The following is a 44,119-nucleotide window of genomic DNA, read 5'->3' on the forward strand; positions in this document are numbered from 1 at the left end:
ACCGTGATAATCTCCGACATGACCGCTCCCCTTTGTGGATCGTTGCAGACCCACCTTGGCACATCAGATGCCGTCGGGGGGCGGTCACATCATCAGAGCCATGTGCCCCCGGGCACATTAAGAATACGCATAATTCGTTTTATGTTAAGGCAATCTCCAGATCCCTTCGTCCTGAACCACCCGGGATTCTGAAAGAAGCTTCTCCAGATGCGCCGCGGCATTTCGTTCGGCGGCCATTGCAATATGCGGGTCAGATTTTTTGTAAACAGAAGTGGCGATATTCTGGAGCGAGTCGGAGGTACTTGAGAGGTGCGCGAGAATCTCCGACTCACGACGCATCCGGTTGGCGAGCAACCGTTTGACGTACGGTCCCGGGTCCCGGAGTACAGGTCCGTGACCCGGCAGGCTGACCTTATCGTTGCGATCGATTAGCCGCTGAAGCTGGGTGCAGTAATCGCGCATGTTGCCGTCAGGGGGGCTGACTATAGAACTGTTCCAACTCATCACGTGATCGCCTGTGAAAAGTACTCCATCCGGCCTCGCGAAGCAGAGGTGATCGCTCGCATGACCAGGTGTGTGCAGGACAGTAAGACCAGCGATCACCTGCCCGTCTTTCAAAAAGCCGTCAGGTTGAAACGCATCGTCAGGAAATGCGCGCGAAACATAAACCGGCAAACCTGTACGTTCGCGCAATGCCGGCACGGCCCCGAAATGATCGGAATGGTGATGTGTCAGGAGAATTCCGGCAGGGTTGGCTCCCAAATTCTCGACGATTGCTTCGAAATGTGCACTGTCTTCTGCTGGACCGGGGTCGATAATGAACCGACCGTCAGGAGTATCAATGATATAGCTATTCGTCCCGTGATAGGTCATCTTCCCGGGATTGTTGGCAACGATCCTTAGGATTCCCTCGGCCACCTCTACGCCCCGCGCACGAGGAGGGTCAGGCTCACCGTAAAACATGTTGTTTCTTGTCATTCTTTACGACCATGTGTTGATTGCGAACAATCCGTATCATGCAGCGCCGCCTCTTGCTCTTGCACAGTTTCGGAATCCTCAAGCTGGTTTTCAGCGCCGGTCGAACCCGGCACTGGAACAAAGCAACGAAGCCCAGCGTTCAAACACGGCCCCGATTTTGGAACCCTGTATACAGCACCACAGCAATTGCCGCCTTGGCCAGATCTCCAAGCAGGAACGGGTAAAGCCCGGCGTTCATCAATTTTTCTCCATAGCCGATAAAGCCGCCCAGCCAGAAGAGCCCTGCGCAGTACATAAGCATGGAACCGAAAAGTACAGCGACAGTTGCTCTGAATGCAGGCTGAAACCCTCTCAACTTTTGAACCATCCATCCAGCGGCAGCCGCTGCGAGTGCGAACCCAATCAAGTATCCGCCTGTGGGGCCGGCAATATAGACCAATCCGGCCGGCGCGGGAGGCGTGCCAGCGAAAACCGGAAGGCCAAGCGCGCCTTCCAGAAGGTAGATTACTACAACAAGTCCACCGCGAACTGGACCCAGAAAAAGTCCAAGGCCCAGGACTGCTAGGGATTGGGTCGACATCGGAACCGGGTAGAAAGGAACCACGATTTTCGCGGAGAGTGTCAGAAGAATGGTGCCGATGAGTATAGTTGCGAACTCTCGGGACAGACTTGCGAGTGGTTGGCGTTGAGTAGATTCCAAATTCATTTTGTTAGTCCTTGTGTCAGTTGGTCGTTGATATGGTTTTTGTAATGGTGAGTTCACATCCGCTTGGCGACCTCTTCGAGCATGACCTCGGTGGCACCGCCGCCGATGGCCTGGACACGGGCATCGCGCGACATGCGTTCCACGGGTGTTCCCCGCATATAGCCCATACCGCCATGGAACTGGACACAGTCGTAAAGCACGCTGTTTACCAGCTCGCCACAATAGGCCTTGACCATCGATACTTCTTTGACGCAATCGCCGCCCGCGGCATCTAGTGACGCAGCGTGAAAGGTAAGCTGACGTCCCGCTTCAATCCGGGTCTGGCAATCGGCCAATCGCTGGCGCACTGCCTGCTTGTCCCACAGCACACCACCGAAAGCCTTGCGCTGCTTGACGTAATCCACAGTCATTTCAAGTGCGGATTGCGCCTCGGCGCAGGCCATTGCACCCAGCACGATCCGTTCGTTCTGGAAGTTCTTCATCACCGAGTAGAAGCCCCGGTTCACCTCCCCCAGCACGTTCTCTGCCGGGATGCGCACATCCTCGAAGATCAGTTCGGCGGTGTCCGAGCACAGCCAGCCGGTCTTGTTCAGCGCCCGGCCGACAGAGAACCCCGGCGTGCCCTTTTCGACCGTGAACATGGTGATCCCGCGCGAGCCCTTGGCGTCCGGGTCGGTCTTGGCGCCGACGAAATAGATGTCGCCATGCACGCCGTTGGTGATGAACATCTTGGTGCCGTTGATCACCCAGTCCGATCCGTCCTGCACCGCGCGCGTGCGCATCCCCGCCACGTCAGACCCGGCGCCCGGTTCGGTCACGGCCACTGCGGCAATCTTTTCGCCCGAGGTGATCGAGGGCATCCAGCGCGCCTTTTGTTCGGGCGTACCGGCGTTTTCAAGATGCGGCGAGGCCATGTCGGTATGGACCAGAACCGTGGCCGAAAACCCGCCGAAGGTGGAGCGACCCGCTTCCTCGGCCAGCATGACGCTGGACATCACATTTAGCCCTGCGCCGCCATATTGCTCGTCATAGCGCATGCCCAGCACGCCCAGATCGCCCATCCGGCGCAGCACGTCACGCGGCACCATGCCATCCTTTTCCCAAGCGTCGGCCTTGGCCGTCACTTCGGTTTCGATGAAGCGGCGCAGCTGCGCGCGGATCATGTTCAGGTCCTCGCTGAACGGGCTTGTGGCCGCATCAATCATGTCATGCTTGGTCATTGGATTTCCTCTGGATCGAGTTTTACAAGGGGCGCTTGCCCGGCGACGGTGTCGCCGGCGGCGCAGTAGATTTCGGCTACGATGCCCGCAAACGGGGCGACCAGGCTTTGCAGCAGTTTCATCGCCTCAAGCACCACCAGTGTATCGCCCGCCGCGACCCGATCGCCGGGCGCGACCCGCAGTTCGACCACTGCACCGGGCATCGGCGCGACAAGCAAGTCTTCCCCGCCGACCTTTCCCGAAGCGCGTTGCAGGTGTCTGTCCTCCAGCGTTTCAATGGCAAACCCGGCCATACCATCCGGCGTTGACAGAAACACCTGCCAGTGTTTTTTCGTGCGGCGCAGGTGCGCGGCGCGGGTAAAGGGCACGCCGCCAACGCGCCCTGTCAGGCGGTCGGCGGTCAGGCCGGGCGCTTCGACGGTAACAGGGGTGTCGTCCGGCAATCTGATCGTCAGATGCCTTTTATCGCCCGCCGCGCTGGTCGGGTCTTCGTCGCCCAAGGCCCAATAGAAGGCAGCGCCGGGCCGGCCTGCGGGCGCGGTCAGACGCCACGCACCTAGACCTTGCCAAGGGGTGTTCCCGGCCGTCGGGACCAGATGCAAATGCAGGGCCAGTGTGGCCAGCGCGCGGCTTTGCGCATCGGGTGCGGGGGGTGCCCACCCGTTCACAAACATCTCGCCAAGCCCGGCGGTGTGATGCCGGATCGCGGCAAAGTCGGGATGAATTAACAAGGCGCGCTGAAACGCCAGGTTCAGCCCCAGCCCGCCCACGGCAAAGCCGTCGATTGCGGCCACGCTCTTGCGGATGGCCTGCGCCCGGTCCGGCGCATGGATGATCAGCTTGGCCAACATGGAATCGTAGTGATGGCCGACAGTTGAACCTTCCCCGACGCCCGTATCCAGCCGCACGCCCGAAGGCGGCACCCACAGCGTGATCCTGCCGGTTTCGGGGCGGTAATTCTCGGCCGGGTTTTCGGCGGCAACGCGCACTTCGATGGCGTGGCCTTCGAAGTGTACGTCGGGTTGCTGGAAAGTCAGCCGCTCGCCCCGCGCGATGCGCAACTGCCATTCGACCAAGTCGATTCCGGTGATCGCCTCGGTGACGGGATGTTCGACCTGAAGGCGGGTATTCATCTCAAGGAAGTAATAGGCGCGGCGCTCGGGGTCATATAGGTATTCAACCGTTCCGGCAGAGCGGTATCCGATCGCCTGTGCAAGGCGCACGGCGGCAGCGCGCATATGCTCGCGCAGATCGTCTGGCAGATTCGGCGCGGGGGCCTCTTCGATAAGCTTCTGGTGATTGCGTTGCAGCGAACAGTCCCGGTCGCCGAGATGCACCAGGTTGCCATGCGTGTCGCCCAGCACCTGCACCTCGACATGGCGGGAGCGGAGCGCATAGCGTTCCAAAAATACCGTCGGATCGCCGAACGCACCCTGCGCCTCTGCCCGGGCAGAGGCGATGGCCTTGGGCGCGTCGGCCATGTCGGTGACGAGACGCATCCCGCGTCCGCCACCGCCGGCGCTGGCCTTGACCAGGAATGGCACCCCAAGCGCGCCCGCCTCTTGCAGCAGGCGTGAATCCGATTGATCGGCACCGCTGTACCCGGGCAGCACCGGCACCCCTGCGGCCTCGGCCGCAGCCTTCGCCGCGATCTTGGACCCCATTTGAGCGATGGCATCGGGTTCCGGTCCGATAAAGACTAGACCTGCGGCCTCGACCGCTGCCGCGAAATCCGCGTTCTCGGACAGAAAGCCATAACCGGGATGCACCGCACCCGCGCCCGTGGCGCGCGCAGCCCCCAGGATGGCCGGGACGTTCAGGTAGCTTTCAGACGCAGCCGCCGGGCCGATACAGACAGCGTGATCCGCCTCGGCTACGAAGGGCGCGTCGCGGTCGGCCTCGGAAAAGACCGCAACCGTTTCCAGCCCCAGCTTGCGGCACCCGCGCTGGATGCGCCGGGCGATCTCGCCCCGGTTGGTAATCAGGACGCGGGTGAAACTCATTTCACTCTCCACGAAGGCACGCTCTTGTTGAGAAAGCTGTTGATGCCTTCAATGCCTTCCCCGGTTTCCCAGGCGTCGGCCAGACGGTCGGCGGTGTAGATCATGTTGGTTTCCAGATCGTGACTGGCGACATAAGCGATCAGTGCCTTGGTATCCGCCACCGCGCCGGGCGCTGCCTGAAGGTGATCGTGCACCACCCGTTCAACGGCGGCATCCAACGCGTCGGCGGCGACGACCTCGGTGAGTAGCCCGATCCTTTCGGCGCGCGCGCTGTCGAAGAGCGCGCCCGACAGCATGGTTTCACGCGCGTGCACCTTGCCGATGCGGGCCACCACGTAGGGCGAGATATTGGCGGGCAGCAGACCCAGTTTCACTTCGGTCAAGCCATAGCGTGCGCCTTCTGCGCCGATGGTATAGTCGCAGACCGAAATCATGCCCACGCCACCGCCATATGCCGGGCCGTTGATCCGCCCGATCAGGGGCTTTTGTAGCGTGTCCAGTCGGCGCAACAGATGCGCGAGCGTGGCGCTTTGTTCGACCCGCTCGGCGCGGGATTTTTCGACGTTGGAGGCGAACCAATTGAAATCCCCTCCAGCGCAAAAGCTAGTGCCGGCACCGGTCAGAACCACGATACGGACGCTTTTATCGGATACCAGTCGCCCGGCCGCGTCGCAAAGTTCGGTGATCAGCGTGCCGTTCAGGGCATTGTGCTTGTCCGGCCGGTTCAAGGTCAGGGTGGCGACGCCACGCGCATCGGTCTCAAGCCGGATGGTTTCATAAGTTGTCGTCATTTCACCGACCTCACATTCTGAATACGGGCGTGTGGCGCTCGACCTTGGGGACAGAAGAAACGACGGCCAGGCACAGGCCTAGAATGTCACGGGTTTGCCCGGGCTCGATCAACCCGTCATCCCATAGACGCGAAGTGGCGTAATACGGATCGGACTGTTCGCCATATTGGGCACGTACCTGCGTCTCGATCTCAGCAAGATCGGTCTCTATCTTTTCAGGTTCGCCGGCTTTCTGGCGGCGCAGCTCCTGCATCACGTTGGTCGCGATGTCCGCGGACATGGTGGCCAACTCCGCCATCGGCCAGGCAAAGAGGAAATTCGGTGCAAATCCGCGTCCGCACATGCCGTAATTACCCGCTCCATAGGATCCGCCAAGCAGGACTGACAATCGCGGCACCTTGGCAACCGACATGGCATAGACCAGCTTGGCGCTGTTCTTGGCGATGCCGCCGCGCTCCGCCTCGGTCCCGACCATGAAACCCGCGATGTTGTGCAAGAACAGTAGCGGGATATTGCGCTGGTCGCACATCGAGACGAACTGCGCCCCCTTCAGCGAACTGTCCGACATGAGCGCGCCGTTGTTGGCCAGGATACCGACCCGATAGCCGTGGATCCGCCCGGTGCCGCAAACCAGCGTCTCACCCCAGCCGGGCTTGAATTCGCGGAACTCGCCCGCGTCGATCATGCGCAGCAGAACCTCGCGCATGTCGTAGGGCTGCTTGCGGTCGGCGCTGATGATGCCGAGCAATTCTGACGGATCATGCGCGGGCGGCGCGGGGGCTGCGTCGGGCGGCATCGGGCGCGATGGACCAAGTTCTGCTACGATGTCGCGCATCAGCGCCAGCGCATGGTATTCGTCTTCTGCCAGATGGTCGGACACGCCCGAGACGCGGCTATGCATCTCGGCACCGCCCAGCGTTTCGCCATCGACCTCTTCGTTGATCGCCACCTTGACGATCGAGGGCCCGCCCAGATGGATGCGCGCGTTGCCGCGCACCATGATGACCTCGTCCGACAGCGCGGGAATATAGGCCCCGCCTGCCGTGCAGCCGCCGAACACGGCCGAGATCTGCGGCAAGCCGCTGGCCGACATGTTGGTCTGGCGATAGAAGGAATTGCCGAAATGGCGGGCGTCGGGAAAGACCCGGTCCTGCTCGGGCAGATAGGCCCCGCCGCAATCCACCAGATAAAGGCAGGGCAACCGGTTTTCCGCCGCGATTTCCTGGGCGCGGATGTGCTTTTGCACCGTCTCGTGGTAAAATGATCCGCCCTTCACCGTCGCGTCATTGGCGATCACCATGCAGGGCAGCCCATGAACGATGCCGATGCCTGTCACGATTCCCGCACCTGGCACCTCGCCGCCGTATTGCCCGTAGGCCGCGAGCGACGACAGTTCCAGAAACGCCGTGCCCGGATCCACCAGCAAGTCGATCCTCTCGCGTACCAGCAGCTTGCCGCGCTTGCGGTGGCGCTCGACCATGTCGAGGCGCCCGCCCGAGGTGGCCACGGCCATCCGCGCGCGCAAGGTCTCGACCCGCGCGCTTTGCGCCTGGTGATTCCGCGCATAGATCTCTGATGCGGTCAGCACTGCTGTTTCAAGGCGCGCCATGGCTCAGGTCTCCTGTCTTTCAAGTATTCCGTTGAGGAACACATCGGCATAGGTGCGTGACAGCGCCTCTGCGCTGCCGCGGTGCGGATCGAACCATTCAAGCGTGGCGTTCAGCGCACCGATCAACATCAGGCGCAGGCGGCGGATGTCCACTTCGCGTTTCAGCGCACCGTCTGCCTGAATCCGGGACAACAGGTTGTCCCATTCGGCCTCATAGGCCCGGCGCGTGTGCAGATTGGCATCGCGGACGGATTGCGGCACCTGCCCGAAAATGCGCACATTGGCCGAGGAATAATCGCTGACGTCCAGAAGCGCGCGCAGATGCGCCCTGATCGCTGCCCGCAGGATCGCCTCGGCGCCGGCGCCCTCGGGCAAGGCGGAAACGGCTTGGCGCATGCTCTCATGAACGACCTGAATACCTGCATCCAGAACGGCCGCGACGATCTCATCCTTGGAGCCGAAATGGTAATATATGCTGCCCGCCTTGATCCCTGCGGCTGCGGCGATTTTTCTGAGTGACACCGACCCATAGCCCTGCTCGCGAAACAGCCGCGCCGCAACATCCAGGACGCCACCACGCCCGACCGCCCCCCGGGGGATCTCGTTGAGCTTACTCGCTGTGGTATTCGCCATGGGGTCTCTTTACAGTATATTGCCTAACTAACAGCTGTTAGGCAATTGGTGCCAATGAGTCAATCGCCCCGAACGTGTTGGATTGGAACTTGTGGCAAATCCCGTTCGGGTAATCGTCATACGGCCGCCCGGAAATGTCAGTCGCCCGCCAAGGCCCGAAAACGTGGCTTGGCGGGCTTGGGTCAGATCGTGAAACCGCCGCCGCAAATGATATGCTGACCCGAAATGAAGTTCGATTCGGGCGTGCAGAACAAATAGACCGCACTGGCGGCCTCTTCCGGAGTGCCGACCCGGCCCAGCGGGATCATGCGCTCCATCTGGGACAAGAGATCGGGGTTCACACCAACCTTGATCTCTTTGTCTTCCACCTTGATCGTGCTGTCGCCTTTGGCGCTGCCCTCGGTCAGCCGCGTGCGGATCGGGCCAAAGGCCACCGCGTTGACATTGACCTTGTAGCGGCCCCATTCCTTGGCCATCGTCCGGGTGACACCCAGAATACCGGCCTTGGCGGCGGCGTAGTTGATCTGGCCGGCATTACCGCCGGTCCCCGCGATGGATGAGATATTCACCACCTTGCGGAACACTTCCTGCCCTGCAGCAGCCTCTTCTTTGGCCTTGGCGCTGATCACCGGCTGGGCGGCGCGCAGAATCCTGAAGGGCGCGGTCAGGTGAACGTCGATGATCGCCTGCCACTGTTCATCGGTCATCTTCTGAACGACGCTGTCCCAAGTGTAGCCGGCATTGTTCACGATGATGTCCAGTCCGCCAAAGCTGTCCACGCCCGTTTTGATGAAACGTTCGGCAAAACCGTCTTCAGTCACGCTGCCGGCGCAAACCATTGCTTCGCCGCCAGCCGCACGAATCGCCTCGGCGGTGTCATTGGCCGGGTCGGCATCCAGATCGTTGACCACCACGCGCGCCCCTTCCGAGGCCAGCTTGAGCGCGATCTCGCGACCGATACCTCGGCCCGAACCGGAGACCAGCGCAACGCGCCCGTCAAGATTTCCAGTCATGTTTTCTCCTCCCGATTGGTGCTGTCACGCTTTTTCATAAAGCGTGGTCACACAAGCTCCGCCGAGACCCAGATTATGCTGGAGCGCCAGCCGCGCACCATCGACCTGCCGGGCGTCGGCCTGCCCGCGCAGCTGCTGGACTAGCTCGGTGCATTGGGCAAGGCCGGTCGCCCCGAGCGGATGCCCCTTGGACAACAGCCCGCCCGACGGATTAGTCACGTATTTGCCGCCATATGTGTTGTCGCCATCGTCGACGAATTTCGCCGCATCACCGCGACGGCAAAGCCCAAGCGCCTCATAGGTGATCAGCTCGTTATGGGCGAAACAGTCATGCAGTTCTACCACGTCCACATCCTGAGGCCCGATGCCCGCCGCCTCATAGACCTTATCCGCGGCACGTTTTGCCATCGAATAGCCGACGACCTCACGCATGTCATGCGCGCCGAAAGTTTCCGGGCCGTCCGTCGTCATGGCCTGAGCGGCAATGCGGACCGAGCTGTCCAGACCGTGCTTGTCGGCGAAGGCCTTGGAGCACACGATTGCCGCAGCCGCGCCACAGGTCGGCGGGCACGCCATCAGCTTGGTCATGACGTCGGGCCAGACGATCTGCGCCGCCATCACTTCTTCTGGCGTCACTTCCTGCCGGAACAGCGCCACCGGGTTCTTGGCCGCATGCCGACTGGCCTTGGCGCGGATTTTCGCGAAGGTTTCCAGCGTAGTGCCGAACTCTTCCATATGCGCTTTGCCCGCGCCGCCGAAATAGCGCAGCGCCAGCGGAATATCGGGATTGCTGATCAGAGCGTCGGTTTCTTCGTCGAACGCCGCAAACGGGCTGACCCGATCGTGGAACATCGCGCCGATTGCGCCGGGCTGCATCTGCTCGAACCCTAGTGCCAGAGCACATTCCACTGCGCCGCTTTCAACGGCCTGGCGGGCCAGGAACAGGGCAGACGAACCGGTCGAGCAGTTGTTGTTCACATTCAGAACCGGGATGCCGGTCATGCCGACTTGATACAAGGCCCGCTGGCCACAGGTGCTGTCGCCGTAGACATAGCCAACATAGGCCTGCTGAACCTTGTCATAATCCAGACCCGCATCGGCCAGGGCAGAACGGGTGGCTGCGGTCGCCATCACATCATAGCTATCAGATTTTCCCGGCTTCTGAAATGGGACCATCCCGACGCCGACGACATAGGCTTTGTCTTTCATTTCTCTCTCTCCCATGCTTGGTCTGGCTGTTGTGAACGGGAAGCCATCTCAATTTCTAACATATGTTTGATTTTAGCGCTTAGCCTAGATAACTGTCAACATAGCTAAACCGTGATTTAGGGCGCTTGCGTCATTTGCTAACACATGACTGATTTTCGTGATCGCGCGTTCCGGAAGCCAGCACCTTTCAGGCTTTCGGGTCCCGACTGGACGGTCGATGAGCGTTTGACGTCTGGTTCCGGTAACCAGTGGATCCCAACCCACAAAAAGGAGAGATAATGGCGTATTGTTATGAATTCAAAGGGTTCGTTCCCGTTGTGCCCGAGGATACATATGTCCATCCTCAGGCGGTTCTGATCGGAAATGTCATCCTGGGTCATGGGTGCTATATCGGACCCGGAGCAAGCCTGCGGGGCGATTTCGGCAGGATCGTGATCGGGGATGGCGCCAATGTGCAGGACAACTGCATCATCCATTCGTTTCCCGGCCGCGAGGCAATGGTGGGCACCGACGGTCATATCGGCCACGGCGCGATCCTGCACGGTTGCAAAGTGGGACGGAACGCCTTGGTCGGGATGAATGCCGTCATCATGGATGGAGTAGAGCTTGGTGCGGAATCAATCGTCGGCGCGCAGGCGTTCGTGCGGGGCGAAACGATAATTCCACCGCGCTCGATGGTGGTCGGATCGCCGGCAAGGGTGATCCGCGACGTCACCGAGAAGGAAGTCGCTTGGAAAACACGCGGAACTGCCGAGTATCAGCAACTCGCGCGCGACTGTCTGGCCGGATTGAAGCCCGTCGAGCCGCTGAAGGCGGTAGAGACCGACAGGCCGCATATGGTCGCCTCCGACGTCGTATCCATTCAGGAGGCGCGGCAGAAGCCATCCTGACATATCCGGCAAACCGGACAGGTCAGGCTTCCCGCGAGCCTCAAAAGCCCCCGTTGGCATCGCCTTGACGCGGGACGGCAACTCCGTAATCCAGTGTGCCGCCCTGCCCTTCAAGCCGTCACAGCCGGAATATCCCATAATGCGGATCGTCGATCGGCGCGTTCAGCGCAGCAGAGATCGACATACCGAGCGCGTTGCGCGTGTCCGCCGGGTCGAGAATGCCGTCATCCCACAATTCCGAGGTCGAGGTATAGGCCTCGACATCGCGCCGGAACTTCTCCAGCACCGGGTCGCGGATCGCGGCGATTTCCACTTCGGTCAGTTGCTTGCCTTCGCGTTCAAGCTGCCGGATCTTGACGTCGGCCATGGTGTTGGCGGCCTGATCCGCCCCCATCACGCCGATTTCCGCCTGCGGCCACATGAACAGCGTGCGCGCATCCCAGGCCCGCCCGCACATGCCGTAATTGCCGGCCCCGTAGGACGCATTGGCAATCACGGTGAACTTGGGCACGACCGAGCCGCCCTGCGCCATCAGCATCTTGGCGCCGTCCTTGGCGATGCCGCGTTCCTCGTATTCGCGGCCGACCATGTAGCCGGTGATGTTCTGGAAGAACACCAGCGGCGTACGGTTCTGGTTGCATAGCTGCATGAAATGCGCGGCCTTCAGCGAGCTGTCGTTGAACAGCACCCCGTTATTGGCGAGGATCCCCACCTTGAAACCCCAGATATGGGCAAAACCGCAAATCATCGTGGTTCCGTAATCCGGCTGGTATTCGTGAAACCGCGAACCGTCCACGATTCGGGCAAGAACCTCGCGCATGTCGAACTGGGTCTTCCGGTCCTTGGGGATGATCCCGTAAAGTTCCTTGGGATCGTAATAGGGCTCCTCATGCGCCGCCGTTTCGATGATGGTTTTTGGCATACGCTTCCACTGACTGACAATCTCGCGCGCCAGTGCAAAGGCGTGCTGTTCTGTGGCGGCGCGATAATCTCCCGTCCCCGAGACAGAGGTGTGCATCACCGCGCCGCCAAGCTCCTGCACGCTGACCTCTTCGCCGGTGGCCGCCTTGACCAGTGGCGGACCGCCCAGAAAGATCGCCCCGGTGCCCTCGATGATGATGTTGTAATCGCTCAGCGTCGGCACATAGGCGCCGCCCGCGGTGCAATGCCCGCCAACGATGGCAATCTGCGGGATATTGGCCTGGCTCAGCTTGACCTGGTTGCGAAACACCCGGCCGCCCAGATAGCGGTCGGGAAACACGCCGTGTTGCAGCGGCAGGAAGCCCCCGGCGCTATCGCAGATATGGACGACCGGCAAACGGTTTTCCAATGCGACATCCAGAAGCCGCACGATCTTTTTAACGGTATGCGGATACCACGCCCCGCCCTTGACGCTCGCATCGTTGGCGTGGATGGCCACCTCGCGGCCCTGCACGATGCCGATGCCGGTCACCACGGCGGCACCGGGCACGGCGCCATCATATTCGCGGCAGGCGGCCAGCGTCGAGAATTCAAGGAACGGCGTGCCCGGATCGAGCAGCAGCTTCAACCGCTCGCGCACGCCCAGTTTGTTCTGGCGTGCCAAGCGGTCGATGTCCCGTTGGGGCCGCTCGAAACGCGCCGCATGCTGGCGGGCGTGAAACTCCTTCAGCCGTTCGGACATGGCGGCGAAATTGGCCTTGTAGTCGGCGGCATTGGTGTCGATATGGCTTTCGATCCGGCGCATTGTCAGTCCTCCTGCGGGGTCAGTTGGGCAAGGACGGCCTTCAGGCCGAAACTGTCACCCGCGGTAAAAGGCATTTCGGCAACCACACCGTCGCGCGGCGCGGTCAGGGTGGTTTCAAGCTTCATGCTTTCGATGACCAGAAGCGGCTGGCCTTCTGTAACGGTGTCTCCGGGCTTAACCGCCACCGAAACGACGACCCCCGGCATCGGCGCCAACAGTCGATCACCCCCTGCAGCGCCCTCCCTGCCGGCAAGCCGGTCGTCGGGATCGACCCTCCCAACCTCGAAGGTGCGCCCGTTCAAATGTATGAAGGTAGATTCCGACCCGACCGCCAGCCGCAACTCATGCGCCCGCCCCCCGGTCCGCAGCACATGTGCGCCCGGCGCCCCGGTCGGGTCCAGTTGGCAGGGAACTGCGCCATCTGGCATGTTCAGGACAAAGCGGCTGCCATCATGGGTTAGCCAGCATTCGGCCTCATGGCCGGCGATCATGAATATTCTGCGCATCAGTTTCTCCACCCGCCCATCTTGCGGTGCATTTCGGGTATCTGCATCACGTCGGTCACCAGACGTTGATCAGACAGGGCCGCCGCCGCCATAAGCAGGGTGGATACATCCTCGCCCGGCGCGGTCAGCACATCCGCCTGTTCGGCTAGAAACCCGGTTGAAACATCGCCCGACGCAAAATCGGGATGTGCAAGGATCGCGTCCAGATAGCCGGTGTTGGTCGTCACCCCGAGGATGACGTAATTCTGCACGGCGTTCCGCGCACGGGCGATGGCCTGTGCGCGATCTGCCCCATGCACGATCAGTTTGGACAGCATCGGGTCGAAATCGGTCGTGACCTTGCCGCCGTCCAGAATGCCGCTGTCTACCCGGACGCCCTCGCCTTGGGGTTCGTCCAGCAGCAGGATATCCCCAATCGCGGGCCGGAAATCGGCCGTCGCGTCCTCGGCACAGATGCGCAGCTCGATCGAATGGCCGGTCTGCCGAATATCCGACTGCGCCGCGCTCAGCCCCTCGCCCGCCGCGATGCGCAACTGTTCGGCGACCAGATCGAAGCCCGTCACCATCTCGGTCACCGGATGTTCGACCTGAAGGCGGGTGTTCATTTCGAGAAAGTAGAAGGCCCCGTCCTGCGCATAGATGAACTCGACGGTTCCGGCACCCCGATAGTTGACGGCGCGCGCAATTCCGGCGGCGGTTTCGCAGATTTCCAGACGTTGCTCGGGCGAGAGCGCGGGCGAGGGCGTTTCCTCGATGATCTTCTGGAACCGGCGCTGGATCGAGCATTCCCGCTCCCAGAAATGCACCACGTTGCCCTGTCCGTCGCCCATCACCTGCACCTCGATATGGCGCGGGCGCTCGATATAGCGTTCGACGAACAGACGACCGTCGCCGAAGTACCGCTGGCCTTCGCGGCGGGCGGTTTCGATCTCGGTTTTCAACGTGCTGTCCTCGCGCACGATGCGCATCCCCTTACCGCCGCCGCCCGCCGAGGGTTTGATGAGAAGCGGATAGCCCAGGGTGCGGGCGCGTTCGACGAATGTCGTGGGGTCGTCATCCTCGATCGCCGAGGGGGCGATGGGAAAGCCGCGCGCCTCGACAAAGGCGCGCGCGCGGACCTTGTCGCCCATTAGGTCGATGACCTCGGAGGTCGGGCCGACAAATGTCACACCGGCCTCTTCCAGCGCCGCGACGAAACCGGCATTCTCCGACAGAAAGCCGTAGCCGGGATGCACCGCATTAGCTCCGATCTTTCTTGCGGCCGCAACGATCTGCGAAATATCGAGATAAGCCGCTACAGGCGTTGGGCCGTCGATCATCACAACCTCATCCGCGATCAGATGGGCCGGCCCCTCTTGTTCGGCGACGTGGCGCAACACGGCCGTTGCAAGGCCGCGGGCCTTGGCGGTGCGCAACACGCGCGCCGCGATTTCACCCCGATTGGCGACCAGGAGTTTTGAAATAGTCATGGTATTACCCTCTTGTTCGGGTCCGGGGTGTTCAGCCCGTCGCGCGCGGCCAGGTCGGCCGGCACGGGAATTTCGATATCCAGCAGCATCTGGGCAAACCCCTTGCCTTGCGGATCGATGCGGACCGAGGCGATGCCGCCCCCGCCCAGCGATTCATGCAGGAGGAAATTCAGCGAATGGCTTCCCGGCAGGTCGAATCGCTCGACCTTGCCTTCGCAGACATGGGAGAAATAGTCTTTTACCACCTCTTCGCTGAGAGCCGACCGGATAAAAGGCAGGTAGTCTGGCTTGCGCGCCAGGATACCGATATTGGCGACATCCCCCTTGTCGCCCGACCGTCCCCAGGCCAGATCGACGAGGCGCACCTTGACCGCGTCCGGACCGGGCTCGCGGCTATCTGCAGGCGGTGCGGCAGGCGGATCAAGATGGACTGGCTTGGTGGCCACGGTGAAGGGCACATCGCTGCCGTCGACCTCGACTGCGACGGGGGTGTCGGCCTTGTCCTGCAGGAACGAGAACAGCCGCACCACCGGCTGCACCTTGGGCCGCCCGGCAAAGAACCCGGTCAGCCCCTGCGCGGTCGAGATGGCCATCGGTGCGATCTCGCCAGCGAAGATGTTGAGCGCGGCGCGGTCGTCATGGATCGCGCCGATCTTGAGCACAACTTCGCGCGTCTGGGCGCGGGCGTTCGCGCCATAGGCGGCCTCGGCGCCCAACACTTCGACGTTGACCTGCCGGAAATCGCCCAGGTTGCGGTTGCGGAGAATCCGGCGGCAGCGGGTCAGGATCGCCTCGGCCACGCGTTCGGCCTTGGCGGGTGCGTCAATCGCGGCTAGTGTCAGGGTGGAAACAGCGCGCCAGCCATCGGCATGGGTCGCCGACACCTTGTAGCTTCCGGTACGCCCGAGACCCTTGCCGCCTTTGACCAACACCCGATCCGTCCCGACCTGGTCCAGCGTGACCTGCGACCAGTCGCAGATCACGTCGGGCAGAAGGTAAGCGCGCGGATCGCCGATTTCATAGAGCATCTGCTCTCCGACCGACCCGGGCACGACCAGCCCGCCCGTGTCTGGTGTTTTGGTCATGACAAAACTGCCGTCTTCGGAGACCTCGACAATGGGCATCCCCATGTCGTCCCAGCCCGAAACGTCCTGCCAGTCCGTGAAATTGCCGCCGGTCCCTTGGGGGCCGCACTCGATCAAATGGCCCGCCAACGATCCCTGGCTGAGCTTGTCCCAATCATCGTCGCCCCAGCCGAATTCATGCATCAGGGGCCCAAGCGCCACCGCGCTGTCGGCGCAGCGCCCGGTGATCACGATGTCGGCCCCGGCATCCAGCGCCGCCGCGATTGGGCGGGCGCCCAGATAGGCGTTCATGCTCCAGATATCGTCGGGAAACGCGACGCCCGAGAACATCTCCGTCTGACCACCGGCGCGGATATCGTCGGCCCGCGCCGACAAATCATCGCCCAGCACAACACCGATGGACACATCTATCCCGGCCTCGGCGGCGACTTTAGCCAGCGTATCGCGGCAGCCACGCGGGTTCACACCCCCGGCGTTGGCAACGACCTTGATCCCCTTGGCCTTGATTTCCGGCAACCAGGGCGCCAGCGCCGTAACGAAATCCGGCGCATAACCCGCATCGGGCGACTTGGCGCGGGCTCGCGCCATCAGCGACATCGTCACTTCGGCCAGATAGTCGAACACCAGATAGTCGATCTCGCCTTTGGAGACCAGTTGACCGATCGCTTCAGGCGTATCGCCCCAGAATCCCGATGCGCACCCGATGCGCAGTTTTCGATCCGACATGTGCGTTTTCCTCCCACTTGATCAGCGGCCTTGAAATATTTTCTAACATATGTTTGATTTTGGTCAACGCTGCAGATAACTACTTTTGGGAGGATGAAGAAATGACAACTCAGAGTGAGGCTATCTCGGCTGATCTGGCGGCCATCAGGGCAAATTATTCGCTGACCGATGAGCAGCGCCAGATCGTCGATCACGTGGCGCGGGTGTCCCGCGAGGTTCTTCACCCGCTACAGGCACGCATGGACCAAGAAGATTGGTGGCCTGACGATCTTTTCAAGCAGATGGGCGAACTTGGCCTTCTGGGAATCACGGCCCCGGAGGCTTTGGGCGGATCGGGCCAGAACGAGTTTACCCAGGCGCTGGTGTCGGAGGTGATTTCGAAGTGGAACCCCGCCGTCGGCCTGTCGCATGGCGCGCATGACAACCTGTGTCTGAACAACCTGCTGCGCAACGGCTCCGAAGCGCAGGTGAAAAAATATGTGCCGGGGTTGTGTTCGGGTGACCTGGTCGGGGGGCTAGGGCTGACCGAGCCCGGCGCGGGATCCGATGCGCTTGGCTCCATGGCCACCACCGCTCGTCGTGATGGCGACGACTATGTCATCAACGGCTCGAAAATCTACATCACCAACGGACCGATTGCCGATGTGATCCTGCTCTATGCCAAGACCGACAAATCCAAAGGCGCCAAGGGCATTTCCGCCTTCATCATCGAAACCGACAATCCCGGCTTCAAAGTGGCGCAGAAACTGGACAAGATGGGCTTTCGCGGCTCGCCTACAGGCGAGCTGGTATTCGAGGACTGTCGCGTTCCGGCCTCGGCCATGCTGGGGGTCGAAAACTCCGGCGTTGCAGTGGTGATGAGCGGGCTTGATCTAGAACGAGCGATGGTCGCTTCGGTCTGCGTCGGCATGGCCGAACGCGCGCTTGAACTGGGTCTGGAATACGCGAAGATGCGCGAACAGTTCGGCAAGCCGATCGCCAGTTTCCAGATGATGCAGTCGAAACTGGCAGAGATCTACACCGAGGTCGAAACCGCTCGGGCCTTCAGTTATCGGGCCTTGGCGGCCTGTGTCGGCTTGCCGAAGGGTGCAGGGGGTCGCGGTGAGATCCACAAGCTGACCGCGGCCGCCTGCCTTTACGCGGGAGAGGCCTTCAACAAGGCCGTCACCGAAGCCTGCCACATCCACGGCGGCTCGGGCTACATGCAGGACACCGAGATCAACCGGCTGTTCCGCGCCAACAAGCTGCTGGAGATCGGCGCGGGCACCAGCGAAGTGCGCAAGATCATCATCGCCGAAGAACTTTTGCGCGCCTGAGGGGGGACGAGACCATGAATAAGCAACTGCGCAACGACATCAATCTTCCGACACATTTCATGACAGACGAACAGCAGGCATTGGCCGATCAGGCCGGAAAGTTCTTCTTTTCCGAGTTCCACCACCTGAACGCGGAGATGGACGACACCGACGACCTGCCGCCTTCGGTCTTTCCCAAGCTGGGCGAAATGGGCTATCTCGGCCTCAACGTTCCGCCGGAATTCGGCGGCGCGGGGCTCGACTTCACCTCGGCCTGCATCATCACCGAACAGCTGTCGCGCGCCTCGGCGGCCATCGGGTTGACCCATGTCGCGCATGACAACCTGTGCGTCAACAACATCTACCGAAACGCCAATGACGATCTGCGCCGCAAGTATCTGCCCGGCCTGTGCAACGGCACCCTGGTGGGCGCGCTTGGCCTGACCGAACCGGGCGCCGGGTCGGACGCGCTCGGCTCGATGAGGACCACGGCGAAGAAGGATGGCGATGACTATATCCTGAACGGCACCAAGATATACATCACCAACGGGCCGATTGCCGACTTGGTGCTGGTCTATGCCAAGACCTCGCCCGAAAAGGGCGCCAAGGGCATTTCCGCCTTCATCGTCGAAACCGACACGCCCGGCTTCAAGGTGGCGCAGAAGCTCAACAAGATGGGTTTTCGCGGCTCGCCCACTGGCGAGCTGGTGTTCGAGGATTGCCGGGTGCCTGCGAAGAACATGGTTGGCAAGCTGGACGGCGGCGTTGCGGTGACAATGTCGGGGCTGGACCTGGAGCGCGCCATCGTCTGCTTCAATGCCCTGGGGATTGCGCAGCGGGCGCTGGATATTTCCATCGATTACGCCAAGACGCGGCAGCAGTTCGGCAAGCCGATCGCCAGTTTCCAGATGGTGCAGGCGATGCTGGCCGACATGTATACCCAGATCGAGGCGGCGCGCAGCCTGTCGCTGAAGACGGCCGCCATGTGCGAGGGGCTGGAAGAGGGCGAAGGCGGACGCGGCGAGATCCACAAGCTGACCGCTGCGGCGATCTTCAAGACCGCCGCGGCGACGTCCTTCGTGCTGGACAAGGCGGTGCAGATCCACGGGGGTTCGGGCTACATGCGTGATACCGAAGTGAACCGCCTCTACCGCACCGGACGTGTGCTGGAGGTCGGCGCGGGCACCCAGGAGGTGCGCAAGCTGATCATCGCCGGCGAACTGCTGAAAAACTGAGGGGGCAGAACATGAGCGAAGAAGAAGCACGGCGTTACGCGCCGGATCTCATGGCGGGCCAGGTGGCTCTGGTCACCGGATCCGGCTCGGGGATGGGCCGGGCCACGGCCCTGGAAATGGCTTCCTGCGGGGCCAGGCTGGCACTGTTCGCGCGCCGCGAAGAGCCGCTGCAGGAGACCGCCGAGATGATCCGCGCGGCGGGTGGCGAGGCCCTTGTCGTGCCCGGCGACACCCGTGACGCGAATAGTATCGAAATAGCGATGGAGCGCATCAAGGACCATTACGGGCGGCTTGATGTTCTGGTGAACAACGCGGGCGGCCAGTATATAGCTGCCGCGCGCGACATCACCAACAAGGGCTTCGAGGCCGTGATCCGCAACAACCTGATCGGATCGTGGCAGATGACACGCGCCGTGGCCGATCATTTCATGTACGAGAACGGCGGCTCCATCGTCTTTGTCACCGCCATTTCAGCGCGCACCGCGCTCACCGGTTTCACCCATACCGTCGCCGCCCGCGCGGGCGTGACGGGCATGATGAAAACGTTGGCCGCCGAATGGGGCGAATACGGGATCCGGCTGAACTGCGTCGCGCCGGGAACGATCAAGACAGAGGCGCTTGGCCGCTATCCTATTCCGCCGGAACGCTGGAAGGAGCTTAACCGCTCGGTCCTGAACCGGATGGGCGCGGCGGAGGACATCGCCGGGACGATCATTTTCCTCGCATCCAGATTGGGGAATTTCATGACCGGCGAAGACATCTATGTAGACGGCGGGGAAACCTTGCACATGGGTCACGATGCCCGTGACATGATAAACCCTGATATGTTCGAGAAACGCGCACGAGGAGATGGAAGAAATGAGTAACCCTCCCGTCCTTCTGAATATCTCCGATAGGATCGCCACGGTTACGTTGAACGATCCAGAACGTCGTAATCCGATCACCGGCAACGAGATGATCGCGTCCCTTCTTGAGATATTCGCGAAAGTTCAGGCGGACCCGCAAGTTAGCGTCATGATCCTGACCGGCGCGGATCCGGCCTTTTGCGCCGGCGGCGACATCAAGGAAATGAATGACCCCGACAGTATCTTTCGCAAGGAACCGCTTGCGGCAGCGCAGAGCTATGTCGATGGGGTGCAGCGGTTGCCTTTGGCGCTGTACAACCTCGATGTTCCGACCATAGCAGCGGTCAACGGCGCGGCGGTCGGCGCGGGATGCGACCTGACGATGATGTGCGATATGCGCGTCGCCTCGGACAAGGCGCGGTTCGGCGAAGTCTTTTTGAACCTCGGAATCATCCCGGGCGATGCGGGCAGCTGGTTCATGCTGCGCCGTCTGGGCCATCAGAAAGCTGCCGATCTGACCTTCTCGGGCCGCATGATCGATGCCGCCGAGGCCCTGGAAATGGGAATGGTGCTGGAGGTCGTGCCGCATGACCAGTTGATGGACCGCGCCCTCGATCGCGCCGCCGTCATCGCATCGAAGCCGCCGCGCGCGGTGCGGATCGCAAAGCGTCTGATGCGCAATGCCGAACGAATGGATCTACCAGATTTCCTGAATTCCGCGGCGGCCTATCAGGCGCTCATGCATCAGACTGAAGACCACCACGAGGCGGTTGCTGCCTATATCGAAAAAAGAAAACCGAGCTTCACGGGTCGCTAAAGGAAGATCGCATGTCCGGTATAGCTCAGAAAAAAATCGAGCAGATCGCCCAGATGTGGAATGAGCGCGGCAACGGTTTGATTACCCATATGGCGCTCGAGATTGAGGAGGTTTCGACCCAAGGCGTGCAAGTTCGAATGCCGTTCAACCCCGAGTTCTGCGTGGATAGGGAACAAACACTACTTCATGGTGGTATCCTGACCGCTCTTCTGGACAGTGTGTTCGGTCTTGCGAACTTTGTGGCCATCGAGGGTGTCAGCACGATGGCAACGCTTGACCTCAGGGTTGATTACCTGCGGCCTGCTCGATCGCGCGCGGACGTTATCGTTCGCGCGCATTGTTTTCGAAAAACCCGCCATATTGCCTTCGATTCGTGCAGTATCTGGTTTGATGGCCATGAGAATGCGGAAATTGCACGTGGAGTCGCATCATTCGCATTGACCCGTGGAGACTCCAGCCTGTTTGACGCGTTGGAAAAAGGAGATCCATCGTGATCAACTTGCAAGCCGTCAATGCAAATGTATCCCGCGTGCCGTTCTTCCGTTTTCTCAACTTTGAGGTTCAGAGCGTGGACAGCTGCCACGCCGAAACCGAGATGACCTTTGTAGAACGCCACATCGGAAACCCAGTCATGGACTACTACCATGGCGGGATCATCGCGAGCCTCATGGAAGCGACCGCCGCTATCGCAGTTCATCCCGATTTCGCGGACGTTCCGGCAAAGCCGATCAATCTGACCGTCGATTACCTCCGACCTGGCGTGAAGGGATCGCTTTATGCCCGTGCTAATGTTACCCGCAAGGGCAAGCGGATGGCGAGCGTCAGCGTTACCACATGGCAGACGGACCGGGAAAAGACGGTTGCGGAAGGGCTGTACCACTTCCTTCTGGTTTGATCGCAATGGCTGCGCTCATCAGGCTCGCGCGACGTTCTCCCTGTCGCAGATCCCTTCAAGAAGCAGCGTGATGAGCATGCCAGAGAACTCAGACAATGAAAGATACCCCGAGCTTCCCTCCTTGTTGGGATCAAACCATTCCACCGTCCAGTTCAAGGCGCCCAACATCACCTGGCGCAGAGGGACAATCTTGATGTCAGATCTTATGGCATCGGCCTCTTGCGCTTCGCGAAGAACCCTGTCCCAGAGATGCCCATACTCATGACGAATACCCCTGTGTCTCTTCCTTAAATGATTGGGCAGCATCCCATAGCTTCTGATGTTCGCAGACGTGAATTCGCTTGCCTCGAAGAGAAAATGTAAATGCGTCCAAATCGCAGTTGCGATCCTAGCATGATGGTCGATTGGCGCATAAAATTCTTGGACTGCTGCGGTGACCCCAGATAGCAAATCGCTCAAGCCGGCGTTCAGAACCTCGTCCACTATCGCGTCTTTGGATTTGAAATGGTAATAGACGCTGCCCGCCTTCATATCCGCTTCATCCGCGATCTGTCTTAGCGTGGTCGCCTTGTACCCTTTGTCTCTAAGAACGCGCGCCGCGGCCCTCAGGATTTCGGCGCGGGTTTTTGCGGCCTTGCCGATGGTGTCTTGCTCTTCAACAGAAGCGGCTACGTCGCCCGCCTTCTGGCCGTCTACGTCAGCCCGGTGACTGGGACACATACCGTCAAGTATCAGTTTGCTCATACGTTCTGCGAGGATATGAACCGGATACTGATCCACTTTATACCATTCGACGGTCCAGTTCATGGCGCTCAATATGAACTGCCGGATCGCCGTAACGGAAATGTCGTTTCTCAAGGTGCCATAGTCTTTGGCATCCTGCAGAAAGCTGCTCCATACCCCGGCATAGGAGGCACGCAACTCACGGTGTGGGGCGCGCGCTTCATCCGACAGCATCGGATAGTTCCGGATATTGGCGGAAGTGAAGTCGCTGTCGGTCAGAAGATAGGTCAGGTGGGTTTCGATAAGCAAAGCGAAGGTCTTGCGAAATTCTTCGGGGCGCTGCTTCGTCGCGCGGACGATTTCGCAGACCTTCTCGTAAAGCTGCCGCACACCAAGTTCGAGAACCTCGCTCAAAATCTGGTCCTTGGATTGGAAATGATAGTAGATGCTTCCGGCTTCTATCCCTGATCCATGGGCAATGTCGCGCATCGTCGTCGCGTAAAAGCCATCGTGCCGAAAAAGTCGGGCAGCCGTAGCGAGGACGTCCCCCCGCGTCCTTTCGGACTTGCTCAGGTCATCTTCGATTTTATCGACCACATCGAGTCCTCGCATCATCCGCGATCGATACTTGTCGCCCATAAGGATGTCCATTGCAATAAATCTGACAGGTGTTAGAATGTATGAAAGGACGCCTCGAATCAAGTTCTTTGCGAAGGTGTTAGCGGCAGAGGAGGACATCCATATGCGAGGATTAAATGGAAAACGTGTCATCGTGACGGGTGGCGGCAGCGGAATCGGGCGCGCGGTGTGCGAACGTTTCGGCGAAGAAGGTGCCGAGGTTGCGATCTTCGATATGAATGAAGGCGGCGCGCAGGAAACGGCCCGTCTGATCCAGAGCGGCGGAGGAAAAGCCCAAGCTTACAAGGTGGACATCACCGACCGGGCTGAGGTGGACAAGGCTGTGGCCGCGTTCGAGGCTGGTGGTCCGATCGACGTGCTGGTGAACAACGCCGGCTGGGATGTGATAAAACCGTTCCTCGACAGCGATGCGGATCTGTGGAAAAAGGTCATCGACATCAACCTTTATGGTCCGCTGAACATGCACCACGCGGTGTTGCCCGGCATGGTCAATAACGGCGGGGGCCGCGTGGTCAACATCGCCTCCGACGCCGGCCGTGTCGGGTCTTCGGGCGAAGCCGTTTATTCGGCTTGCAAGGGCGGCATCATCTCGTTCACCAAAACCGTGGCGCGGGAACTGGCGCGCAAGGGCATTCAGTTGAACGCTGTCGCCCCCGGCCCGACCGATACGCCGCTGTTTGCTCAGGTTGCCGAGGGCGAGGCCGGTCAAAAGATCGCCGAGGGTCTCAAGCGGGCGATTCCGATGAAGCGTCTGGCGCAGCCGACGGATTATCCTGGCATCATCTGCTTCCTGTCGTCCGACGACGCCGGTTTCATCACCGGCCAGGTGATCTCGGTTTCCGGCGGCTTGTCGATGCACGGTTGACCGTGGGCGGGAGTGCCTGTCACAAGGTATTGCCGTCACGCCGTGTCCAGGGTTACCTCCCCGACTGGCCGCGCCAAATGCGCGGCCCTTTTTCCTTGTAGAAAGGTGGCGGATGTTTCAGCCAGACACTGACATTCAGCGATTGAGCACGCTGACCGCTTTTCTGAAAGACTGCGGCATTGACAGTTACGAGGATCTTGTCCGCCGCGCCATTGAGGAGCCGGATTGGTTCTGGGGCCGGATCATTGACCATGCCGGTATACGGTTCGGCAAGCCGCACACGGTGCTGCGGGATATTTCCGATGGGCCTGAATCGATCAGATGGGCCGTCGGAGCCACTCTGAATCTGACAGAAACCTGTCTCGACGCACGAATTCACGAAGGTCTTGGCGAAGAAACTGCGATCGACTGGGTCGGCGAAGACGGAAGCCGCCGCCGATGGACCTATTCCGAACTTGTCGCCGAAGCCGCCCGCGTCGCCTCGGCCCTTGACGCGCGCGGGGTGCAGCCTGGTCAGGCGGTGGGCATCTACATGCCGATGATCCCCGAAATCGAGGCTGCGCTGCTGGGTATTGCCCGGCTGGGCGCGGTCGCGGTGCCGCTGTTTTCCGGCTTTGCGCCTCATGCGATCATATCGCGCCTGAAGGATGCGGGTGCCGTGGCGGTGCTGACGGCGGATGCCTCACCCAGACGCGGCAAGCCGGTCTGGATGGAGGCGGTGCTGGCCGAAGCCCTGACCGAGGTGCCTTCCGTTCATACCGTGTTCAGCCTGCGGCGGTTCGGCGGCGCGGTGGCCGATCCGGCCCGCGATCTCGACTGGACCGAAGCTTTGGGCGCCGCCGACCCGGATTTCGCAGCGGTTGCCGTCAAGGCCGAGGACCCTTTCCTCATCGCCTATACCTCGGGCACGACAGGCCGGCCCAAGGGCGTTGTGCATACCCATCTCGGGGTGCAGGCCAAGGCAACGGCGGATATCCTGCTGTGCCTCGACATGAAACGCGATGACCGCCACCTGTGGATGACCGACATGGGCTGGGTGATGGGGCCGCTCACCCTGCTATCGGTGCTGCTGTCCGGCGCCACGCTGGTGCTGGCCGAGGGCGCGCCCTCTATCCCCGGCGATCCCTTCAGGCTGTTGCGCATTGCGTCCGAGATGCAGGTGACCCACATCGGCGTTGCCCCCACGCTGGTGCGGCAATTCATGACGCAAAGCCCCGAGCCACTTTTGGCCTATGACTTGGCACGCCTGCGCATCGTCGCCTCGACCGGCGAGCCCTGGACGGAAGAGGCCTGGCTCTGGCAACTCGACCATATCTGCCGACGCCGCGCTGTGCCGCTGAACATTTCCGGTGGAACCGAACTGTTCGGCGCGATCCTGACCTCAACTGTGCTGCACGAAATCAAGCAGGGCGGTTTTTCGGCCCAGGCCCTGGGTGTGGGCGCGCGCGTACTGCGCGAGGATGGCCACGAGGCCGCGCCGGGCGAGGTGGGCGAACTGGTCGTGACCCAGCCGCCTCTGGGGCTGACCCCGGCGATCTGGGACGACCGCGAGCGGTATCTCGAAACCTACTGGTCCACCTATCCCGGCATCTGGCGGCACGGCGACTGGGTGCGCCGCGACCCTGACGGCACCTGGTATATCCTCGGCCGCTCGGACGACACGCTGAACATCGCCGGTAAACGCATCGGCCCGCCCGAGATCGAGGCGGCGCTGACCGGGACCGGCGAGGTGGTGGACGCCGCCGCCATCGCCGCGCCCGACGATATCAAGGGGGTGGCCGTGGTCTGTATCTGCGTCGCGGCGCCGGGGGTGTCGCCCAATGCGACGCTTGTCGAACGGCTCAAGGACCGGGTGGGCGAGGTCGTGTCGAAACCCTTCCGCCCGCGCGAGATCCATTTCGTCGAGGCATTGCCCAAGACCCGCACCATGAAGACGATGCGCCGGATCGTGCGCGCGGCCTTCCTTGGCGAGAATCCGGGCGATCTGTCGTCGATCAGCAACCCGAAAACGATCCAGCCCATTGCAGACCTGCGAAAGGATAAGACATGATCACCGTTTTCGGAGCCACCGGCACCACCGGCGCCCCCCTTGTCGACACGCTTCTGACCAAGGGCGCGACCGTGCGCGCTGTCACCAGCAACCCCGCAAGTCTGGACGCTCTGAAGGCCAAGGGATGCGAGGCCGTCGTCGCGAGTTTCACCGATCCCGCCGCGCTGGCGCGGGCCTGTAACGGGGCAGAAAAGATATACCTGGTCACGCCTGCCCATCTGGACATGCGCCAGTGGAAGGCGAACGTGATCGAGGCCGCCAAGGCCTCGGGCGTGCGCCATGTCGTTCTGGCCACCGGGCTGGGTGCGTCGCCCAAGGCGGGGCTGACTTTTGGAAAGTGGCACTCCGAAACCCAGGAGCTGCTGAAGCAGGGCGGGCTTGACTGGACGTTCGTCCAGCCGACCTATTTCATGCAGAACCTGTTCTGGCAGACCAGCAACATTGCCAAGAACGGGGTGTACCACGATGATCTGGGTGGCCCTGTAGCCTGGATCGACGCCCGCGACATCGCGGATGTCGCCGCCGAGACACTGACCGCCCCGGGATTTGAGGGCAAGTGTCTTGGGCTGACCGGCCCCGAAGCGCTAACCGGCGATGACATCGCGGCCCTTTTGTCCGAAGTGACAGGGCGAAATGTCACCTGTGCCCCCCTGTCGGCCGAGGATGCGAAAGCGGCCATGGTGGCTGGCGGGATGCAGGATGAGGTCGCCGGAGCCATGGTCGAACTGGCCTCCATAGCGCCTAAGGGCTACCTTGCCGGCATCGAGACAACGGTCAGCGACGTGTTGGGCCGCCCGGCCCGTCGATTTACCGACTTCATCGCTGAGAACCGGGATGCGTTCGTCCAGTGACCTGGCGGCGGCGCCGCTTTATCTTGAAATGGCGCCGCCCCTGAACGCAGCGTCCCAGATCAACCATCTTTTTGTGTTCCGCGATATGGGTGTACTGAGCGGACGTGGAAGCGGGCGGTTCGCGACCGACCTCTTTACCCTTTCGATAACGTGCGACGACAGCGGCGGGGCGCGCGGATCGATGGCACCACCGCGCCCGGGTTTCACGCCCCGCCTAATGCCATTCCATGGTGTCGTGGCCGGGCTACGGCTGTCGTCAAGACCGGAGCGTTTGCCCGAGGCCGAGGAAATGAAACCGTTGGCTTCAGCTCTGGCGCGCGTTCAGCAGAGCGACGAGGCGCTGCCGTTGTTGGTCACTATGCTCGACGAACTTGCAAAGTGTCTGCGTTTTGCCGCGTCACCCGGGCTGTGCAGTGCCCGGACGGAACGACGTAAGGTCCGAGAGGAAACCAGCGTGTCACGACGGCGACTCGCTGCCTCACGGCGCTTTCGGAGGTTGCTTGGACAACTCGCGACGCAGACCGTGTCCCTGACAGATCTGGCGCTGGATGCCGGATATTACGATCAACCTCATATGTCCGCCGCCTGCCGTGCCTTTGCAGGAAAACCACCCCGCGCACTTCGCTTACAGGCGGCACAGTGCGGTTTTGGCCGTTCGCTACAAGATGCGCGCCTCAAGGATCGGCTAATCTTGGTCATCAATGAATGAAATTCAGGAGGGCAGCACGCCATGACGCCATTCGAACCGAAAAATCCTGCCTATGACGCACGCGTACGCGACAGTTTCAATCGACAGAATGTGATGCGCACGCTTGGGATCAGGATTGCCGATCTTACCCCCGGACATATCGTCCTAGAGATGGCCCACAGTGCTGATTTCACCCAACAGCATGGGTTTCTGCATGCCGGAGTCGTTTCGACCGCGCTCGACAGTGCGTGCGGCTATGCCGGTTTTTCGCTGATGCCCGCCGATGCCGCGGTGTTGACGGTGGAATTCAAGATCAACCTGCTCAACCCGGCGGACGGCGAACGGTTTCGCTTCGTTGCCGACGTGGTGAAACCGGGAAGGAACCTGACCATCTGCGAGGCACGCGCCTATGCCACCAAGGGAGGACAGGAAAAGCTGGTCGCGACGATGACCGCGACGCTGATGGCGCTGGTGGGGCGGACGGGCGTGGCGGGGTGAGGGCCGGGCACCGGGCGAGGGTCAGACCTTCAACCGGGCTTCGAGGGCATGCCGCTGGACCTTTCCGCTGGTCGATCTGGGGAAATCGTCGAATGCGATGAAAAGCAGCTCGCGCGGGCGTTTGTAGCCTGCCAGACTTTCGCGGCACAAATTCATCAGTGCATCCGCATCCGGTCGGTCATTGCCGCAGGCGACAAAGGCCACCGGGGCTTCGCCCCATTTCGCGTCGAACGCCCGCACCACCGCCGCTTCGACAACAGACGGATGCGCCAGAAGCACGCGCTCGATTTCCGCCGGATAGACGTTCTCGCCGCCGGTCTTGATCAGGTATTTCACCCTGTCCACAAAGTCGATCGTGCCATCGGGATTGCGCCGGAACAGATCGCCCATGTGGAAGAACCCGTTGCGAAAGTCTCGGGCATTGGTGGCGTTGGCGTTCCAGTAGCCAGAGAACAGCGTCGGGCCGCGCATCGCCATTTCACCGGGCGTTCCGTCGGGAACGTCGCGGTCTTCAGGGTCAACCAGCCGGACCTCGCAGAATGCGCTGATCCGTTTGGACAGTTTTTCGGGTATGACACCGGGCGCGATCAGACCCGCGGTGCCAGGCGGCAAGCCGGTTTCGGTCGCCCCGAAGGAATTCAGGAAGGGCGTATCCAGAAGGCTGGTCAACTCCGCGATCTGATGTGGAGGCACCAGATCAGCCATCGCGCCGCAGACCTTGATCCCTTTCACCGGCAGCGGGTTGGCGCGCCGCTCGGCGATGAAGGCATCCAACGCGCCCGGCATCATCACGAACCAGCCGATACTGTGGCGTGACAGCGCCTCATTGATGACGGCAGGTTGCAACCCGTCCACCATCACCACCGTGCCGCCGCGCAAGATCGTCGCCAGCGCATGATCGGTGGACGCCATGTGAAACATGGGCGCCCAGGCGATGAAGCCCTCGCCGGGATCGAGCGCCAGTTGCGCCGCGAGGACCATGGATCTAGCGATATGGGCGCGGTGGCTGATCAGCGCCCCCTTGGGTCGGCCTGTCGTCCCCGATGTGTAAAGGATCGTCAGCCCGGCCTCGGGATCCTCCACCAGGGTTCCGGTGCGCGGATCTGGTTTGGCCCCAGCGATGGCCGCGTCCAGATCCGGCCCGATCTCCATGCATCGGGTAGCGGAGACCGCATGATACGCGCCGCGCAGGCCGGGTTCGACCAGCGCCAGAACCGGCTCGACCAGGTCGATGCAATGCCGCAGTTCATTCGGCGCAAGCCGCCAGTTCAGGCAGGCGACGATTGCGCCGATCCCCGCAGCGGCCAGTTCGGTTTCAAGATATTCCGCCCGGTTGTGGGACAGGATCGCGATCCTGTCTCCGGGCGTGACGCCTCTCGCCAGAAAGACGGCGGCCAGACGATCAACCCGCTCCAGCAACTCGGCGTAGGTCTGCCGTTTGCGACCGTCCTCGACGGCAAGAACCCTGGCACTGTCCTGCGCGCGGCTTCGAAAGATCGAATACAGATCGGTGCGTCCTGCGCGAAAAACCTCTGGCTGCATCGCATCCTCCCCTCATGCCAATTCAAAGACCCTGCGCCAAACGCACCCCTTCATCAATGGCGCGCAGCGCGTCAAGCTCCGCCGCCTCTTTTGCCCCGCCGATCATCGTGACGGTGACTCCGCGCCCGGCGAGGGCCTCGGCCAGCGCCCGCTCTGGCTCCTGCCCGGTGCACAGCACGATTGTATCGGCGGCGATGACCTTTGGCTTTCCGTCCATGAGGATATGCAGCCCCGCGTCGTCGATACGGTCATAGACCACGCCGCCCATGGCCTCGACCCCGTGTTTGCGCAGCGCGTTGCGCAGGATCCAGCCCGTGGAGACGCCAAGCCCTGCCCCCGGTTTCGAGGTTTTTCGCTGAAGCATGACCACCTTGCGACGCGAAGGTTTCGGTGCCAGCGGATCGCCCGCAAGACCGCCCGACGCGGCGAATGTCGGGTCTACGCCCCATGTCTCGCAGAATGCGTTGGTGCTGTGGACCTCTGCCGATCCGGTCACGAGGAATTCGGCCACGTCATGGCCGATGCCGCCTGCCCCCATCACCACGACGTTGTCACCCGCAGCACGTTCGCCGGACAGGATCTCGGCATAGGTGGCAACGCTCGGATGGTCCACGCCCGGCAGATCGGGAATGCGCGGCGTGACCCCTGTGGCGATCACTACATGGTCGAAACCGGTCAGATCATCCAGACCGGCCCGCTGCCCCAGGCGCAGCGTGACGCCGTGTTTGTGCATCTGGCCGGAATAATAGCGCAGGGTTTCGTCGAACTCGTCCTTGCCCGGCGCCGCACGCGCCAGGTTCAATTGACCGCCCAGCCTGTCATGGGCTTCGAACAAGGTGACGACATGGCCCAGCCGTGCCGCCTCGGCCGCCGTGGCCATGCCCGCGGCGCCGCCGCCGACAACCGCCACCTTCCGGGGTGAATCTGTCGGCGTGTCCCGGAATTCGGTTTCGCGGCCTGCCCGAGGGTTGACCAGACAGCTCACCGGCCGGTCGGAAAAGATAAAATCCAGACAGGCTTGGTTGCAGGCGATGCAGGTGTTGATCTCGTCCGCGCGGCCCTCGCGCACCTTCTTGACGAAATGCGGGTCGGCCAGAAAGGGCCGGGCCATCGAGATCATGTCTGCCTCGCCAGAGGCAAGGATGTCCTCGGCCATTGCGGGCGTGTTGATCCGGTTCGAGGCGACCACAGGAATGGACACTGCGGCCTTCACATTGGCCGCCGCCTGCCGCCAGGCACCTCGCGGAACCGGATAAGCAATCGTCGGCACGCGCGCTTCGTGCCAACCGATGCCGGTGTTCAGAATATCCGCCCCCGCCGCCTCGATCTTGCGCGCCAGTGCCGCAATTTCATCGGCAGGCGCGCCGCCCTCGACCAGATCAGCCGCCGAAATTCGGTAGATGACAAGGAAATCCGGCCCGCATTGGTCTCGCACGGCGCGCACGATCTCGACCGGAAAGCGATGTCGGTTCTCGGCGCTGCCGCCCCAGTCGTCTTCACGCGTGTTGGTATGCGTGACAGTGAATTCGTTGATGAGGTATCCTTCGGAACCCATGATCTCGACGCCATCGAACCCCGCGGCCTGGGCGTTGGCTGCGGCTTTGGCGAAATCTGCAATGGTGCGGCGAATATCGGCGTCGGTCATCTCACGCGGGATGAAACGGTTGATCGGCGCGCGAATCGGTGATGGCGCCACGCAGCCCTCGATTTTTGCGTAGCGTCCGGCATGAAGCAACTGCGCGCAGAACAGGCTGCCTTCGGCTTGGACCGCCTCGCAGATCGGACGCAGGTGCATGGCCTCGTCCGGGTCATCGATTCGCGGACCTTCCGGATCGAACAGCCCCTCGGCATTGGGAGAAAACCCTCCGGTGACCAGAATCGCCGCCTCCCCCCGGGCCCGTTCAGCGTAGAACGCGATCTGTTTGGAAATGCCATCGGGCTCGGTTTCCAGCCGTGTGTGCATCGACCCCATGATGATCCGGTTTCGCACCATGTGTGTGCCTGCGCGGATGGGCGAAAGCAGGTTTCCGAAGCTTTCCCTTTGCGTGTTTCCCATTGTGAACATCCTCCTCAAATCTTTGCTTGACCTATATTCTAACATTCGTTAGGTTTTTGGGAAGAGTATATTTCGGTCACGGGGAGGAGCGCCGATGCAATTCCAGCCAACAGAGGATCAAAAGGCGTTTCGCGAAACCGCCAAGCGATTCGCCACTGAAAAACTGGCGCCCAGCTATCAGGAGCGCGCAAGCGGCCACACGTTTGACCGAGCGCTGATCCGCGACATGGGCGCGCTTGGACTAATTGGTGCCGATCTGCCGGAGGAATTCGGCGGACTTGGCGAAAGTTCGGTTACTTCCGGGCTGATCGTCGAGGAAATCGCCTATGCCGATTTCAACGCAAGCTATGTTCAGCTCCTCGGCTCTCTCATGGGGGGGATGGTGGCCAAGCATGCTTCCCAGGAGATCGCTTCGGAATGGGTGCCCAAGGTAGTCTCGGGGGAGGCCGTCATTGGCTTGGGCCTGACCGAACCGCGCGGCGGTTCGGACGCGGCGAACCTGATCCTCAAGGCCACGAAGTCCGGCAACGGCTGGCGGCTGAACGGCGAGAAGACCTCGATGAGCTTTGCATCCCAAGCCGATGCGGCGGTAGTCTTTGCGCGTACCGGCGATCCGGACGGAGGCTCACGCGGGGTCAGCGCGTTTTTTGTCGATCTGAACCAGGAGGGCATCAAGCGTACCCATTTCGACGACATCGGCACCAAGCCGGTCGGACGCGGATCAGTGTTTTTCGACGATGTGTTTGTGCCGGCCGAAAGCATGATGGCCGAACAGGACCGCGCTTTCGGCACGATCATGGCGGGGTTCGACTATTCCCGCGCGCTGATAGGACTGGAATGCCTGGGCGCGGCACAGGCATCGGTGGACGAAACCTGGGCCTATGTCCGGGAACGCGAGGCGTTCGGCGCCCCCATCGTGCAATATCAGGGCGTCAGCTTCCCGCTGGCAGAGGCCGAGACGCAACTTACCATGATGCGGCAGCTTTGTTATTACACGCTGGATCTGCGCGACCGCGGCCTGCCCCATACCTCCGAGGCGGCGATGTGCAAGTGGTATCTGCCCAAGACCGCCTGCGAGATCATTCACCAGTGTCTGATCCTGCACGGGCATTACGGATACACCACCGACCTGCCCCATCATCAGCGTTACAACGACGTGCTCGGTCTGCAGATTGGCGACGGCACCGCGCAGATCCAGAAGCTGGTGATTGCCCGCGAGAAGGTCGGGCGGCTGGCGCTGCAGTATGACAAGAAGGCGAAGGGAGTAGCGAAATGAGCGCTCCCGTCGCCGTAACCATCGAAGGTAGCGTCGGCATCATCGAGCTGGCTCGACCAGAGAAGTTCAATTGCTTGTCGCTCAAGGTGCATGAATGCATTTCGAACGCGCGCGCCAGGTTCGAGGCCGAACGGAATGTTCGGTCGATCCTGATCCGGGCACAGGGCAAACATTTTTGCACCGGAGCCGATCTGACTGAGGTGAAGGGCAAACTGAACGATCCCGCCGCGCTGGACCATTTCGTCGCCTTTGGCATGAACAACCTGCGCGCACTCGAATCCTCCTCCCTCCCTGTCGTAGTGGCAGTGCAGGGCTTGTGTTTGGCCGGCGGGGTCGAACTAATGCTAGCATGTGACGTGTGTTTCGGAGCCGAGACGGCGCAGTTCGGCGATCAACATGCGCAATTTGGTCTGATACCCGGCTGGGGCGGTTCGCAGCGTCTGACGCGGCTGATGGGACAACGCCGGGCGCTTGACTTGATGTTTTCGGCTCGCTGGCTGAAGGCCGAGGAGGCCAAAGAGGCGGGTTTGGTCAATTACATCGTGCCGGATGCGGATCTGCACAAGTCCGCGCTGGAATACTGCCAAAAGATCGCGACCCGGTCGCGTCCCGGTATCGCCGAGATGAAGCGGCTGGCACGGGAAGGTGCGGACTTGGGCATCGACCAGCAAATGCGGCTGGAGCGTGACGCCGCCGTGCGCGCGTTGCCCAGTGATGACGTGGCCGAGGGGCTCGACGCATTCGAGAACCGGCGCGCCCCCGAATTCAAGACTTGAGGAAAACATGGAATTCACTTTGAACGACGAACAACGCCAGATCTACGAATACGGCGGTCAGTTGGCGCAAGAATTCGACAACGATTATTGGCTGCGGCATGCCCGGAAACATGAATTTCCCAGGGACATGTTCCAAAAGATTGCCGATGACGGCTTTCTGGGCATCATGGTTCCCGAAGAATACGGCGGTGCCGGGCTTGGCATGACCGAGATGGCCCTGTTCATGGAAGGCACGGCCAATCACGGCATTCCGCTGCTGATGATGGTGGTCGGCCCGACCATGTCGCTGGCCCATATCGCCAGCCACGGCACCGAGTTCCACAAGAAAGAGCTGCTTCCAGCCGCCTGCCGGGGCGAAATCCAGTTCTGTTTCGCGATCACCGAACCGGGGGCCGGGTCGAACACGATGAAGTCCACCACGCTGGCCAAGCGCCGGGGCAACCGGTTCAGCCTGACGGGGGAAAAGACCTTCATCACCGGGGCCGATGTGTCCGACTATTGCCTGGTTGTGGCGCGGACCAAGCCGCACACCGAGGTCAGCCGCAAGACCGACGGGTTCACCCTTTTTGCCGTGGACCTGAAAAAGAAGGGCGTCGCGCAACAACGGGTGAAGATCTCGATCCCCTTGCCCGAAGAACAGTGGACCCTGTTTTTCGACGAGGTGGATCTGGGTCCCGAGGACGTGGTCGGCGAAGTGGACGAAGGGTTTTCCATCCTGTTCGACAGCCTCAACCCCGAGCGCATCATCCTGGCCGCACTATGCTGCGGCATCGGCCGCTTCGCCCTGAACAAAGGTGTGGCCTATGCGTCCGAACGCAATGTCTTCGGTCAACCCATCGGGGCGCACCAGGGTGTGCAGCACCCGATGGCCAAGGCCTACACCGCCATTGAAATGGCCAGCCTGATGACCCGTCGCGCCGCGTGGGAGTTCGACAACAAGCTGCCCGCGGGGGCCTCGTCGAACATGGCCAAATACTTCGCCGCCGAAGCCGGGATCGAAGCGGTGGACGCCGCACTGCAGGCGCATGGCGGATCGGGTTTCACCGAGGATACCGGACTCTACGAGATGTATCCGCTGGTGCGCCTGTTGCGTACGGCACCCGTGAACCGCGAGCTGTGCCTGAGCTTCATCGGCGAAAAGGTCATGGGTCTGCCGCGGTCCTATTGATCGCCCGGCCGGGAATGGAGGATAATATGCAATTTAGAATGCGCTTCCGGCGGGAGGATGCCGCCGACAAGGTAAACGATCACTTCTGGCACCCAGTCGAGGGCACGCCGCTCGAGGAGGTGCGCCGCATTCAGGAAGAGCGGCTGCGCGATCAAATGGCCTATCTCAAGGTGAACTCGACCTTCTATCAGGAGAAGTTCGCCGAGGCCGGTGTGGAATTCGGCGATATCCGCACCATCGAAGATCTGCAAAAGCTGCCCTACACATACAAGACCGAGATTCGCGAAAGCCTCGCGGCAGAGCCGCCCTTCGGCAAGCACCGCGCCGCGCCGATGGCCGACATCATCCAGATGCAGGCCTCGTCGGGGACAACCGGCAGCCCCGCATATGTGGCCCTGACCGAATCCGACGCCGAGATGTGGCACGAGATGACGGCGCGCTGTTTCTTTGCCAACGGCGTGCGGCCCGGCGACATGGTGCTGCATGCGTTTTCGCTGGCCAAGGGCTTTGTCGGCGGCATCCCGGTGATGCAGGGACTGCAATACATGGGTGCGATCGACGTGCCGGTGGGGGCGGATGGCGGCGCGGAAAGGCTGCTGCGCGCTTGTGCGGACACGCGCCCGCGCTGTATCGTCGGCGCACCTAACTTCGTTCTGCAACTGGCTGAAAAGGCTCCGGAAGTGCTTGGCTGCAAGGCCAGCGAGCTGGGCGTCGAGCGGGTGGTCGTGGGCGGCGAACCGGGCGGCGGCATCCCGGCGATCCGCGCCAAGATCGAAGCGGCCTGGGGTGCCAAATGCACCGAGATGCTGGGGGGCACCGATCTGGGCGTGACCTATTGGGCCGAATGCGACGCGCAATCGGGCATGCATATGGTCAACATGGACTACATCATCACCGAACTGCTCAATCCCGAAAGTGGCGAGATCATTCCTTGGAAAAAAGGCGCCGAGGGCGAGATGATCTATACCGCGATCGGCCGGCGGGCAAGCCCGCTGGTGCGGTTCCGGTCGGGCGATTATATTGAGGTCATCGACACCGAGTGCTCCTGCGGCCGCACCGGCCCCAAGATCCGTTGCACCGGTCGGACCGACGACATGCTGATTGTGCGCGGGGCCAATGTGTTTCCTTCGGCGATCAACAGCGTGATCACAGAAATGGTGCCCGAAACCAATGGTGTCATGCGGATCGTGGCAGATTTCGAAGGCCACACTACTCAGGGCGCGCTGAAAGTGATCGTCGAACGCGGTCCCGGTCGCGATCCATCTGATGACAACGCCCTCAAGAATAAGATTGAGCAGCGCTTGCGCGATGCCCTCGTTTTCAGGGCCGACATTCGCCTGGTCGCGCCGGATACGTTTGAAAAACCCGGCGCAGCTAAGGTCGCCTTTGTCCTCAGAAAGTACCCGGACCTGCCATGACGAAAATGAAATCCCTTCTCGACACCGGGTCCGACGACTTCCGGAAAAACGATGCGCTTTACCGGGAAAAGGTCGGCGAACTGCATGCGCTTCGGCTGCTACAACGCGTCGGCGGCCCGGAAAATGCGCGGGAACGGCATGTCAGCAAAGGCAAGATCTTGCCGCGCGAACGGGTCGAGCGGCTGATCGATCCGGGAACGCCCTTTCTTGAAATCGGAGAACTCGCCGGGCTGAACAAATATGAAGGCGTGCCACCCGGTGCAGGGATCATCACCGGCATCGGCGTGATCGAGGGACGTCAGTGCATGATAATCGCCAATGACGCTACCGTGAAGGGCGGCACCTATTTCGGCATGACCTGCCGCAAACACGTCCGGGCGCAGAAAATCGCCTGGAAAAACCGTCTTCCGGTGATCACCCTGGTCGATTCCGGCGGGGCGTTTCTGCCGGAGCAGGCGAGTATCTTTCCCGATGAGGGGCAGTTCGGCTCAATCTTCCATCAACAGATCGGCATGTCGGGCGATGGCGTACCGCAGATCGCCGTGGTCATGGGGCCCTGCACCGCGGGCGGCGCCTATATCCCGGCGCTTTGCGACGAGGTGGTGATCGTGCGCGGTCAGGGCTTCATGTATCTGGGCGGGCCAGAATTGACCTTTGCTGCGACCGGCGAAAAGGTCGATGCCGAAACGCTGGGCGGCGGTAAGATGCATTCGTCCGTTTCCGGCGTGACAGACCATCTTGCCGAGGATGACGCGCACGCGCTGGCCATCACCCGCGAAATCGTCAGCCACCTGGGCGAAAAACCGCAGCCGCGCAAGACGCCGACGTCGCCGCGCCCCCCTGCCTATCCGGTCGAGGAGATCTATGGCGTCGTCAGCCGAGACCCAAGGGTGCCGACCGACAACCGCGAGATTGTTGCGCGCCTTGTCGATGACAGCGATTTTCACGAGTTCAAGCCGCTTTTCGGCGACACCCTCATGACCGGCTGGGGCCGAATCCATGGCCACGAGGTCGGCATCCTGGCCAACACCGGCGTGCTCTTTGTCGAGGCCGCGCTGAAGGCTACGCATTTCATCAATCTCTGCGTCCAGCGCGATATCCCGCTGCTGTTCCTCGCGGATGTGAACGGCTTCATGGTAGGCCGCGACGTCGAGCAGATGGGCATTGCCAAGGCGGGCGCCAAGATGATCACCGCCATGTCTTCGGCGCGGGTGCCGAAGTTCACCATCATCACCGGCGGCTCTTACGGGGCGGGTTACCTGGCCATGCTTGGCCGCCCGTTCCAGCCGGACGCGATGTTCGCCTGGCCCACGGGCCGGTCCGCGATCATGGGGCCGGAACAGGCCGCCAGCGTGCTAGCGCAGGTGCGCGCCCAGATCAACGAACGCGAAGGCAAGAAATGGACACCCGAGGAGGAGGAAACCTTCAAGGCACCAATCCGCAAGGAATACGAGGATTTCCAGGGGGCCTACAATTTCGCCTCCAACCTCTGGATCGACAGCGTGATCGAGCCTGCCGAGACCCGGGACGTCATGGCGCTGATGCTGGACATCGCTTCGCGCAGGCCCAAGGTCGAAACGCATTTCGGCGTGTTCAGGATGTGAGGCGCAAACCATGAAAATCAAAACGCTTCTTATCGCCAATCGCGGCGAAATCGCCTGCCGAATCGCACGCACCGCGCGGGCCAGCGGCATCACCCCTGTTGGCGTGCATTCGCAGGCCGACGCCAACGCCCTTCACGTCCGTGAGATCGGCAAATCTGTCTGCATCGGTGCCGGTCCCGCATCCGAGAGCTATCTGAAGATCGACGCAGTCATCGCCGCCGCCAGATCCGTCGGCGCCGATGCGATCCATCCCGGTTACGGCTTTCTGGCAGAGAACGCAGATTTCGCCCGCGCGGTCGAAGCCGCAGGCATGATCTTCATGGGGCCGACACCGGACACGCTGGAACGCTTCGGCGACAAGGCCAGCGCCAAGGATGCGGCGGTTGCTGCCGGCATTCCGGTTGTCTCGGGCGCCCAGGGCGCGCGCTCCAACCCGCAGGAAATCGCACAGGAAGTGCGCAAGATGGGCCTACCGGTGCTGCTCAAGGCGGTCGGCGGCGGCGGCGGGCGCGGGCAGCGGCTCGTGACGGTTGAAGCCACGCTTGTGGAGGACATCGAGGGCGCGCTGCGCGAAGCAAAGTCCACCTTTGGCTCCGAGGGCCTTCTGCTGGAACGCTTCCTGCCCGAGGCACGCCATGTCGAGGTGCAGATCGCGGGCGACGGCAAGGGCCATGTGCTGCACCTGTTCGAGCGCGACTGCACGCTTCAGCGCCGCCACCAGAAGGTCATCGAAGAGGCCCCGGCTTGGGGCTTGCCTCGCGCGCTTCTTGACGAGATCGCGCATGACGCGGTGCGCCTGGGCGAAACGCTCAATTATCGCGGCCTGGGCACGGTCGAATTTCTGGTCGCGGGGGACGAGTATTTCTTTCTGGAGGTGAACCCGCGCATCCAGGTGGAACACCCCGTCACAGAGGCGATCACCGGGCTGGACCTGGTCGCGTTGCACCTGCGCATTGCCGAGGGCGCGGGCTTGGGGCTTGTTCAGGAGGATCTGCGGATCAACGGCCACGCCGTCGAGGCGCGGCTTTATGCCGAAGACCCGGCCATGCAATTCGCCCCCTCGACGGGCACGCTGACCACGCTCAGCCTGCCCGGCGGCCTGCGGATCGACAGCGGTGTCGAAGAAGGCGACGCGGTGACGCCCTATTACGACCCGATGATCGCTAAGCTGATCGTTCACGCGCCCGACCGGGAAACCGCCTTGGCGCGGCTGGCGACGGCGCTGGACCATATCGCGGTGGAGGGCGTGGAAACTAACCGTGCCTTTCTGACGGCGCTAGCGCGAAACCCCGAATTCGGGCAGATGCAGGTTCATACGCGCTGGATCGACGGCCAGCTTGACGCGCTGACACAGCCGCCCCCCCTTACCCGCCCCGAGCGGTGGAAGGCGGCAGCCGCGATTCTGTTCGTGGCAACGTCGCGCCGCGATGCGGACGTGGATCCCTGGAGCAACCGCGATACCTTCACCGGCTGGCGGCTTGGCCTGGGTGGAGATGCGGTTGAGGCGGGACAGCGCGTGACGCTCACCGATTCCGCCGGTGCATCGGAGGAATTGCGCGTCGGCCCTGTCAAACCGGGTGACAAATACACCGTTATTTTGGAAAACGGCGATGCTACCATGTTGACCGCGCGTGAAATCACGCCGGGTCGATGGCGCCTGAGCGAGGGCGATACCGTCCTTTTGATCGACGCGCGGCTCCACGCCGGGGTGATTGAGATGGACACGCCCGAAGGTCGGCTGATCTTTCGCCCGGCCACGCCGCTGGCCTTTGCCGGCGGCGATGCGGCAGCGGATCGCGCCGTGGTCTCGCCGCTAACCGGCATGATCGTCGAGATCAAGGTGACCGACGGTCAACCCGTCGCCGCAGGCGACGTGATCGCGGTCATGGAATCAATGAAACTTGAAATCTCGATCCGCGCTGCCGCAGCCGGTACCGCCAGCAAGATATCCGTCTCGAATGGTGACATGGTCAATCGCGGCCAGGTCATCGCCGAGATACTGCCATCCGAGGAGCAATGAGATGAGCGACTTTCCCAAATTCGTCGAATTTCGTGAGGAAGGCCCGCGCGAGGGCTTTCAGATCGAAAAGAAGATCTATCCGATCGAACAGCGGATCGAACTGATCGATATGCTCAGCGACACCGGTCTGAAGCGCATTCAGGTCGGCAGCTTTGTCAGCCCGAAATACGTGCCGCAGATGGCGGACACCGGGGAGTTGTTCCAGCGTATCAAGCGCAAGCCGGGCGTGAATTACACGTCACTATGGCTGAACGACAAAGGGTTTCGCAAGGCCCTGACGGCGCATGAGGTCGATATCGACCCGCGCCTGCTGTTATATCCTTCCGAGGCGTTTGCCCAATCGAACAACAATTGTTCCTCCGCGGAAATGCGGGAAAAACAACGCGACTGGGTTCGTCTTTACAAGGAAGAGGGATATACGATCGACGCGGCCTATGTGATGACGGCCTTCGGCTGCAACCTCGAAGGCCCCATCCCGCAAGAGCGCATCTTGGACGATTTCCGCTTCGTTCTTCAGCTGTGCGAAGAAGAGGACATCCCCGTACCGATCCTTGTGATCGCCGATACAATGGGCTGGGGCAACCCCGAGGCTCTCAAACGAATGATCGGCGCGCTGCGGGAACTGGCACCCAGTGCCCGCATCGGGATGCATATTCATGACACGCGCGGGCTTGGCATCGCCAATCTCCATGCCGCCCTGTCGATGGGCGTGGACATGTTCGAAAGTTCGGTCGCCGGTCTTGGCGGCTGTCCTTTCGCGGGCCACGGCCACGCCCGCGCCGCAGGAAATGTCTGCACTGAGGATGCGGTGTTCCTGTGCCACGAGCTTGGCATCGAAACCGGCATTGATCTGGACAAGCTGATCGCAGCGGCGGTCAAGGCGGAAGAGATCATCGGCGTGCCTCTCATGGGCCGGGTCATGCATACCGGCGGGCTCGACAAGTACCGCAAGGCAAACTGAGGAGGGATGAAGATGGCGAAGGCGCTTGACGGAAAAGTGGTTCTGGTCACCGGCGCGGGTGGCGGTATCGGCCGCGATATCGCGCTGATGGCGGCGTCCGAAGGGGCGGCGGTGGTAGTCAATGATCTGGGGGCGTCCCTGAAAGGCACCGGCCAGACCGAAAGCGCCGCTCAGGCCGTCGTCGCAGAGATCAAAGCCGCCGGAGGTGATGCGATCGCCGATGGCGGTTCGGTCACCGACCCCGAGGCCGCGCGTGCGATGATCGAGGCCGGTGTCAAGGAATTCGGTCGCATTGACGCGGTGGTCAACAACGCAGGCATCCTGCGCGACGGGTTTTTCCACAAGATGACATACGAGGATTTCGATGCGGTGGTGAAGGTCCATCTTTATGGTGCCTTCAATACCAGCCGCGCTGCCGCCGATTATTTCCGCGAACAGGAAGGCGGCGCTCTGGTTCACATGACCTCGACCTCGGGTCTGATCGGCAATCTGGCGCAGGCCAATTATGCGTCTGCCAAATTGGGCATCGCCGCCTTGTCGAAATCGATTGCGCTCGACCTGAAGCGGTGGAACGTGCGGTCGAACTGCATCGCGCCCTTCGCCTGGAGCCGGATGATCTCGTCTATCAAGACAGACACCCCGGAACAGGTGGCGCGGGTCGAGAAAATCAAGCAGATGACCCCTGCAAAAGTTGCGCCGATGGCCTGTTTCCTGATGAGCGACCGCGCGGCTGACGTGTCCGGACAAGTCTTTGCGGTTCGCAAGAACGAGATCTTCCTGTTCAACCAGCCCCGCCCGGTGCGGTCGGTTCATTCCGGCGAGGGCTGGACAGCGGACGAAATCGCCGAGCGCGCCATGCCCACGCTCAGATCGCAGTTCACACCGCTCGAAGTGTCGGCGGACGTCTTTTCGTGGGATCCGGTCTGATGGGAAAACGTAAGGAAAAGATTAGCTCGAACATCGCCTGGAGCACGCCGGAAAAGATCTGCGTGCGGGGCCTTGATCTGCCGAACGAGATCCTGGGCCACATGAACCTGGGCGATCTCGCCTTTCTGCAACTGACGGGCCGCAAGGCCACGCCAGAGGAAAGCCGGGTCTTCAACGCCATCATCATCACCCTGGTAGAACATGGCATCACGCCCTCGGCGCTGGCCGCGCGCATGACATATATGGGCGCACCGGAATCGCTTCAGGCGGCGGTGGCGGCGGGACTGTGCGGGCTGGGCACGGTCTTTGTTGGCTCGATGGAGGGCGCCTCAAAAATGCTCTACGAGGCGCTGCCGCAGGACAGGCGCGGCACCGGCGCCGACCTGGATGCCATAGCGCTGGAAACGGTTGAGAAGTTCCACGCCCGCAAGGCCATCGTGCCGGGGCTGGGCCACCCGGTTCACAAGCCGGTCGATCCGCGCACACCGCGCCTGTTCCAGATCGCAGCCGAGAACGGCAGATCCGGTCAATACATCGAGTTGATCCAGAAAATTCAGGGCGTGGCCGAGGCGAAATCGGGCAAGATGCTGCCGATCAACGCTACCGGTGCCATAGGCGCGATCTGCTGCGAATTCGGCTTTCCGTGGAAGATCGTGCGCGGCTTTGGCGTGATGGCGCGGGCCATCGGGCTGGTCGGCCATATCCTTGAGGAAAGCGAAAACCCAATTTCTTATGAGCTGTGGCAGCGTGCCGAGCAGGAAATCCTTGAAACCTCGGGACCGGGAGCGAAATAAGCGATGCAGACATCAGCCCCCGACACCCATGGCGACCTGCGCGATGCCCTGCGCGCGCTTTGTGCACAGTTCCCGCCGCAATATCATCGAAAGTTCGGCGAGAACGAAACCTACCCCGAGGAATTTGTCGATGCGCTGACCCGCGAGGGCTGGCTCGCCGCGATGATCCCCGAGGAATACGGCGGATCGGGCCTGGGTCTGACCGAAGCCTCGATCATCATGGAAGAGGTGAACCGCTGCGGCGGCAACGCGGGCCACTGCCATGGGCAGATGTATAACATGGGCACGCTTCTGCGGCACGGCTCGGACGAGCAGAAGCAGAAATACCTGCCCGCCATCGCCAGCGGCGCGCTCCGCCTGCAGTCCATGGCCGTGACCGAGCCGACGACCGGGACCGACACCACCAAGCTCAAGACTACAGCGGTCAGGAAGGGCGACCGCTATGTGATCAACGGCCAGAAGGTCTGGATCAGCCGCATTCAACATTCGGACCTGATGATCCTGCTGGCCCGCACCACACCGTTGAAAGATGTCAAGAAGAAGTCCCAGGGCCTGTCGATCTTCATGGTTGATCTGAAAGAGGCCATTGGCAATGGCATGGAGGTGCGCCCCATCGCCAACATGCCGGGCCACGAAACCAATGAAGTGTTCTTCGACAACCTGGAGATTCCCGCCGAGAACCTGATCGGAACCGAAGGCCGCGGATTTTACCACATTCTTGACGGGCTCAACGCCGAGCGCACGCTGATCGCCGGGGAATGTATCGGGGACGGATACTGGTTTGTGGACAAGGCCCGCGCCTATGCCGGCGAGCGTATTGTCTTCGATCGCCCGATCGGTCAGAATCAGGGCGTGCAGTTTCCTATCGCCAAGGCCTATGTGAACGTCGAGGCCGCCAACCTGATGCGCTTCGAGGCCGCAAGACGCTTTGACGCCGGGCAGGATTGCGGGGCACAGGCGAACATGGCAAAACTACTGGCCGCCGATGCCAGCTGGGAAGCGGCAAATGCCTGCATCCAGACTCATGGCGGCTTCGGCTTTGCGCGCGAATACGATGTCGAGCGCAAGTTCCGCGAGGCCCGACTGTATCAGGTGGCCCCGATCTCGACCAACCTCATCCTGTCCTATGTCGGCGAGCATATCCTGGGTATGCCGCGGTCGTTCTGAGGCCAGGGACCATGAATGAGATCGACCTTGACGCGCTGGCACCCTGGCTAGGACGCACTGAAACCAAAGAAGACGTCCTGACGCACGGTCTGATCGACAAATTCCGTGCCACGTTCGGTCCGCATCTTTGGGGCGGAGCAGGTGATGTCCCGCTGGGGGTTCATTGGTGTATTGCCCTTGATACCGTGCCAGCTGCCGCCCTGTCAGACGATGGCCATGCCGCAAGGGGTGGATTTCTGCCCCCTGTCCCGCTGCCCGCCCGCATGTGGGCCGGCGGCGATGTTACACATTTCACGCCGCTGACGATCGGCGAAGCCGTCACCCGCCGCTCGGTGATCGGGGATAGACTCTGATGATGTGACCGCCCCCCGACGGCATCTGATGTGCCAAGGTGGGTCTGCAACGATCCACAAAGGGGAGCGGTCATGTCGGAGATTATCACGGT

General features: G+C 61.6%; 39 protein-coding genes. 23 read left to right on the forward strand and 16 right to left on the reverse strand.

Going from position 1 to position 44,119, the window contains the following annotated elements:
• Positions 1-144: 144 nt before the first annotated feature.
• From BUB57_RS15565 to BUB57_RS15605, 9 genes are all read right to left on the reverse strand, one after another.
• Complete coding sequence (locus tag BUB57_RS15565; protein WP_073068706.1) at positions 145-963, reverse strand: MBL fold metallo-hydrolase; 819 nt, start codon at positions 961-963, stop codon at positions 145-147.
• A gap of 154 nt (positions 964-1,117) precedes the next feature.
• Positions 1,118-1,684 (reverse strand): biotin transporter BioY, encoded by a 567-nt coding sequence (locus BUB57_RS15570; RefSeq protein ID WP_047998012.1) that lies wholly within the window; start codon positions 1,682-1,684, stop codon positions 1,118-1,120.
• A 53-nt stretch (positions 1,685-1,737) separates the two neighbouring features.
• The gene (locus BUB57_RS15575) at positions 1,738-2,904 is read right to left on the reverse strand and encodes an acyl-CoA dehydrogenase family protein (RefSeq protein ID WP_073068708.1); all 1,167 of its coding nucleotides are present in this window, start codon (positions 2,902-2,904) and stop codon (positions 1,738-1,740) included.
• A complete protein-coding gene (locus tag BUB57_RS15580; RefSeq protein ID WP_073068710.1) occupies positions 2,901-4,907 on the reverse strand; it encodes an acetyl/propionyl/methylcrotonyl-CoA carboxylase subunit alpha in 2,007 nt (668 codons plus the stop codon). The genes BUB57_RS15575 and BUB57_RS15580 overlap by 4 nt, the downstream gene beginning before the upstream one ends.
• A complete protein-coding gene (locus BUB57_RS15585) occupies positions 4,904-5,698 on the reverse strand; it encodes a crotonase/enoyl-CoA hydratase family protein (RefSeq protein WP_073068711.1) in 795 nt (264 codons plus the stop codon). Before BUB57_RS15585 ends, BUB57_RS15580 begins: the two co-directional genes overlap by 4 nt.
• A 10-nt stretch (positions 5,699-5,708) precedes the next feature.
• On the reverse strand, positions 5,709-7,307 hold the full coding sequence (locus tag BUB57_RS15590; RefSeq protein WP_073068713.1) for an acyl-CoA carboxylase subunit beta: 1,599 nt from the start codon (positions 7,305-7,307) through the stop codon (positions 5,709-5,711).
• A 3-nt stretch (positions 7,308-7,310) separates the two neighbouring features.
• Complete coding sequence (locus tag BUB57_RS15595; RefSeq protein WP_073068715.1) at positions 7,311-7,940, reverse strand: TetR/AcrR family transcriptional regulator; 630 nt, start codon at positions 7,938-7,940, stop codon at positions 7,311-7,313.
• 182 nt (positions 7,941-8,122) lie between these two features.
• Positions 8,123-8,953 carry an SDR family NAD(P)-dependent oxidoreductase gene (locus BUB57_RS15600; RefSeq protein WP_073068717.1) on the reverse strand — a complete coding sequence of 277 codons (831 nt, stop codon included), beginning with the start codon at positions 8,951-8,953 and terminating at the stop codon, positions 8,123-8,125.
• A 24-nt stretch (positions 8,954-8,977) separates the two neighbouring features.
• Complete coding sequence (locus tag BUB57_RS15605; RefSeq protein WP_073068719.1) at positions 8,978-10,162, reverse strand: lipid-transfer protein; 1,185 nt, start codon at positions 10,160-10,162, stop codon at positions 8,978-8,980.
• A 278-nt stretch (positions 10,163-10,440) separates the two neighbouring features.
• On the opposite strand from BUB57_RS15605, the gene BUB57_RS15610 reads away from it, so the two are divergent.
• Positions 10,441-11,052 (forward strand): acyltransferase, encoded by a 612-nt coding sequence (locus BUB57_RS15610; RefSeq protein WP_073068720.1) that lies wholly within the window; start codon positions 10,441-10,443, stop codon positions 11,050-11,052.
• A gap of 118 nt (positions 11,053-11,170) precedes the next feature.
• Here the strand turns inward: BUB57_RS15610 and BUB57_RS15615 are convergent, their stop codons facing one another.
• Genes BUB57_RS15615 through BUB57_RS15630 form a run of 4 tightly spaced genes read right to left on the reverse strand, consistent with a single transcriptional unit; the run spans position 11,171 to position 16,564 of the window.
• On the reverse strand, positions 11,171-12,778 hold the full coding sequence (locus tag BUB57_RS15615; protein ID WP_073068722.1) for an acyl-CoA carboxylase subunit beta: 1,608 nt from the start codon (positions 12,776-12,778) through the stop codon (positions 11,171-11,173).
• 2 nt (positions 12,779-12,780) lie between these two features.
• Positions 12,781-13,296, reverse strand: coding sequence for an acyl-CoA carboxylase biotin carboxyl carrier protein subunit (locus BUB57_RS15620; protein WP_073068724.1), 516 nt, complete (start codon positions 13,294-13,296; stop codon positions 12,781-12,783).
• Entirely contained in the window at positions 13,284-14,753 is a 1,470-nt protein-coding gene (locus BUB57_RS15625; RefSeq protein ID WP_073068726.1) for an acetyl-CoA carboxylase biotin carboxylase subunit, read from the reverse strand. The genes BUB57_RS15620 and BUB57_RS15625 overlap by 13 nt, the downstream gene beginning before the upstream one ends.
• Complete coding sequence (locus BUB57_RS15630; RefSeq protein ID WP_073068727.1) at positions 14,750-16,564, reverse strand: acyclic terpene utilization AtuA family protein; 1,815 nt, start codon at positions 16,562-16,564, stop codon at positions 14,750-14,752. Before BUB57_RS15630 ends, BUB57_RS15625 begins: the two co-directional genes overlap by 4 nt.
• Before the next feature lie 101 nt (positions 16,565-16,665).
• Here BUB57_RS15630 and BUB57_RS15635 point away from each other — a divergent pair, with 101 nt between their 5' ends.
• Genes BUB57_RS15635 through BUB57_RS15660 form a run of 6 tightly spaced genes read left to right on the forward strand, consistent with a single transcriptional unit; the run spans position 16,666 to position 21,651 of the window.
• Entirely contained in the window at positions 16,666-17,880 is a 1,215-nt protein-coding gene (locus tag BUB57_RS15635; RefSeq protein WP_073068729.1) for an acyl-CoA dehydrogenase family protein, read from the forward strand.
• A gap of 14 nt (positions 17,881-17,894) precedes the next feature.
• Positions 17,895-19,094, forward strand: coding sequence for an acyl-CoA dehydrogenase family protein (locus BUB57_RS15640; protein WP_047998027.1), 1,200 nt, complete (start codon positions 17,895-17,897; stop codon positions 19,092-19,094).
• An 11-nt stretch (positions 19,095-19,105) separates the two neighbouring features.
• The gene (locus tag BUB57_RS15645; RefSeq protein WP_073068731.1) at positions 19,106-19,960 is read left to right on the forward strand and encodes an SDR family NAD(P)-dependent oxidoreductase; all 855 of its coding nucleotides are present in this window, start codon (positions 19,106-19,108) and stop codon (positions 19,958-19,960) included.
• Positions 19,953-20,756 (forward strand): enoyl-CoA hydratase-related protein, encoded by an 804-nt coding sequence (locus BUB57_RS15650; protein WP_073068733.1) that lies wholly within the window; start codon positions 19,953-19,955, stop codon positions 20,754-20,756. Before BUB57_RS15645 ends, BUB57_RS15650 begins: the two co-directional genes overlap by 8 nt.
• Positions 20,757-20,767: 11 nt before the next feature.
• Positions 20,768-21,250, forward strand: coding sequence for a PaaI family thioesterase (locus tag BUB57_RS15655; RefSeq protein ID WP_073068734.1), 483 nt, complete (start codon positions 20,768-20,770; stop codon positions 21,248-21,250).
• Positions 21,247-21,651 carry a PaaI family thioesterase gene (locus BUB57_RS15660; RefSeq protein WP_234952118.1) on the forward strand — a complete coding sequence of 135 codons (405 nt, stop codon included), beginning with the start codon at positions 21,247-21,249 and terminating at the stop codon, positions 21,649-21,651. Before BUB57_RS15655 ends, BUB57_RS15660 begins: the two co-directional genes overlap by 4 nt.
• 18 nt (positions 21,652-21,669) lie before the next feature.
• Here BUB57_RS15660 and BUB57_RS15665 read toward each other — a convergent pair whose 3' ends face one another.
• Positions 21,670-23,013, reverse strand: a complete 1,344-nt coding sequence (locus BUB57_RS15665) for a TetR/AcrR family transcriptional regulator (RefSeq protein ID WP_234952119.1) — start codon at positions 23,011-23,013, stop codon at positions 21,670-21,672.
• 103 nt (positions 23,014-23,116) lie between these two features.
• Here BUB57_RS15665 and BUB57_RS15670 point away from each other — a divergent pair, with 103 nt between their 5' ends.
• The 5 genes from BUB57_RS15670 (at position 23,117) to BUB57_RS15690 (ending at position 27,965) form a co-directional block, all read left to right on the forward strand.
• Positions 23,117-23,878 (forward strand): glucose 1-dehydrogenase, encoded by a 762-nt coding sequence (locus BUB57_RS15670; protein WP_073068781.1) that lies wholly within the window; start codon positions 23,117-23,119, stop codon positions 23,876-23,878.
• Positions 23,879-24,020: 142 nt separating this feature from the next.
• On the forward strand, positions 24,021-25,928 hold the full coding sequence (locus BUB57_RS15675) for an AMP-binding protein (RefSeq protein ID WP_234952120.1): 1,908 nt from the start codon (positions 24,021-24,023) through the stop codon (positions 25,926-25,928).
• Entirely contained in the window at positions 25,925-26,779 is an 855-nt protein-coding gene (locus BUB57_RS15680; RefSeq protein WP_073068759.1) for an SDR family oxidoreductase, read from the forward strand. Before BUB57_RS15675 ends, BUB57_RS15680 begins: the two co-directional genes overlap by 4 nt.
• Complete coding sequence (locus BUB57_RS15685; RefSeq protein WP_073068762.1) at positions 26,763-27,488, forward strand: helix-turn-helix domain-containing protein; 726 nt, start codon at positions 26,763-26,765, stop codon at positions 27,486-27,488. Before BUB57_RS15680 ends, BUB57_RS15685 begins: the two co-directional genes overlap by 17 nt.
• A 21-nt stretch (positions 27,489-27,509) precedes the next feature.
• Entirely contained in the window at positions 27,510-27,965 is a 456-nt protein-coding gene (locus BUB57_RS15690) for a PaaI family thioesterase (protein WP_047998035.1), read from the forward strand.
• Positions 27,966-27,986: 21 nt separating this feature from the next.
• On the opposite strand, the gene BUB57_RS15695 is transcribed toward BUB57_RS15690, so the two are convergent.
• Complete coding sequence (locus BUB57_RS15695; RefSeq protein ID WP_073068763.1) at positions 27,987-29,507, reverse strand: class I adenylate-forming enzyme family protein; 1,521 nt, start codon at positions 29,505-29,507, stop codon at positions 27,987-27,989.
• Positions 29,508-29,529: 22 nt separating this feature from the next.
• Positions 29,530-31,563 (reverse strand): NADPH-dependent 2,4-dienoyl-CoA reductase, encoded by a 2,034-nt coding sequence (locus BUB57_RS15700; protein WP_073068765.1) that lies wholly within the window; start codon positions 31,561-31,563, stop codon positions 29,530-29,532.
• A gap of 94 nt (positions 31,564-31,657) precedes the next feature.
• On the opposite strand from BUB57_RS15700, the gene BUB57_RS15705 reads away from it, so the two are divergent.
• From BUB57_RS15705 to BUB57_RS15755, 11 genes are read left to right on the forward strand one after another with little or no spacing between them, the layout of a single operon-like run.
• Positions 31,658-32,839: an acyl-CoA dehydrogenase family protein gene (locus BUB57_RS15705; protein ID WP_047998036.1), complete on the forward strand. Its 1,182-nt coding sequence runs from the start codon at positions 31,658-31,660 to the stop codon at positions 32,837-32,839.
• A complete protein-coding gene (locus BUB57_RS15710; RefSeq protein WP_073068767.1) occupies positions 32,836-33,615 on the forward strand; it encodes an enoyl-CoA hydratase/isomerase family protein in 780 nt (259 codons plus the stop codon). Before BUB57_RS15705 ends, BUB57_RS15710 begins: the two co-directional genes overlap by 4 nt.
• Positions 33,554-34,783, forward strand: coding sequence for an acyl-CoA dehydrogenase family protein (locus tag BUB57_RS15715; RefSeq protein WP_234952121.1), 1,230 nt, complete (start codon positions 33,554-33,556; stop codon positions 34,781-34,783). Before BUB57_RS15710 ends, BUB57_RS15715 begins: the two co-directional genes overlap by 62 nt.
• Before the next feature lie 26 nt (positions 34,784-34,809).
• Complete coding sequence (locus tag BUB57_RS15720; RefSeq protein WP_073068783.1) at positions 34,810-36,201, forward strand: phenylacetate--CoA ligase family protein; 1,392 nt, start codon at positions 34,810-34,812, stop codon at positions 36,199-36,201.
• Positions 36,198-37,805, forward strand: coding sequence for an acyl-CoA carboxylase subunit beta (locus BUB57_RS15725; RefSeq protein WP_073068768.1), 1,608 nt, complete (start codon positions 36,198-36,200; stop codon positions 37,803-37,805). The genes BUB57_RS15720 and BUB57_RS15725 overlap by 4 nt, the downstream gene beginning before the upstream one ends.
• Before the next feature lie 10 nt (positions 37,806-37,815).
• Positions 37,816-39,825: an acetyl/propionyl/methylcrotonyl-CoA carboxylase subunit alpha gene (locus tag BUB57_RS15730; protein WP_073068770.1), complete on the forward strand. Its 2,010-nt coding sequence runs from the start codon at positions 37,816-37,818 to the stop codon at positions 39,823-39,825.
• 1 nt (position 39,826) lies between these two features.
• Positions 39,827-40,786 (forward strand): hydroxymethylglutaryl-CoA lyase, encoded by a 960-nt coding sequence (locus BUB57_RS15735; protein ID WP_073068772.1) that lies wholly within the window; start codon positions 39,827-39,829, stop codon positions 40,784-40,786.
• A gap of 12 nt (positions 40,787-40,798) precedes the next feature.
• Positions 40,799-41,713: an SDR family NAD(P)-dependent oxidoreductase gene (locus tag BUB57_RS15740; protein WP_082135449.1), complete on the forward strand. Its 915-nt coding sequence runs from the start codon at positions 40,799-40,801 to the stop codon at positions 41,711-41,713.
• Positions 41,713-42,507, forward strand: coding sequence for a citryl-CoA lyase (locus BUB57_RS15745; RefSeq protein WP_073068773.1), 795 nt, complete (start codon positions 41,713-41,715; stop codon positions 42,505-42,507). The genes BUB57_RS15740 and BUB57_RS15745 overlap by 1 nt, the downstream gene beginning before the upstream one ends.
• 3 nt (positions 42,508-42,510) lie before the next feature.
• Positions 42,511-43,674, forward strand: coding sequence for an acyl-CoA dehydrogenase family protein (locus tag BUB57_RS15750; RefSeq protein WP_073068775.1), 1,164 nt, complete (start codon positions 42,511-42,513; stop codon positions 43,672-43,674).
• Positions 43,675-43,685: 11 nt separating this feature from the next.
• A complete protein-coding gene (locus BUB57_RS15755) occupies positions 43,686-44,027 on the forward strand; it encodes an HTD2 family dehydratase (RefSeq protein ID WP_200796473.1) in 342 nt (113 codons plus the stop codon).
• Positions 44,028-44,119: the final 92 nt, after the last annotated feature.

It is taken from the genome of Paracoccus solventivorans (assembly GCF_900142875.1).
GTDB lineage: Bacteria > Pseudomonadota > Alphaproteobacteria > Rhodobacterales > Rhodobacteraceae > Paracoccus > Paracoccus solventivorans.

What these genes read in the sequence shown, in the direction of transcription:
- BUB57_RS15565 (WP_073068706.1), bottom strand. Translation starts at nt 963, where the DNA reads ATGTTTTACGGTGAGCCTGACCCTCCTCGTGCGCGGGGCGTAGAGGTG.
- BUB57_RS15570 (WP_047998012.1), bottom strand. Translation starts at nt 1,684, where the DNA reads ATGAATTTGGAATCTACTCAACGCCAACCACTCGCAAGTCTGTCCCGA.
- BUB57_RS15575 (WP_073068708.1), bottom strand. Translation starts at nt 2,904, where the DNA reads ATGACCAAGCATGACATGATTGATGCGGCCACAAGCCCGTTCAGCGAG.
- BUB57_RS15580 (WP_073068710.1), bottom strand. Translation starts at nt 4,907, where the DNA reads ATGAGTTTCACCCGCGTCCTGATTACCAACCGGGGCGAGATCGCCCGG.
- BUB57_RS15585 (WP_073068711.1), bottom strand. Translation starts at nt 5,698, where the DNA reads ATGACGACAACTTATGAAACCATCCGGCTTGAGACCGATGCGCGTGGC.
- BUB57_RS15590 (WP_073068713.1), bottom strand. Translation starts at nt 7,307, where the DNA reads ATGGCGCGCCTTGAAACAGCAGTGCTGACCGCATCAGAGATCTATGCG.
- BUB57_RS15595 (WP_073068715.1), bottom strand. Translation starts at nt 7,940, where the DNA reads ATGGCGAATACCACAGCGAGTAAGCTCAACGAGATCCCCCGGGGGGCG.
- BUB57_RS15600 (WP_073068717.1), bottom strand. Translation starts at nt 8,953, where the DNA reads ATGACTGGAAATCTTGACGGGCGCGTTGCGCTGGTCTCCGGTTCGGGC.
- BUB57_RS15605 (WP_073068719.1), bottom strand. Translation starts at nt 10,162, where the DNA reads ATGAAAGACAAAGCCTATGTCGTCGGCGTCGGGATGGTCCCATTTCAG.
- BUB57_RS15610 (WP_073068720.1), top strand. Translation starts at nt 10,441, where the DNA reads ATGGCGTATTGTTATGAATTCAAAGGGTTCGTTCCCGTTGTGCCCGAG.
- BUB57_RS15615 (WP_073068722.1), bottom strand. Translation starts at nt 12,778, where the DNA reads ATGCGCCGGATCGAAAGCCATATCGACACCAATGCCGCCGACTACAAG.
- BUB57_RS15625 (WP_073068726.1), bottom strand. Translation starts at nt 14,753, where the DNA reads ATGACTATTTCAAAACTCCTGGTCGCCAATCGGGGTGAAATCGCGGCG.
- BUB57_RS15630 (WP_073068727.1), bottom strand. Translation starts at nt 16,564, where the DNA reads ATGTCGGATCGAAAACTGCGCATCGGGTGCGCATCGGGATTCTGGGGC.
- BUB57_RS15635 (WP_073068729.1), top strand. Translation starts at nt 16,666, where the DNA reads ATGACAACTCAGAGTGAGGCTATCTCGGCTGATCTGGCGGCCATCAGG.
- BUB57_RS15640 (WP_047998027.1), top strand. Translation starts at nt 17,895, where the DNA reads ATGAATAAGCAACTGCGCAACGACATCAATCTTCCGACACATTTCATG.
- BUB57_RS15645 (WP_073068731.1), top strand. Translation starts at nt 19,106, where the DNA reads ATGAGCGAAGAAGAAGCACGGCGTTACGCGCCGGATCTCATGGCGGGC.
- BUB57_RS15650 (WP_073068733.1), top strand. Translation starts at nt 19,953, where the DNA reads ATGAGTAACCCTCCCGTCCTTCTGAATATCTCCGATAGGATCGCCACG.
- BUB57_RS15655 (WP_073068734.1), top strand. Translation starts at nt 20,768, where the DNA reads ATGTCCGGTATAGCTCAGAAAAAAATCGAGCAGATCGCCCAGATGTGG.
- BUB57_RS15665 (WP_234952119.1), bottom strand. Translation starts at nt 23,013, where the DNA reads ATGGGCGACAAGTATCGATCGCGGATGATGCGAGGACTCGATGTGGTC.
- BUB57_RS15670 (WP_073068781.1), top strand. Translation starts at nt 23,117, where the DNA reads ATGCGAGGATTAAATGGAAAACGTGTCATCGTGACGGGTGGCGGCAGC.
- BUB57_RS15680 (WP_073068759.1), top strand. Translation starts at nt 25,925, where the DNA reads ATGATCACCGTTTTCGGAGCCACCGGCACCACCGGCGCCCCCCTTGTC.
- BUB57_RS15685 (WP_073068762.1), top strand. Translation starts at nt 26,763, where the DNA reads ATGCGTTCGTCCAGTGACCTGGCGGCGGCGCCGCTTTATCTTGAAATG.
- BUB57_RS15690 (WP_047998035.1), top strand. Translation starts at nt 27,510, where the DNA reads ATGACGCCATTCGAACCGAAAAATCCTGCCTATGACGCACGCGTACGC.
- BUB57_RS15695 (WP_073068763.1), bottom strand. Translation starts at nt 29,507, where the DNA reads ATGCAGCCAGAGGTTTTTCGCGCAGGACGCACCGATCTGTATTCGATC.
- BUB57_RS15700 (WP_073068765.1), bottom strand. Translation starts at nt 31,563, where the DNA reads ATGGGAAACACGCAAAGGGAAAGCTTCGGAAACCTGCTTTCGCCCATC.
- BUB57_RS15705 (WP_047998036.1), top strand. Translation starts at nt 31,658, where the DNA reads ATGCAATTCCAGCCAACAGAGGATCAAAAGGCGTTTCGCGAAACCGCC.
- BUB57_RS15710 (WP_073068767.1), top strand. Translation starts at nt 32,836, where the DNA reads ATGAGCGCTCCCGTCGCCGTAACCATCGAAGGTAGCGTCGGCATCATC.
- BUB57_RS15715 (WP_234952121.1), top strand. Translation starts at nt 33,554, where the DNA reads ATGACGTGGCCGAGGGGCTCGACGCATTCGAGAACCGGCGCGCCCCCG.
- BUB57_RS15720 (WP_073068783.1), top strand. Translation starts at nt 34,810, where the DNA reads ATGCAATTTAGAATGCGCTTCCGGCGGGAGGATGCCGCCGACAAGGTA.
- BUB57_RS15725 (WP_073068768.1), top strand. Translation starts at nt 36,198, where the DNA reads ATGACGAAAATGAAATCCCTTCTCGACACCGGGTCCGACGACTTCCGG.
- BUB57_RS15730 (WP_073068770.1), top strand. Translation starts at nt 37,816, where the DNA reads ATGAAAATCAAAACGCTTCTTATCGCCAATCGCGGCGAAATCGCCTGC.
- BUB57_RS15735 (WP_073068772.1), top strand. Translation starts at nt 39,827, where the DNA reads ATGAGCGACTTTCCCAAATTCGTCGAATTTCGTGAGGAAGGCCCGCGC.
- BUB57_RS15740 (WP_082135449.1), top strand. Translation starts at nt 40,799, where the DNA reads ATGGCGAAGGCGCTTGACGGAAAAGTGGTTCTGGTCACCGGCGCGGGT.
- BUB57_RS15745 (WP_073068773.1), top strand. Translation starts at nt 41,713, where the DNA reads ATGGGAAAACGTAAGGAAAAGATTAGCTCGAACATCGCCTGGAGCACG.
- BUB57_RS15750 (WP_073068775.1), top strand. Translation starts at nt 42,511, where the DNA reads ATGCAGACATCAGCCCCCGACACCCATGGCGACCTGCGCGATGCCCTG.
- BUB57_RS15755 (WP_200796473.1), top strand. Translation starts at nt 43,686, where the DNA reads ATGAATGAGATCGACCTTGACGCGCTGGCACCCTGGCTAGGACGCACT.